General features: G+C 49.6%; 37 protein-coding genes and 2 tRNA genes. 17 read left to right on the forward strand and 22 right to left on the reverse strand.

What is annotated here, in order from left to right; genetic code table 11:
- The first annotated feature begins 77 nt into the window (after window positions 1-77).
- Both V7P87_RS15725 and V7P87_RS15730 read left to right on the forward strand, forming a co-directional pair.
- Window positions 78-153, forward strand: a tRNA-Glu gene (locus V7P87_RS15725).
- A gap of 60 nt (window positions 154-213) precedes the next feature.
- Window positions 214-289: transfer RNA gene (locus V7P87_RS15730), tRNA-Ala, on the forward strand.
- Window positions 290-448: 159 nt separating this feature from the next.
- Here V7P87_RS15730 and V7P87_RS15735 read toward each other — a convergent pair.
- A complete protein-coding gene (locus V7P87_RS15735; protein ID WP_333798285.1) occupies window positions 449-1,036 on the reverse strand; it encodes an arylesterase in 588 nt (195 codons plus the stop codon).
- On the opposite strand from V7P87_RS15735, the gene V7P87_RS15740 reads away from it, so the two are divergent.
- The gene (locus V7P87_RS15740) at window positions 1,035-1,742 is read left to right on the forward strand and encodes an ABC transporter ATP-binding protein (protein ID WP_333798286.1); all 708 of its coding nucleotides are present in this window, start codon (window positions 1,035-1,037) and stop codon (window positions 1,740-1,742) included. The genes V7P87_RS15735 and V7P87_RS15740 overlap by 2 nt on opposite strands.
- Complete coding sequence (locus V7P87_RS15745) at window positions 1,732-4,338, forward strand: ABC transporter permease (RefSeq protein ID WP_333798287.1); 2,607 nt, start codon at window positions 1,732-1,734, stop codon at window positions 4,336-4,338. The genes V7P87_RS15740 and V7P87_RS15745 overlap by 11 nt, the downstream gene beginning before the upstream one ends.
- A gap of 162 nt (window positions 4,339-4,500) precedes the next feature.
- On the opposite strand, the gene V7P87_RS15750 is transcribed toward V7P87_RS15745, so the two are convergent.
- The 6 genes from V7P87_RS15750 to V7P87_RS15775 all read right to left on the reverse strand — a co-directional run bounded on the left by V7P87_RS15750 (window position 4,501) and on the right by V7P87_RS15775 (window position 8,931).
- Window positions 4,501-5,394, reverse strand: coding sequence for a TIGR01777 family oxidoreductase (locus V7P87_RS15750; protein ID WP_333798288.1), 894 nt, complete (start codon window positions 5,392-5,394; stop codon window positions 4,501-4,503).
- Window positions 5,395-5,437: 43 nt separating this feature from the next.
- Entirely contained in the window at window positions 5,438-5,803 is a 366-nt protein-coding gene (folX, locus tag V7P87_RS15755) for a dihydroneopterin triphosphate 2'-epimerase (RefSeq protein ID WP_333798289.1), read from the reverse strand.
- Window positions 5,804-5,890: 87 nt separating this feature from the next.
- Window positions 5,891-6,274, reverse strand: coding sequence for a lysozyme inhibitor LprI family protein (locus tag V7P87_RS15760; protein ID WP_333798290.1), 384 nt, complete (start codon window positions 6,272-6,274; stop codon window positions 5,891-5,893).
- A 38-nt stretch (window positions 6,275-6,312) separates the two neighbouring features.
- Window positions 6,313-7,632: an ATP-binding protein gene (locus V7P87_RS15765; RefSeq protein WP_333798291.1), complete on the reverse strand. Its 1,320-nt coding sequence runs from the start codon at window positions 7,630-7,632 to the stop codon at window positions 6,313-6,315.
- Window positions 7,632-8,309: a response regulator transcription factor gene (locus V7P87_RS15770; protein WP_333798292.1), complete on the reverse strand. Its 678-nt coding sequence runs from the start codon at window positions 8,307-8,309 to the stop codon at window positions 7,632-7,634. Before V7P87_RS15770 ends, V7P87_RS15765 begins: the two co-directional genes overlap by 1 nt.
- 115 nt (window positions 8,310-8,424) lie before the next feature.
- Window positions 8,425-8,931: a glycine zipper 2TM domain-containing protein gene (locus tag V7P87_RS15775; protein WP_333798293.1), complete on the reverse strand. Its 507-nt coding sequence runs from the start codon at window positions 8,929-8,931 to the stop codon at window positions 8,425-8,427.
- 236 nt (window positions 8,932-9,167) lie between these two features.
- Here V7P87_RS15775 and V7P87_RS15780 point away from each other — a divergent pair, with 236 nt between their 5' ends.
- Entirely contained in the window at window positions 9,168-9,503 is a 336-nt protein-coding gene (locus V7P87_RS15780) for a ComEA family DNA-binding protein (RefSeq protein WP_333798294.1), read from the forward strand.
- Window positions 9,504-9,673: 170 nt separating this feature from the next.
- Here V7P87_RS15780 and V7P87_RS15785 read toward each other — a convergent pair whose 3' ends face one another.
- The 10 genes from V7P87_RS15785 to V7P87_RS15830 all read right to left on the reverse strand — a co-directional run bounded on the left by V7P87_RS15785 (window position 9,674) and on the right by V7P87_RS15830 (window position 21,119).
- Window positions 9,674-10,897, reverse strand: a complete 1,224-nt coding sequence (locus tag V7P87_RS15785) for an EAL and HDOD domain-containing protein (RefSeq protein ID WP_333798295.1) — start codon at window positions 10,895-10,897, stop codon at window positions 9,674-9,676.
- Between the two features lie 134 nt (window positions 10,898-11,031).
- Window positions 11,032-12,522: a sodium/proline symporter PutP gene (gene putP / locus V7P87_RS15790; RefSeq protein ID WP_333798296.1), complete on the reverse strand. Its 1,491-nt coding sequence runs from the start codon at window positions 12,520-12,522 to the stop codon at window positions 11,032-11,034.
- A gap of 190 nt (window positions 12,523-12,712) precedes the next feature.
- Window positions 12,713-13,435, reverse strand: coding sequence for a DUF3379 family protein (locus V7P87_RS15795; RefSeq protein ID WP_333798297.1), 723 nt, complete (start codon window positions 13,433-13,435; stop codon window positions 12,713-12,715).
- A complete protein-coding gene (locus V7P87_RS15800; RefSeq protein ID WP_333798298.1) occupies window positions 13,428-13,940 on the reverse strand; it encodes a sigma-70 family RNA polymerase sigma factor in 513 nt (170 codons plus the stop codon). The genes V7P87_RS15795 and V7P87_RS15800 overlap by 8 nt, the downstream gene beginning before the upstream one ends.
- Window positions 13,941-14,120: 180 nt before the next feature.
- Entirely contained in the window at window positions 14,121-15,830 is a 1,710-nt protein-coding gene (locus V7P87_RS15805) for a BatD family protein (protein WP_333798299.1), read from the reverse strand.
- Window positions 15,824-17,656, reverse strand: a complete 1,833-nt coding sequence (locus tag V7P87_RS15810; protein WP_333798300.1) for a VWA domain-containing protein — start codon at window positions 17,654-17,656, stop codon at window positions 15,824-15,826. Before V7P87_RS15810 ends, V7P87_RS15805 begins: the two co-directional genes overlap by 7 nt.
- Window positions 17,646-18,647, reverse strand: coding sequence for a vWA domain-containing protein (locus tag V7P87_RS15815; protein WP_333798301.1), 1,002 nt, complete (start codon window positions 18,645-18,647; stop codon window positions 17,646-17,648). Before V7P87_RS15815 ends, V7P87_RS15810 begins: the two co-directional genes overlap by 11 nt.
- On the reverse strand, window positions 18,640-19,188 hold the full coding sequence (locus tag V7P87_RS15820; protein WP_333798302.1) for a DUF4381 domain-containing protein: 549 nt from the start codon (window positions 19,186-19,188) through the stop codon (window positions 18,640-18,642). Before V7P87_RS15820 ends, V7P87_RS15815 begins: the two co-directional genes overlap by 8 nt.
- On the reverse strand, window positions 19,172-20,155 hold the full coding sequence (locus V7P87_RS15825; protein WP_333798303.1) for a DUF58 domain-containing protein: 984 nt from the start codon (window positions 20,153-20,155) through the stop codon (window positions 19,172-19,174). The genes V7P87_RS15820 and V7P87_RS15825 overlap by 17 nt, the downstream gene beginning before the upstream one ends.
- A 13-nt stretch (window positions 20,156-20,168) precedes the next feature.
- On the reverse strand, window positions 20,169-21,119 hold the full coding sequence (locus V7P87_RS15830) for an AAA family ATPase (protein ID WP_333798304.1): 951 nt from the start codon (window positions 21,117-21,119) through the stop codon (window positions 20,169-20,171).
- A gap of 236 nt (window positions 21,120-21,355) precedes the next feature.
- Between V7P87_RS15830 and fadI the strand changes: the two genes are divergently transcribed.
- From fadI to V7P87_RS15845, 3 genes are all read left to right on the forward strand, one after another.
- A complete protein-coding gene (gene fadI, locus V7P87_RS15835; RefSeq protein WP_333798305.1) occupies window positions 21,356-22,666 on the forward strand; it encodes an acetyl-CoA C-acyltransferase FadI in 1,311 nt (436 codons plus the stop codon).
- Window positions 22,666-24,825, forward strand: coding sequence for a fatty acid oxidation complex subunit alpha FadJ (fadJ, locus tag V7P87_RS15840; RefSeq protein WP_333798306.1), 2,160 nt, complete (start codon window positions 22,666-22,668; stop codon window positions 24,823-24,825). Before fadI ends, fadJ begins: the two co-directional genes overlap by 1 nt.
- Window positions 24,826-24,911: 86 nt before the next feature.
- Window positions 24,912-25,106, forward strand: coding sequence for a hypothetical protein (locus tag V7P87_RS15845; protein ID WP_333798307.1), 195 nt, complete (start codon window positions 24,912-24,914; stop codon window positions 25,104-25,106).
- Here the strand turns inward: V7P87_RS15845 and V7P87_RS15850 are convergent.
- On the reverse strand, window positions 25,103-25,912 hold the full coding sequence (locus tag V7P87_RS15850; protein ID WP_333798308.1) for a LysR family transcriptional regulator: 810 nt from the start codon (window positions 25,910-25,912) through the stop codon (window positions 25,103-25,105). The genes V7P87_RS15845 and V7P87_RS15850 overlap by 4 nt on opposite strands.
- 129 nt (window positions 25,913-26,041) lie before the next feature.
- On the opposite strand from V7P87_RS15850, the gene maoP reads away from it, so the two are divergent.
- Window positions 26,042-26,389, forward strand: coding sequence for a DUF413 domain-containing protein (maoP, locus tag V7P87_RS15855; protein WP_333798309.1), 348 nt, complete (start codon window positions 26,042-26,044; stop codon window positions 26,387-26,389).
- Window positions 26,390-26,431: 42 nt separating this feature from the next.
- Window positions 26,432-26,587: a hypothetical protein gene (locus tag V7P87_RS15860; protein WP_296295197.1), complete on the forward strand. Its 156-nt coding sequence runs from the start codon at window positions 26,432-26,434 to the stop codon at window positions 26,585-26,587.
- A gap of 163 nt (window positions 26,588-26,750) precedes the next feature.
- Here V7P87_RS15860 and V7P87_RS15865 read toward each other — a convergent pair whose 3' ends face one another.
- Window positions 26,751-29,000 (reverse strand): putative bifunctional diguanylate cyclase/phosphodiesterase, encoded by a 2,250-nt coding sequence (locus V7P87_RS15865; RefSeq protein WP_333798310.1) that lies wholly within the window; start codon window positions 28,998-29,000, stop codon window positions 26,751-26,753.
- 111 nt (window positions 29,001-29,111) lie between these two features.
- On the reverse strand, window positions 29,112-31,886 hold the full coding sequence (locus V7P87_RS15870) for an insulinase family protein (protein WP_333798311.1): 2,775 nt from the start codon (window positions 31,884-31,886) through the stop codon (window positions 29,112-29,114).
- A 170-nt stretch (window positions 31,887-32,056) separates the two neighbouring features.
- On the opposite strand from V7P87_RS15870, the gene sixA reads away from it, so the two are divergent.
- On the forward strand, window positions 32,057-32,545 hold the full coding sequence (gene sixA, locus V7P87_RS15875; RefSeq protein WP_333798312.1) for a phosphohistidine phosphatase SixA: 489 nt from the start codon (window positions 32,057-32,059) through the stop codon (window positions 32,543-32,545).
- A gap of 67 nt (window positions 32,546-32,612) precedes the next feature.
- On the opposite strand, the gene smrB is transcribed toward sixA, so the two are convergent.
- Entirely contained in the window at window positions 32,613-33,140 is a 528-nt protein-coding gene (gene smrB, locus V7P87_RS15880; protein ID WP_333798313.1) for an endonuclease SmrB, read from the reverse strand.
- 35 nt (window positions 33,141-33,175) lie between these two features.
- On the opposite strand from smrB, the gene prmB reads away from it, so the two are divergent.
- The 3 genes from prmB (at window position 33,176) to V7P87_RS15895 (ending at window position 36,605) form a co-directional block, all read left to right on the forward strand.
- Window positions 33,176-34,126 carry a 50S ribosomal protein L3 N(5)-glutamine methyltransferase gene (gene prmB / locus V7P87_RS15885; protein ID WP_333798314.1) on the forward strand — a complete coding sequence of 317 codons (951 nt, stop codon included), beginning with the start codon at window positions 33,176-33,178 and terminating at the stop codon, window positions 34,124-34,126.
- Between the two features lie 2 nt (window positions 34,127-34,128).
- Window positions 34,129-35,235 (forward strand): chorismate synthase, encoded by a 1,107-nt coding sequence (gene aroC / locus V7P87_RS15890; RefSeq protein WP_333798315.1) that lies wholly within the window; start codon window positions 34,129-34,131, stop codon window positions 35,233-35,235.
- Window positions 35,236-35,426: 191 nt separating this feature from the next.
- The gene (locus V7P87_RS15895) at window positions 35,427-36,605 is read left to right on the forward strand and encodes an MFS transporter (RefSeq protein WP_333798319.1); all 1,179 of its coding nucleotides are present in this window, start codon (window positions 35,427-35,429) and stop codon (window positions 36,603-36,605) included.
- A gap of 9 nt (window positions 36,606-36,614) precedes the next feature.
- On the opposite strand, the gene V7P87_RS15900 is transcribed toward V7P87_RS15895, so the two are convergent.
- Window positions 36,615-38,015, reverse strand: a complete 1,401-nt coding sequence (locus V7P87_RS15900) for a coniferyl aldehyde dehydrogenase (protein WP_333798316.1) — start codon at window positions 38,013-38,015, stop codon at window positions 36,615-36,617.
- Between the two features lie 152 nt (window positions 38,016-38,167).
- Here V7P87_RS15900 and V7P87_RS15905 point away from each other — a divergent pair, with 152 nt between their 5' ends.
- The 3 genes from V7P87_RS15905 (at window position 38,168) to V7P87_RS15915 (ending at window position 40,385) form a co-directional block, all read left to right on the forward strand.
- Window positions 38,168-39,343 carry an ATP-NAD kinase family protein gene (locus V7P87_RS15905; protein ID WP_333798317.1) on the forward strand — a complete coding sequence of 392 codons (1,176 nt, stop codon included), beginning with the start codon at window positions 38,168-38,170 and terminating at the stop codon, window positions 39,341-39,343.
- A 2-nt stretch (window positions 39,344-39,345) separates the two neighbouring features.
- Window positions 39,346-39,627: a YfcL family protein gene (locus V7P87_RS15910; protein ID WP_333798318.1), complete on the forward strand. Its 282-nt coding sequence runs from the start codon at window positions 39,346-39,348 to the stop codon at window positions 39,625-39,627.
- A gap of 140 nt (window positions 39,628-39,767) precedes the next feature.
- Window positions 39,768-40,385, forward strand: coding sequence for an FKBP-type peptidyl-prolyl cis-trans isomerase (locus V7P87_RS15915; protein WP_296295220.1), 618 nt, complete (start codon window positions 39,768-39,770; stop codon window positions 40,383-40,385).
- Window positions 40,386-40,479: the final 94 nt, after the last annotated feature.

Raw genomic sequence — 40,479 nt, forward strand, 5'->3', positions numbered from 1 at the left:
AGGACACCGCCCTTTCACGGCGGTAACAGGGGTTCGAATCCCCTAAGGGACGCCACGCTGCTATCAAATCCTGGGATGTCCCTTTCGTCTAGAGGCCTAGGACACCGCCCTTTCACGGCGGTAACAGGGGTTCGAATCCCCTAAGGGACGCCACTTAGGAATTTCTTCTGTTGACCATCATGTTGCCTGAATCCAGTTGGCGACAATCTCGATGGGGCTATAGCTCAGCTGGGAGAGCGCTTGCATGGCATGCAAGAGGTCAGCGGTTCGATCCCGCTTAGCTCCACCAAATCTTCTGTGTATTCTGTCTCTCAACAAATCTCAAAACATTGCTCCACCAGTTTATTGCCTTGATGTTATGCTTTTTTTATCAGGCCAGATTTTGCCCCCTGGCTTATTGCGCTAAGCCACGGCAATTTTACATCACCACGGCAATACTTTCATTTCCTTACAATTTCAGCAGCAACGGCAGCACAAAATCGCGGATAATCGGCTGAGCTTTTTCGTTGGGGTGGATGCCATCACTGAGCATCAGTTCAGGTTTGGTGGCTACCTGATCCATAAAAAACGGCCAGTACACAGCCTGATGTCTTTCGGCCAATGCCGGATATAAATCGACAAACAGCTGGTTATAACGTGGGCCATAGTTTGGCGGGATCCGTATTTGCATCAGGATGGGCTTGGCCTGTTGTTGTTTGACCAACTTGAGCATGGCACTGAGGTTTTTTTCCAGCTGTGCGATTGGGAAACCACGCAGGCCGTCGTTACCGCCCAGTTCTATCAGCACGGCATCGGGTTGATGTTTTTTTAATAATTCGGGTAATCTGGCTAAACCGCCCGCTGTGGTTTCACCGCTGATGCTGGCGTTAATCAGTTGCCAGCTGTTTTGTTGTTGCTGTAGTAAATGTACCCAGCCTTGTTGTTGTGTCATGCCATAACCGGCGCTGAGACTGTCACCAAGGACCAATAATTTTTGTGGTTGTGCCTGTGCCAGAAAAGTGCAGCAAGCCAATAAGATGGTGAAAAAAATTCTCATGTCATTACTACCTAAGATTGCTATTCAAGCCAAAGCCTTACGCAAAGAAGTCCAGCTGACAGATGCCAGGCTGACTATCCTGCAGCAGATCAACCTAACAATCAACAGCGGTGAGACAGTCGCCGTAGTGGGGGCTTCCGGCTCCGGCAAATCGACATTACTGGGGATTCTGGCCGGTTTGGATACAGCCACGAGCGGTGAAGTCTATCTGGCAGGCCAGCCGCTGCATCAGCTGGACGATGACGCCAGAGCCCAGCTACGCGCCAAAGAAGTGGGTTTTGTATTTCAGTCGTTTTTATTATTGCCAAGCTTAACCGCGCTGGAAAACATTACTTTGCCGGCCGAACTTGCCGGTATTAAAGATGCCACAGCCCGGGGCAGTAAACTGCTCTCTGATGTTGGTTTAACAGAGCGCGCCGATTTTTATCCAAGTCAGCTCTCGGGCGGCGAGCAACAAAGAGTGGCGATAGCGCGGGCTTTTATCACACAACCGGCCATTTTGTTTGCTGACGAGCCATCGGCTAACCTCGATGCGGCCACAGGCGTCAAAATTGAAGATTTATTATTTGCGCTAAACGAGCAGCAAGGCACCACGCTGGTGCTGGTCACCCACAATCCGCAGCTGGCCCAACGTTGCAAGCGTCAGCTCAATATGCATGCAGGTGAGTTAACAGAGTTAAAGCCGGAGGTGGGTGATGTGGCTTAACATTGCCGCCAGGCTATTCTGGCGCGAATTACGCCGCGGTGAGCTTTGGGTGATCGCTTTTGCGTTGTGTCTGGCTGTTTTTACTGTGGTGAGTCTGACCGGTATTACCGAAAGTGTGCGCTCGGCATTGTCACAACGTAGCAGTAACTTTATTGCCGCTGACAAAATTCTGCGCTCCAGTCTGCCGTTTAATGATGAGATATTTCGAAGCGCCGAGCAGCTTGGGCTGAAGACGGCCAAACAAATGCAGTTTAGCACCATGGTGTTTGCCGGCGATCTGATGCAGCTGGTCAGTGTCAAAGCGGTGTCGCCAAGCTATCCGCTGCGTGGGCGTCTGGAGTTAAAAAGTTCAGAACAGGCGGATGCCAAAATCAGCAACACTGTGGTTAAAAATCAGGTATTCCTGGAACCACGATTATTACAGCTGCTGAATATCGGCATTGGCGACAGCCTGGAGCTTGGGGTCAGCCGTTTTGTGGTGGGCGGCATTATTGCCGAAGAGCCGGATGCGCCGCTTAGTGTATTTGGTAACGCCCCAAGGGTGCTGATGCATGTGGATGATGTAGCCGCCACAGAGGTGGTTCAGCCAGGTAGTCGTATTGGTTATCGGTATCAGTTTGCCGGCGACGGCAGTGCGCTTAAAACGCTGGAGCAGCAGGTTAAACCTTTGCTGACGGTGCATGACCGCTGGCAGAGTCTGGATCGTGAGTCGGCGGTGGGCTCGGCGCTTGACAGAGCTGAAAAGTTTTTATTATTGGCTGGTTTATTAGGCATAGTGCTGGCCGCCTGCGCTGCGGCAGTTGCGGCCAGTCAATACAGTCAACGCCATCAGATGGCGGTGGCAGTGATTAAAGCGCTTGGCACCACCACAGCCATGGCCAGGCGTATTTACGCCAGTCATCTGGCGATGGTCAGTCTCTTTAGTATCATCACCGGCTTGTTGCTTGGCCAGCTGGCAAGTTCCGGCGCTCAGTGGTTTATTGAAGTCTGGCTTGGCGATTACCGGCCGGAATTTAGTAGCAGGCCGTTATGGCTTGGTGCTTTAACGGGGCTGATTTGTGCAACTTTGTTTTCGGCACGTCCTATCTGGCGGCTGGCTGCTGTGCCGGCACTGAACGTACTACGCCAGCGTGCTTTAAGTTTTCAGCTGGATCTGTGGCAGCTGGTCACAGGTGGTCTGGCTATCTGGTTGCTGATGTGGCTGTTTAGCGGGGACTGGTGGTTATCCTGCTGGCTATTTGTGCTTTGTCTTGCCTTTGCTGCTTTATTGCTGGGGATGGCGGCTGTTTTGGTGAGGCTTGCCAAACCCATGGCGGCGGGCCAAAGCAGTGCGCTAAAGCTGGCGCTCGCCAACTTAAGACGCCGGTTATGGCCTAATAGTTTTCAGCTCATTACTTTTAGTCTGGCGCTGTTTTTAACGCTGATTTTGTATTTTCTGCGTGCAGAGCTGATTTCGCAGTGGCAGCAGCAGGTTCCGGTTGGTGCACCCAATCAGTTTCTGGTCAATATTAACGAGGCGGAAAAACCGCAAATTATTCGTTTATTAACGGACAACCAGCTCAAAGCCGGGGATTTTTATCCTATGGTGTCTGGGCGGGTTCTGACGGTCAATAATGAAAAATTGCCTGAGTCTGATGGCCGTGAGCAAAATCCTGAACAGTCAAATCAAGCGCAAGCAAACCCTGAACGGCAAAAAGGCGAACAGCAGGCGGATATTGCCGACAACACAGTAGCCGCTCGTCGCGATACCCAGAATTCCGGCTCCGCAAATTCTGGTACAACAAGGGAAGGCATAGGCCGCGAGTTAAATCTGACCTGGCTCAATACCTTACCTGCCAATAATCAGATAGTGGCTGGCAAGTGGTTTGGTCCTGAAGATAAAGCCCAGGTATCTGTTGAGGAAAAACTGGCTGAAAGACTGGCGCTGGAGCTTGGTGATACCATTGGTTTTTCGGTGGGCGGTCAGCCTTTTACCGCAACGGTCAGCAGTTTCCGTAAAGTTGACTGGAACAGCCTGCAACCGAACTTTTTTATGATTTTATCACCGGATCTGATGCAGAATTTCCCGGCGACTTATCTGACGGCTTTTTATTTACCAAAACAACAAACCGCACTACTGAATGACATGGCACGTAGTTTCCCAACTATTTCAGTGTTGTCTGTTGATAATATTCTTAAACAAGTCAACGACATTATTGCCCAGGTTTCATTGGCACTCACGGTGATTCTGGTGCTGGTATTTGCTGCTGCTGTGCTGGTGCTGGTGGCTCAGGTTCAGGCAACACTGGAGCAGCGCGAGCAGGAGCTTGCCATATTAAGAACTTTAGGCGCCAAAACGGTGTTTCTGCGTAAAGCTGTATTGGCCGAATTTGCGGCTTTAGGGCTGATGGCAGGTGTTTTTGCAACCTTGCTGGCTGAAGTGCTGCTGGCTGTGGTGCAGATGCGGTTATTCCAGCTGCCGTTTTCGCTGCACTTTAATTTGTGGTGGATAGGGCCGGGTCTGGGGTTGGCGTTAATTTGTGGTTTGGGCTGGCTGTTGCTGCGCCATCTGCTGCAATTACCAACGCCGGTATTGTTGCGCCGGGCTTTAAGCTAAAACTCAAGCGCTGTTGTGTCACAAAAAAAGCCTGCAGTTGCAGGCTTTTTTTCAGACGTCTCAGCTAAGTGATGCTGTTTTATGCGCAGTGAAAGCGCTGGGTTTTAGACCTGTTTATGGACCTTGTTAAGCGCTGATGTTTTCATTTAAAAGCTTGCTGCTTTAAAGCGGCAAGGCCTGTAATGCAGCGCGCAGCTGATTATATTTAAAATGAAATCCTGCATCTAACAATTGTTTGGGGTAAACGTTCTGGCCAAATAATAAAATATCGGCCATCTCACCAAACAATAACCGCACCATCACAACTGGCATCGGCAACAAAGCGGGTTTACCCAAACGCTCTGCCAGCAGTTTGGTCCATTGTTTATTGCTGACCGCCATAGGTGCTGTGGCGTTAAATACACCTTTTAACTCCGGATGCTGCAATAAAAAGTCAAAAGCTGCGCAAACATCATCCAGATGGATCCACGACATATATTGTTCGCCGTTGCCGATACGGCCACCAAGCCCGAGCTTAAAAGCGGGCAGCATTTTGGCCAGAGCACCGCCTTTTGGCGCCAGCACAATGCCAAGACGCAAAATACAAACCCGGGTTTGTGCTGAATTGGCTCTGTTGGCCAGGTTTTCCCAGCGTGCACAAATGTCGTGGCTGAATTCAGGGTAATAAGATTGATAACTTTCGTCTATGCTGTCGCTGCCCTGACGGCCATAAAAACCAACAGCTGATGCATTTAACAAAGTGTGTGGTGGCGTGCTGGCTTGCTGAATGTAGCCGACAAGCTCCTCAGTAAGCTGCCAGCGACTCTGACAAATCCGGTGTTTTTGCTCTGTGCTCCAGCGCCTGTTAGCAATAGATTCGCCTGCCAGATTCACCACTGCATCAATCTGATTAAAATCAACTTGCGACAGCGAGGTTACCGCTTTAACCAGGGTACCGAACTTTTGTTGCACTTTGTTGGCGGAGCGGCTTAAAACCGTCAGTTGATGCTGCTGTTGCCACAGCTGAACCAGCGCCGTGCCAACAAGACCCGTTGCGCCTGTCAGTAAAATCCGCATGCACTGGCTCCTCTGCCTTGTCACCTGATGAGTATAGTTCGTCTTATTTTTTGTGAACGGATAAGGTTAACGACACCGAATCGGCAAAACGCAATGCATAAGGTTTGTCGATTTCCACTTCAGCAAATTTAACGGCGGGGTGGGCAGAGGCAATGGCCAGCACTTCGGCGGTTAGTTTTTCTAATAAAGAAAATCTGTTGTTTTCCACCAGCTGAATAATATCTTTGGTGATAGTGCGATAATTCAGTGCCTTAGCCATATCGTCGGTGTCAGCAGCTTGCACAGCGCTATATTCAATGCGGGCGTTAATGACAACATCCTGTTTGTTGTTAATTTCCTCATCTTTAATGCCGATGTAGGTTCGAAGCCGTAAGTTTTTGATCCTGATCACCGCGTTGTTTAGATTCATGAAAAGTCCTGTCTGGCTGAGAAAATAGTTATGTAGATCCAGCGTACTGATACGCAGCATGGGTTGCTGCAGATCAGTATTTCAGCCTTAATAGCGGATATTCTTCATCACGGCAATTTGTTGCTGCAGCTGCTCAATCATACATTCTTTATAAACGCCGGCACCGGCCTGACTGTCGGGGATCAAGGCCAGATATTGCCAGCGGCAATGGTCACGGCTGAATTTCTGAAAAGTTTCCCGAGAGCGCTGAAACACTCTGAGTGGATCGCCCCGGCCTGTGCTGCGTTCCATCTCCTGTAACCTGAATAAATGGTTGTTTTCCCAGGTGTGCAGTTCACGTTCAGTTTTTTCCAGTTCCTGATCCAAACAGCGTGAGTATTCAATCTGAAACTGACGTTTGTCGGCACAGCTGCTGGCTGCCTGACTTTGAAACGACAGCAGGGCTAATATAAAAATAGGTAATGCTTTCATAGAGTTCCACAAAATAGCTGGCAAATTTTCGTGTCAGACTAATACTGGTGTTCGGCAAAACACAGCTGAAATCTGGCACCGCCCAGCTCACTGCGATCAATGTGCAGTTCACCGGAATACGAGGTGCAGAGTTCATGCACTATGGACAAACCAACACCATGACCTTCTTTATAGGTATCAAGCCGGGTGCCGCGATGCAGCAGCTCTTTGGTTTTACCCTCGGGTATGCCTGGTCCGTCATCTTCTACCGCGATTTGCAGTGGCTTTTGGCTGATACTGACTCTGACCTGATGCTGGCAGGCTTTAAAGGCGTTGTCGAGCAGATTTCCGAGCATTTCCATTAAATCTGTTTCATCGCCTCTGAACATTACCCCAGCCGGCAGGTCAATTTGTAGTCTGACGTTTTTGTCCTGATATATTTTCTGTAGGGCATTTTGTAACTGACTAAGCACAGGGGCAATGGCAATTTGTTTTTGCCAGACATCCTGGCCTGAACTGCTGGCACGTTTGAGCTGATGTTCAATCATCGCAGTAATACGGTCAATTTGTTCACGTAGCTCTGGTTGTTGCGCTAGTGCCGATGTATTCAGCACAGCCACCGGCGTTTTAAGTGCATGGGCTAAGTCACTTAAATGGTGGCGATAACGTTGTTTTTGCCGGTTTTGACTGGCCAGCAATAAATTGACGTCTTCTTTGAGGGTGGTTAGCTCCAGAGGGTAGGTGCCATTAAGCTGTTGCTGCTGGCCACTTTCAACCTGACGGATCTCATGATCCAGCGCAGACAGCGGTGCTGTCGTCCAGTAATAAGCCAGCAGCATCACCAAGAGCAGCACTGCGGCTATGCCGATAAACCATCGCGCCAGGGTATTGCGAAAACTCTGTACCGGCGCATCCAACAGCTTTTGATCCTGCACTATATGAATGGTCAGCGGCATGCTGCGTTCACCCATATCAAATAACAGCGCAAAAGACAAAGTCCAGTACAGCTGGCCATTTTGTTCAATGGCAACAAACTCGTGTTTGCCGGGCAGCATTTCATGTTGCGGTGGGGTGAAGTTTTGGTTCAGTGAGGAATCGGATTGCCATAACAGTTTGTCTTCACTGACAATAAAAGCACTGGTACCGGAATCCGGCCGTAAAAAATCGGCCGGTAAAATACTGTTATTAATTTCCAGAATATCGTTTTTGGAGGTAAGTTCGGCTAAAAACGAATACAGATGTACTTCAAGCTTTTGTTCTGTACTGGTAAGCAGCTGAGCCAGAAAAGCTCTTTCTATCGCAAAAAATGAAACCGGCAGTAAAAACAGCATCAGCACCAGGCTGATCACCGCCTGCCGGACTTTCAGCGATAACATCATCAATTCACGGCCAGGTTAAAACGGTAACCACGGCCTCGTAAAGTTTCGATGGGTTTTAGCTCGCCATCCGGGTCGAGCTTTTTCCGAAGCCGCAGTACAAAAACTTCAATAACGTTACTGTCGAGGTCAAAGTCCTGATCATAAATATGTTCTGTCAGTTCAGTTTTTGACACTACTTTGCTTGGGTTATGCATAAAATACTCAAGCACTTTGTATTCATAAGCGGTCAGCGGCACTTCGGCACCCTGACAGAATACCTGCTGTGTTCTGCTGTTCAGGCTGATAGGTCCGGCATTGAGCGTAGGGTCGGGTTGACCTGCGGCACGGCGGATCAGTGCATTACATCGCGCCAGCAGCTCCTCGACATGAAAAGGTTTGGTCAGGTAATCGTCCGCACCTGCATCCAGCCCCTGTACTTTTTCCTGCCAGCTGCCACGGGCGGTCAGAACTATGATCGGAGTTTTGATATCTTGTTGCCGCGCTTTTCGGATCAACGACAAACCATCCATCTTGGGTAAACCAATATCAATAATGGCCAGATCGTAGGGATATTCACTGATTTTAAAAAAGCCATCAGTGCCGTCGTGCGACACATCGACACTGAACTGTTGTTGGGTTAAATGGTTTTTAACCTGTTCGGCCAATAATGTTTCGTCTTCTACCACCAATACCCGCATGTGCATTCCTTATGACAATCAACCGCACTCTGGCGGCGGTAATGGCCTGCTATTTAGCAGGTCTGTTGATGTATAAATTTATCTTAAAATAGCAAGGGGCAAACGTAGTTTACTACTAGCGTGAGCGTACCGGCTCTACATACACCGGCATTTGTGGGCCAGGATCTCTGTCCATTAAGGTGGTGTATTCACGGCCATTAAGCTGATAAGTCACCTGATAACCGTCAATGACACTTTGGTATTCCACTTCAGTACCGGCCTGATAACAAACGGTTTCATGATGCATCACGTCTGTACCATTTTGCTTGCCTATGTCATGACCCACTGCACCACCTAACACCGCACCTGCGGCCATGCCTACTTTTTTATTGGAGCTGTTATGACCTATGGCATTTCCCAAGGCCCCCCCAATAATAGCGCCGACAATAGCAGGTGCTGCAGAATCTGCGTGGCGTTTTACCACCTGGCGTTCTTCACAAACACGTTTGGGCTTATGAACTTCAATGGTGCGGTACACAGGTTGAGCTGAAGTGACAGTGGCCATTAGATATTGATCCCGGTACTGCTGGGAATAACTGGTACAAGCCGTGACAAGCGGTAACAACAACGCCAGATATTTCATGACATACCTCCACAGACAATGATTACATCAGCGTAGAGTACAAACTCTTAATTGCAGCTGAATCTAAAAAAACGCTAAACAGAAAATTAAAAGTATATAAAAAGTTAAATTAATGAAAATAAATTGACTATCTTCTGTAAGGTTGACGCTGCAATCAAGCTGCAGTGTCAACCAGGCACAGCGGAACAATCCAAGTTCCGTATTGTAATACCGGACAAACAAACAAGGAAAGTCACATGGATGCAAAATCATTATTATTCGCAGGCCTGGTTGTTGCTGCTGCCATCAGTCTGAACCCGGTGCTGGCCACCCAAAATACTGCAGTGGTGGCGAAAGTAAATGCCAGCGACAGCAAAAACGATGTTGCTAAAACAAGTGCGAATAAACTCAGTATTAATCAGGCCAGTCAGGAGCAACTGGAAGCAATTCCGGGCATTGGTGCCAAAAAGGCGCAGGCCATTCTGGAATACATTAAAAAGAATGGTCCTATTAAAAATCAGCAACAACTGACGGAAGTCAAAGGAATAGGTGCCAAACTGGCGGAAAAAATTAGTGGTTTTGTCAGTTTTTAACCAAGGCAAAGTGCTGATGTTGTGATTGGGCTGGCTTGTGGATCTGACAGAACCTTAACTGCCTGCAACTTATGATGCGCAATAAAAAAACCGGTTCAAGCCTGCACTTGACCGGTTTTTTTTTACCGCTGCAACTAACAGCATTTTTCACTTTTTTTCTGTGCTTGTGATTAAGCGTCGCCAAGCGCCCGCATTTGTTCGTTGGCCCATTGCACTGCTTCATGATAAGCATCGGGCAGCGATTTAGCATCAAGACCAAGTCTGGCGATAGCACTGTTTGCATCCTGCCAGTGCGCCTGTTCATAACATTTCACCAATGACAGATATTCCGCCAATAAACCCTGGTTATCCACCAAAGCGTCTTTGATATCTTTTGACAGCGGTAACTTGCTCATTACCGATGTCATTGGCTCGTCAAGAATGGCGTCCATCAGCGACATCATGCCGGTTAAAAAAGCTTTGGCCACATCAGTTTTACGATGTAGCTGGGCGATCCCTTCGGCAAACTTGGCTCTGGTCATCGCCAGACGCATCAATTCAGCCGGTTTTTCACTGCTGACCTGGGCGGTAAACAGTACCGACAGGAATTTTTTTAACTCATATTGGCCTAGTACCACCAGCGCCTGTTTGATGGTTTCAATTTCTGAACGGCGTTTAAAAATGGCTGAATTGGAATAACGCAGCAATTTATAGGACAGGTTGACGTCGCGTTCAAAAATAGTGGTGATTTTCGACAGGTCCATCTCAGATTTTGACGTTTCATACAACAATTCGGCCAGCGTCATTTGCGCTGGCGACAAAGCCTTGCTTTGTAACATTTCAGGTTTGGAGAAAAAATAACCCTGAAAATAACTAAACCCCATTTTTAAGGCCGACTGGAATTCTTCGTTGGTTTCGACTTTTTCAGCCAGCAACTTAATGTTTGGAAAAGGAGCTGTGGCCTGCAGCACTTCCTGAATGATCTCGGGGGAAGTGCTACGAAAATCTATTTTGATGATGTCGATGTGAGGATAAAAATGTCGCCAGACCGGCTGATGGATATAGTCGTCAAGAGCAATAACATAACCCAGTTCTTTCAGATGTTGTACTTCGGCCAGCAGTCTTTTACCGGGCTGAACTGTCTCTAATATTTCGACAACCACCTGTTCTTTTGGCAACATGGAAGGAAATTTTTTCAGCAGGGTATCCAGCGTGAAATTGATAAAACCCAGCTTGTCACCAAGAAAGTCATCCAAACCAAAGTTAAACTGGCTGCCGGCAATCATCCTTGACGTCGCTTCATCACCATCAATGTCCGGGAAAACGTTTTCAAGACCGTCACGAAACAATAACTCATAAGCAAACAGGTTTTTGTCACGATCCAGAATGGGCTGGCGGGCGGCATAAAAATACATACAGACTACAGTTCCTTACAGGGTATTCTGGCAAGCAATGTAGCAAAGAATTCTGTTGCTAGGGAACAAAAATTTAGCGCAATTTGCTTTTGGCTCAACCCGTAGTCGAAACTGCGGGTTGAGTATTATTGTGGTTATGAGTTCAGCTTTTGCAGCATCAGGTCAAATTCACGCTGCTGGTGTTGATCCGGGGTTTTAGTGAGTTTGCTCGCCAGTACTATGGCGAGGGTTGAGAACAACACACCTGGGACCATGGCATAAATAAAATCATCCAGTTGTTTACCATCGATGGTTAGTGGGCTGAACACCCAGATCAGCACTGTTACAGCGCCTGTTACCATACCGGCCAGTGCACCCCAGTGATTCATCTTACGCCAGTACAGACTCATCAGTACCATTGGGCCAAAAGCGGCGCCGAAACCGGCCCAGGCGTTACCAACCAGGCTTAAAATAGAGCTGCTGCGATCCAGCGCAATGACAATAGCAACCACGGCAACGACAAAAACGGCAGCGCGGCCCATCATCACCAGATGTTTGTCTGAGGCGGCTTTATTTAAGAATGTTTTATAAAAGTCCTGAGTTAAAGCACTGGACGTTACCAGCAACTGGCTGGAAATGGTGCTCATGACCGCAGCTAATAAAGCCGCCAGTAAAAAACCACCAACAAAAGGATGGAACAGCACTTGCGACAGCTGAATAAAGATAGTTTCCGGATCTTTGAGCACCTGGCCACTTTGCTGCACATAAGCAATGCCGACAAAACCTGTGGCAATAGCACCTAACAGTGAAATAATCATCCAGGACATACCGATACGGCGTGCCACCGGGAAGTCTTTTACCGATCGAATGGCCATAAAACGCACAATAATATGCGGCTGGCCAAAATAACCCAGACCCCAGGCCAATAACGAAATAATACCAAGCACGCTGGTGCCGGTAAAAATATCCAAATGGTTCGGGTTCAGGCTTTCTACAGTGCTGAGCACGGGCCCAATGCCACCAACCACATTGAGTGCAGCCACGGGCACCAGCACCAGTGCCACAAACATAATAATACCCTGTACAAAGTCAGTCATACTGACCGCGAGGAAACCACCGAGCAAGGTATAGGCGATAACCACACCAGCGGTCAGCGCAAGGCCCCAGAAATAATCCAGTCCAAACACCGATTCAAATAACTTGCCGCCGGCGACTACACCTGATGCGGTATAAAGCGTAAAGAACACCACAATTACCAGTGCCGAAATCAGCCGTAACATCCGGGTGTGGTCGGCAAAACGGTTCTCGAGATAATCGGGCAGGGTAATAGAGTCTTTGGCATGTTCGGTATAAACCCTGAACCTTGGCGCCAATAACAGGTAATTCAGCCAGGCACCAATCACCAGACCAACGGCCAGCCAGATCTGTGAAATGCCCAGTGCATATAAAGCGCCGGGTAATCCCATCAATAACCAGCCGCTCATATCCGAAGCGCCGGCCGATAAAGCCGTGACGGCGGGGCCAAGTTTGCGTCCACCCAACATATATTCAGATAAATTACTGCTGGACTGGCGATAAGCATAAAGCCCGATGGCCAGCATAGCGGCGAAATAAATCGCCAGTGCGAGAATAGTGCCCGTTTCCAAAATAACGACCTCATCTGAGTGATTGATTTTGTTTATCGTTGTTCATGCGCTCAGGTTCTGAGTTGTCATGCAGTGAGGGTAAAAACTGCAGCAGGCGAGCGGCGGCACATGCTAACAAGGGCGTGCGTTTTCAGCCAGTGCTTTTCTGCGAGCACACCAACAGATGCTACCAGTTGCAACCTGGTAGCCTTTAACTCTGTTGTTTCACGGCGAAGCTGAATTGTTGTTGCACCTTATCAACCAGGGGCGCCAACAGCTGCTGCCTTGCGGCGACCAGCACCAGATCTGCGCCGGCAAGTGCCAGGCTTTGGCCATGAAAATTGTCATCGGCAAAAGAGCCTGCGTTTTGCCAACCGTGATCTTTTGGCAAGACAAAGACGGTCACTGTGCCTTCTTTGCTATCGAGGATCAGGTGCAAAGAGCGCACCCCCCGAAAATGACAAAATCTGGCATACCTTACCTTGCCGTCAAACTGCTCCAGCTTGCCGGCAAAAGAGGCCATCAGCTGATTCACTTCTGCCAGCGGTAATTGTTGATTGTGTTCCAACAAGGCACTGGCTTCATGATACACATGCGCCAGGGCATAACTGCCGAGATCCTGCCCAAAGTGCAGTGGTTCAAAGCGCAGTTGCACCAGCCCCAGAGTCAGAGCGACTGAAGCCGCTATGCCGTATAACCATTGTTTACGCCTGCGTTGTTGCCGGTAGCTGCTCACTTGTTGCTGCAGCAATAATCTGGCCTGCAAATCGTCAGGCACTTCGATATACATTACCCTGTGCAGTGCCGCATCCAGTTGTAATAACTCCTGTTGTAGTTCTGCTTTGGCGCTGTCCTGTTGTATATGTTGTTGCAGCGTTGTGTCGCCAGCACTTGGATCGCTGAATAAACGACGACGAAATTCCAGTTCATCCATGCTGATGCCCCTCTAAATCTTTGGTTTTGATTAGTTCGCGTAACTGATGACGGGCGCGGTACAGCCGGGTATTCACAGTGTTCAGATTCAGCGCCAGACAACTGGCAATTTCTTCGCCTGTCATGCCGAGCAGCACCTGTAATACCAGAGGTTCGCGGTATTCCACATCCAGTTGCAAAATCAGCCGTTGTAACTGAGAAAGTTCAACCTGCTGTTCGGGTGACGCCGAACTGAGATCCTGCAGTTCGTCCTGCTCAATGTCTTGATAATCAAACTGTTTACGTTCAAAACGCCTGGCGTTTTCCCTTCGTAAAATGGTGATAAGCCAACCTTTGGCAGCGGCCACGTCAAGCAAGGAATCCAGATGTTTCCAGGCCCGTAAAAAGGTTTCCTGCACTAAATCATCCGCTATGGCTTTGTGCTGGCATAACCAGTAAGCATAACGGTATAAATCGGCATAAAAAGCGTTGACTAGTGCCTGATAGCGCAGATCTTTACTGCTCATAAGGGACATACCCAAAAAAAGTGCACCAAGAGTAATGACCATAGACCGGCCTGGTGGCAAATAATGTTCAGCAGAGCGAAAAAAAACAGAAAACGTTGATCTGTAGGCAGGGAGCTGCCGCATAACATCATTCAAAACTGGCAGCCACACGGGGCTGCCAGTTTGAAAGCATTCAGTGGCTTAAGCCGGGTATAGTGGTTTTAGTGGTTCTGTTACAGGCAACTGCTGTAAATGTTTGTATTTGGCAAAAGCTTCAAATAAGGGCTGGCCTTGCCAGGTCTGGCCCAAGGCTTGATATGGCTGATGGCAAAGTTTTTCTATTTCACGCCTGAGCTCACATTCCGGTAACTGGGTTAATAACTGCGACAGTCGTGTGATTTGCGGATCTATGCCCTGTTGTGCCCATTGCAACAGTTGCGCAGTGGCATCTGTACTGTTATTCGCAAGACAGGCTGCTTTTAATTTGCGTGAACTGAATTTTAATACCGAAGCCTGTGGCTGAACCTTGGCCTTTGCAGTGTTTTTTTGCAGCACAGCCTGGATAAATCGCGGAGCTAACCACAGAACAAGGGTGGTTAGCCATAACAGCAGCAATACAGTGCTGCTATAGCTCCAGTGCCATGGGCTGACGGGTTGGGCTGCTATCACAGGGGGGATGCCGCTGGCCGGTGCTGCTTCTGCGGCAGCTTGTACTTCAGGCTGCGCCGGGTTGGGCGCGGCTTTTAAGGTACGCTCAGGCAACTCGGCATAAGAGAGTTCATTGGTTTTACTGTTCCACCAGGGAATGCGGATGGCCGGCAGCACCAGCTCGCCGCTTTTGGTGGCAATCACAGCTGAAGTAAATACTTTTTGCGCCACCAACCGGCCGTTCCGCTCGGCCTTTTTGCTTTGTGGCTGTTCGGCATAACTTTTAATACCATCCGGCAAACTGAAGTTCAAATCCGGCAACTGGTGATCGGATAAATCTAATGCGGTCAGCGTAATAGTGCGGGTGACAGGCTCACCCTGAGTCAAATCCTGACCCGGAGGTGTCCATTCTTCGGTCAGCGCCACCAGCTCAGACACCAGCCACTGGCCTTTAAAGTTATCCGGAATAGGTTTTACGGTCAGCTTTAACGCCTGCCCCTGAGCCGACACTGTTTTGGTTTTGGCAAAATAATCATAACGGGAACTTTGCCGGTCAATCATTTCACCTTTAAACCAGGGCGCTGCCAACTCAAAGTCGCCATGTTGCTCGGCAATTACTGTATAACGACGGGTAATGGTTTGATAACGTTGGCCGTTGACCAGCTCCGAGCCTTCTACATCTTTGCCAAGCTGCTCAATAGTCGCCCCGGGCAATTCGGGCTGGCTGAGGCTGCCACGCTGCAAATCACCGTTAAAATAAATTTTGACCTCGTAATATGCCAGCTGCTGCACATAAAGTTCAGTGCTGGTTAAACTGCTTTGGATAAAAAGCTCATCCGAGCCGGTGCCTTTTGGATCGGCCGGCAGCACTGTGATGGTAATAGGCTCGCTGCGCAAACCGTCAATTTCAAAAGCTGGGATCACAAAGGTGCCGGTTTTTTTGGCAAATAAACTCAGTTGCCAGCGGGTACTTTGGCTGGAGCGGCCATTGATAATTTGCATACTCTGACTGATCGCCGGCGCACTGAAGTTAAAGTCGTTGGCGAGCACGGAAAAATCCAGCTGATTGCCTGATACTTTTTCATCCAGTTCAATTTGCAGCAGTAATTCTTCGCCCAGCATCAGCGGATTTTTATCCACAGTGGCCTGCAGCATGGTAGCTGCCTGCAGCGGACTCAAACTCACACACAGCAAAAGCAGGGCCGCAGACTTCAGCAGGGTGACAACTTTTTTGGCGCTGTCGCCCAGACACAGGGTTACCATTCTTGATCAGCTCCTTTGGGTAAACGTTGTTTCTGGCGTTTTTGGTATTCCAGTAACATTTTATTACGCAGTAATAATGCTGGATCGTCCTGCACTTTACGCATCAGGCCGTCCAGCTGCTGGCTTTGTTCCGGGTTGGCATTGGGCCAGGCTTCACGCACGGCTTTTTGTTGTTCTGATTGTTCGTTGGTCTGCTCTGGGTTTGCCTCAGGCTGTAGCTGGCTTTGTTCTTTGTTTTGCTGTTTTGAGTCCTGCTGTGCACCGGGCTCTGATGGATTGTTTTGTTCAGTCTGCTCAGGGTTTTGGCCATCTTTGCTGTCGTTTTGTCCGCTGCCATCAGATTGCTCCGCCTGCTCACCTTTTTGCTGCTGGCCGTCTTGTGGTTGACCCTCTTGTTGATCCCCATCCTTAGATTGCTCGCCTTGCTGGTTTTGCGCTGAATTTTGTTGTTGATTCTGTTGCTGCTGTAGCAGTTGTTTGGCAAGTTTAATGTTTTGCTCTAGGCCTGGTAAATCAGGCTGCTGGCTTTGGGCTTGCTGATAAGCGGCCAGAGCTTCTGAAAATTTTTGTTGTTGCATCAGACTGTTGCCGAGGTTAAAACGGCCATCGGCGCTTTTATCCTGCTGATACAGTTGTTCGGCAGCCTGATAATCCCCACTGCGATAAGCGGCATTGCCTTGCCAAAGCGGGGAGTTAAATTTTTCCAGTGCCTTGGCATAATCCTGTTGCTGATAGGCCTGTTTGGCCTGTTGCTGCTGGCTTAACCACAAATCGCGCCAGTCAAAAGCTTTGGCTGGGTTTGGCAGCAACAACAGCGGTAATATTGCAAGCAGTGCTGCTCTTTTGCCAAGCCACAGCGCCAGCGGCAATAAGAGCCAGCACAGATACACACCGGCATCCTGCCATTGATCCCCACTGATTTTACTGCTTTGCTCGGTGTCGGCTTTGGCGAGTGTTAAATCGGGTAAGGCCAGTAAAGTCTCGATATCGGACTGGTCAAAGCTGCTTTGGCGGAACACACCACCCGTCAAACTGGCGAGTTCTTTCAGCTGAGTTAGCGGCACTTTGGGCAGCACTATGCTGCCGCTGCGATCTTTTAACAGTTCACCTGAGCTTAACTTCACCGGCGCACCGTCGCTGCTGCCGACGGCCAGCACAGACAAACGGTGTGGGAAATCATTCAGACTCTGGCGCAGTGTCTGATAGTGGCTCTGGCTAAAACCATCGGTGATCAGCACCACATCCCCTTTGGGATAACCGGCTTGTTGCAACAATTTAGCGGCAAGTTCCAGTGCACTTTGGACATTAGAACCCTGAGCCGGCATGATTTCCGGTGTCAAGTCAGGCAATAACAGTTTGATATTGTTGTGATCCGGCGTCAGAGGTGAAATCACATAAGCATCAGCAGCAAAGGTTAATAACGCCAGCTCACCTTCTTTGAGCTGACTGGTAAAATCCAGCGCTTTAAATCTGGCCTGAGTCAGCCGGTTGGGTTTGACATCTGTTGCCAGCATGGACAACGACATATCCAGCACCAGCACTGTGGCTTTATTCAGCGCAAAAGCAGGTTGGGGCAGTTTGTGCACACTGGGGCCGGCCAGCGCTATGACCGCAAGCAGCAGACCAAGCAACAATAAGGCAAAAGGTTTTTTGTTTTGTTGTTGCTGCATGCTGTCGTTTAACAAGGTCAGCTGCAGATGCCTGTGCAGCAGCTGGCGCCAGGGACTGCCACTTTGCTGATAACGCCATGCCAGATAAACACAAAGCACGGCCAGCGGCAGCAGCAATAACCAGAGTGGCCTTAACCAATGCAATTCAAACGGCATCATTGGCACCTCCACGCCGCCATTGTTGCCAGGGGAGTTTGGCTAATAGTAACAACACAACCAGCAGCAGGGCACCGGCAAGGGGCCAGTGCAGCAGACTCTGTTGTGGCCTGTAGTTAAGCTGATCCCGCTCTATAGGTTCAAGCTGATCCAACAGCTGATAAATTTGTGCCAGTTCATTCAAATCACGGGCGCGGAAATAACGCCCGCCTGTGGCAGTGGCAAGTTCGGTCAGCAGCGCTTCATCCAGATCATCAGACGGATTGACCAGTTGAGGGCCAAAAATACCCTGTTGCACCATCTGCTCTGCACCTACACCCACAGTATAAATTTTTACTCCTGCCGCTTTGGCCAGCTCCAGTGCTTCACGCGGTTGAATATTGCCTGCGGTATTAGCGCCGTCACTGAGTAAAATCAGCACCTTATTCGAGCTTTCATAGGTGTTAAATCTTTTAACCGCAAGGCCAATGGCTTCACCAATGGCGGTGCGCTGACCCACCAGGCCAAGCACGGCTTCATCCAGCATTTGTTGTACTGTCTGGCGGTCAAAAGTAAGCGGCGTTTGCTGATAAGCTGCATCGGCAAACAGCACCAGGCCAAGGCGGTCGCCCTGACGTTTTTGAATAAAATCTGACAACACAAATTTCACCGCATCCAGCCGGTTGGCGCTCTGGCCGTTGATCACCATGTCATTGATATTCATCGATCCAGATAAATCGACCGCCAGCATCATATCGCGGCCTTGTTGCGGCAGGGTCACGGCTTCACCCAGCCATTTGGGGGCGGCGGCGGCGCTGACCAGAAGTAACCAGATGAGCCACAACAACCATTGTTGTTTGGACTGTCCCCTTTGCTGCTCGCTGTGCTGGGTTTTGGCAAGGCGCGCCAGCGGCGGTAACAGCAGGCTGGCGCCAGCCTTAGGTTGTTTGGCCTTGATAAAATAAGGCAGAGCCAGCAGTACAAAAAGCCAGGGATAACTGAACTCAAACATCCACAGCTCCTTTGCTGAACCTGGTTTTGTTCTGAGCTGACGTTTGGCCGGTCTGTTGTCGTAGCACTGTATGTTGCAGCCAATATACGGCAAAACTGGCATAAGCCTGCACATCTGAGTGCTGCGGCGAGCCCTGATAATGCAAGACCAGTAAATCCGGCAGCTCAGGTACTGCAGCCTGCTGATTGGCATGAAGGCTGTTCAGCAAAAACTGCCGCCATGCTTCTCCACTGTAACTTAATGCCGGATGGTCAGGCTGTTGGTTTAACAAGTATCTTTTTAATAAAGCGGTAATTTGGGCCGGCGCATCTGGAGCGCCCAAATCAAGGGCCGCCAGGGCTTTCAGCGCAAAACCTTTGGGTGCCTGTTTTAACTGATGTTGCCGGTATTTACGGTAAAACAGCCACAACAGGGTCAGCACCAAAACGGCCAACAGCCACCAGCCGGGCGCCAGATACCAATCATTGCTAAGGGCCGGTTCCTGAATATCAGCCAATTGGGCCAGCGCCTCTGGCTGTGCGTGCTTATTCACTGTGGCCATGATTTCTCCCATTCAGCTGACTGAGCAAGGGAATGGCGGCGCTGAATTGCCAGTTGGCGAGGCCAAGTGTGGTCCAGTGCTGCTGCAGTTGCTGTGAAAAAAGTTGCTGCTGCTGCTGATATTGTTGCTGCAGCTTTGTTGAACCCAGCTGTAACGTAACAGGCTCGTGACCGTCCGAAACCCGCGCCAGACCAAAAGCCTGGGCCGGCAGATGCTGCTCCAGCGGATCATCAAGCTGACAGATCCGTACTTCGTTATGTAACGTCAGCGCCCGCAAATGACGCAGGCAAGTGTCATCGAGATTTTGAAAATCTGAAATGATAAACAGCAAACTGCCCGGACGGGCTAAACGGCGTAGTTGTCCTAAAGCTTCTGACAACTGAATTGGCGCAGAGCCTTGTGCTGTTGGCATTTTGAACAGTTGCAGCGCCTGTTGTTGCAGCTCGGTCAGATGATGCAGGTAACGTAATACGGCCTGGGAGCGTCCTGCCGGTTTTAATTCGCGGATCTGCTGTTGGTGAAATACGATGCCACCGAGTTTATCGCCGGTTTTTTTCACATGCCAGGCAATCAGCGCCGCCAGATGACAGGCCTGCACCGACTTTAACAGCAGCTCTGAGCCAAACTGCATCGAGCTGCCCAAATCGGTCAGAATAAACACCGGACGCTCTTTTTCTTCGCGGAATAACTTGGTATGCACTTTGCCGGTGCGGGCTGTGACACGCCAGTCGATGGTGCGCACATCATCACCGGTCTGGTAATGCCGTACCTCGTCAAATTCCATGCCGCGGCCTTTGCTTTTGGCCAGGTAACTGCCGGCCAGTTTGCTCTGAATGGTCCGGGCCGGTGTTAAGTCAAAAAGCTGGGTATGCCGCTGATATCGCAGCAGTTGTTTTAGATCCACTTCAGTGCCGTTGCTGTGTAAATCCTGCAACCACTGATTGATCTGGCTTAAACTGGCGCTCATTCTCGCCTTCACCTCAGGCAACAGGCACCAACAACAGAATTTCGCTCAGCACATCATCGGTACTGATACCTTCGGCTTCTGCTTCGTAGGTTAACAACAGACGATGGCGCACCACGTTATGAAACACCGCCTGTACATCATCGGGTGTCACAAAATCGCGACCAGCCAGCCAGGCTTTGGCGCGGGCACAACGCTCCAGCGCTATGGTGGCACGTGGGCTGGCGCCATAGGCAATCCAGCGGCCGAGTTTGGCGCTGTAGTCGCTGGCGCGGCGGGTGGCCATAATCAGCTGCACCACATATTGCTCCAGACTGGGCGCAAAATGCAGTTTTAAAATGGCTTTGCGGGCCGCAAAAATATCGGCCTGACTGATCCGTACCGGCTGCTCTGTTGCGAGCTCCAGCGCTTCACCACGGGTGAGTTTTAAAATCGCCAGTTCAGTTTCAGCGTCCGGATAATCCACTTTTAAATGCAGTAAAAAGCGGTCAAGCTGCGCTTCCGGCAGCGGGTAGGTGCCTTCCTGCTCCAGTGGGTTTTGCGTGGCCATTACCAAAAACAATTCCGGCAGTTTATAACTGTGACGGCCCACGGTAATTTGTTTTTCTGCCATAGCCTCTAATAACGCCGACTGCACCTTAGCCGGAGCGCGGTTAATTTCATCCGCCAGAATAATATGATGAAACAAAGGGCCACTTTGAAATTCAAATTTGCCGGTTTCAGGACGGTAAATATCTGTGCCTGTTAAATCAGCCGGTAACAAATCGGGCGTAAACTGAATACGGTGAAAACTGCCTTCCACACCATGCGCTAATGCATTTACTGCGCGGGTTTTGGCGAGACCCGGCGGGCCTTCCACCAATAAATGGCCGTTGGCGAGCAAGGCCAGCAAAATACCTTCAGTCAGCGCACTTTGGCCTAATACCTGTGAATCCAGATAGCTTTTTAATTGATTAAATGCGTTCACAGCTGCACTCTTCCGTTGTTTTTAGGTCTTACCACGCCTTATTGAAGGCCTGGTAAGGCTGAATTAATTGATTATTTATCAAGCGTTTCCACTTAAATACGACTAGGCTTTCTGCGAAGTCAGGATATAAGGCCTTTATGGCATTAAAACAACTGTTTTAATTTGTCAGATCTCTCGTTACAATCAAAAAAAATTACAGGTCAGACCTGTATCGGATAAAACCAAGAGGATCATTCATGTCCAGCCAGATTAAATTAACCAACCGCCAGGGCGATCGGATTGCGATAGTTCGCGGTTTACGCACGCCGTTTGCCAAACAAGCAACTGAGTTCCACGGGGTATCTGCCCTGGATTTGGGCAAATTGGTGGTCAATGAACTGTTGATCCGCAGTGAGCTGGATGCCAAATTAATTGATCAGGTTGTTTACGGTCAAGTTGTACAGATGCCGGAAGCGCCAAATATTGCCCGTGAGATTGTGCTGGGTACCGGCATGAACGTCCACACCGACGGATTTAGTGTAACCCGTGCTTGTGCCACCAGCTTCCAGTCTGTGGTTAGTGTCACCGAAGCCATGATGGCGGGGGTCAGTAAAGTCGCCATCGCCGGTGGCGCTGACTCCAGCTCAGTACTGCCTGTAGGTGTCAGTAAAGCCCTGGCCCGCGCTCTGGTGGATTTAACCAAAGCAAAAACCTTTGGTCAGAAAGTTGCGATTCTCCGCCGCCTTGGCCTGCGTGATTTACTGCCAGTACCACCAGCTGTGGCTGAATACACCACAGGCTTGTCGATGGGTGACACCGCTGAACAAATGGCCAAAAGCCATGGCATCAGCCGCGCCGATCAGGACGCTATGGCGCACCGTTCTCACACCCTGGCAGCCAAAGCCTGGGAAATGGGGCTGATGAAAGATGAAGTGATGGCGGCCCATGTGGAGCCTTACAACAAGTTTCTGGAGATGGATAACAACATCCGCAAAGATTCCAAGCTGGAGTCTTACAGCAAGTTAAAACCAGTGTTTGACCGTAATTACGGCACTGTCACAGCAGCCACCAGTACCCCATTAACAGATGGTGCTTCAGCAGTGCTGATGATGCCGGAAAGTTATGCTAAAGCATTGGGTTACAAACCTTTGGGTTATGTGCGTAGCTACGCTTTTGCTGCCATTGACGTATGGGAAGACATGCTGATGGGCCCATCCTACGCCACGCCTATTGCGCTTGAGCGCGCCGGCATGACGTTAAACGACTTAACCCTGATTGAAATGCATGAAGCTTTTGCCGCTCAGGCACTGGCCAATATGAAAATGTTTGGCAGTAAAAAGTTTGCTGAAGAAAAACTGGGCCGCTCCAGTGCTATTGGTGACATTGATATGGCGAAATTTAACGTGAACGGTGGCTCTTTGGCTTATGGCCATCCATTTGCGGCCACCGGCACCCGGTTAATCACCCAAACCCTCAATGAATTAAACCGCCGTGGTGGTGGCATTGGTTTAACCACAGCCTGTGCGGCCGGTGGTTTAGGCGCTGCCATGATAGTGGAGACAGAATAATGACGGAGCAAACAGTGACTGAACAAATTGCGAGCGCAAAAACTTTCAGCCTGAACCTGCGTGATGATGGCGTGGGTGTCATCACCATGGATGTTGCCGGTGAGAGCATGAACGTGCTCAAGGCCGCTTTTGCTGATGAAATTAAAGCTTTATTGGATGAAATCCGCAGCAATAAAAATATTAAAGGTCTGGTGATCATTTCTGGTAAAGCCGACTCTTTTATTGCCGGTGCCGACATTACAATGCTCGATGGCTGCAAAACAGCGCAGGAAGCGACCGATATTGCCGCTATGGGACAACAAATGTTTGGTCAGCTCGAAGCGTTAAATATTCCGCTGATTGCTGCCATTCATGGCCCTTGTTTAGGTGGTGGTCTGGAACTGGCCATGGCATGTCACGGCCGTGTTGCCACTGACGATGGTAAAACAGTGCTGGGTTTACCTGAAGTGCAGTTGGGTTTATTGCCGGGCAGCGGTGGTACTCAAAGACTGCCGAAGCTGGTGGGCTTGCAAAAAGCGCTGGATATGATGCTGACCGGCAAACAACTGCGCGCAGTTCAGGCGAAAAAAGCCGGTTTAGTGGATGCTGTAGTGCCCAAAAGTATTCTGCTTGAAGCCGCGGTGAAAATGGCGCTGGCCGGTAAGCCGGACCGCAGCAAAGCCGTCAAACTGCCTTTTGTTGGTCAGCTGTTAGAGTTTACGTCTATTGGCCGCGGCATTTTGTTCAGCCAGGCGACCAAACAAACTTTGTTAAAAACCGGTGGCCATTATCCGGCACCTTTAAAAATCATTGAAGCGATTAAAGCCGGTGTCGACAGCGGCATGGCGCGCGGACTGCAGGTCGAAGCTCAGGCTTTTGGTGAGCTTTGTATGACGTCGGTTTCCAAATCTTTACGCGGTTTGTTTTTTGCCACCACCCAGATGAAAAAAGAAACCGGAGCAGGGGATGTCAAACCTGGCAAGGTGCATAAAGCAGCGGTGCTGGGCGGTGGTCTGATGGGCGGTGGTATTGCCAATGTCACTGCAGGGAAAGCTGGTATTCCGGTACGGATCAAAGACATTAATCAGCAAGGCATCAGCAATGCGCTGAAATACAGCTACAGCTTGCTGAATAAAAAGTTTAAACGCCGTTATATCAGCCGCACTGAAATGCAAAAACAAATGGCGTTATTAACAGGCACCACAGATTACAGCGGTTTTCATGATGTGGACCTGGTGGTGGAAGCTGTATTTGAAGATTTAGCGCTCAAACAGCAGATGGTGAAAGACATTGAAAGCCACTGCCATGAAAACACAATTTTTGCCTCCAACACCAGCTCTTTGCCGATAGGACAGATTGCCGCACAGGCAGCACGGCCGGAAAATGTTATTGGTCTGCATTATTTTTCACCTGTGGACAAAATGCCGTTGGTGGAAGTCATAGCCCATGAAAAAACCTCAGCCCAAACCATCGCCACTACTGTTGCTTTTGCCCGTAAACAAGGCAAAACTCCTATTGTTGTGAAAGATGGTGCCGGTTTTTATGTGAACCGTATTCTCGCTTTATATATGAATGAAGCGGCCAGTTTGCTGCTCGAAGGCGAGCCGGTGGAAAAACTGGACAAAGCACTTACCAAATTTGGTTTACCGGTTGGACCTATTACCTTGCTGGACGAAGTGGGCATTGATGTAGGCGCAAAGATTTCGCCCATTCTGGAACGGGAACTGGGTGAGCGTTTTAAAGCGCCGGCAGCTTTTGACAAGCTGATCGCTGATGGCCGTAAAGGTAAAAAAGTGGAAAAAGGATTTTACCTGTATGGTGCCAAAGCGAAAAAAGGCAAAAAAGAGGTGGATACCTCAGTTTACGCCCTGCTCGGTGTGCAGCCTGCTGGTAAATTATCCGCCGAGCAAATCAGCAACCGTTGTTTAGTGCAGATGCTAAACGAAGCAGTACGTTGTCTGGAAGAAGGCATTATTGCTTCAGCCCGTGACGGTGACATAGGCGCTATCTTCGGTATTGGTTTCCCGCCCTTTATCGGTGGTCCTTTCCGTTACATCGATGCGCTGGGCGCCACCACCTTAGTGGCCGATTTACGCCGTTACCAAGCGCAGTTTGGCAGCCGTTTTGCACCCAGTGCCTTATTGCTGCAAATGGCTGAGCAGGGTAAAACATTTTATTAAAATGCGATAAGCCGTATGGCTTCAATGCTGCTGATGAAAAAAAGAGCTGCTATAATGCGGCTCTTTTTTTTGCGGAGGGTCGTGCCTTGCTGTTGTTGCTGTTGTCACCACTTTGCTCTTTGTACTTTTTTATTCAGGCGCGCAGCTCAGGTCTGAAATCTTTGCCCTGGGTGTTACTCGGCGCTCTGACCGGCCCGCTGTTATTGCCGCTATTTCACAACCACAAGCGAATGGCGCTGAAAAAGGCGCTGGGGCATGGGGTAGTGTGGTTCAGGCCCTAAACAGGCGCCTGCAGCACGCCACAGCTTTGTAATGTCTGTTGCCAATGCTCGGCAACAACATCATTGGCTTGATGATAAACCCAGACCGGTTGCAAATAGGGCGCAGCACTGAGTTTGTGCAACTTGCCTTGCTCCACTGCCGCCTGCACCAGAGGAGCAGGTAGATAACCACAGCCTTTGTTTTGCTGTAACCATTGCCACAACAACCGTACATCTGTACTGGCAAAACTCAGTGGTGCAGTGGTCAGCCTTGGCAGCGTCAGATGCTGTACACTACATTCTGCCTGCAAATTAACAGCGTCATTCACTGACACCGGCCACCAGCACAGATACCCCAGACAACGGGCCTGCAGAGGTGCAAGCTGCTGTGGTTTTTCACCAAGCTGGACCACCAGATCAAAATCGCCGCCGTTTACATTCTGATAAGCGCCACTCTGTGTATGCACCTGCCAGCACTGCTGCGGCGGAAACAACAGACTCAGCTGTTTGGGCGGCAATAAAACCGCAAACTCAGCCGGCAATGACACCTTACGATGACTCTGCAGCTGATACTGCTGATTTAACTGCTGTTTTGCTGCGGAGATGGCCGTTAGCACTGCCTGTGCATGCGGCAGCAACAGCTCACCAGCTGGTGTCAACTGAATATTATTGCGAAAGCGGCTGAACAAGGTCACGCCTAAATTTTGTTCAAGCTGGCGCACCCTGAAGCTCACCGCAGATTGGGTTAAATATAAATTCTCGGCGGCTTTACCAAAGTGACGGGTTTTCTGTACTTCAAGGAAGGTTTTTAACAGCTCAGTATCCAAAGTGGATCCTTAGAAAAATTGATTGTAACCATAAAAAATATTTGTTTTACGATCGGAATTTTGTTTACCATACTCCGCACAGTTTAATTGGGATAGCTTTAGATTCAACGAGATCAGGGGAAAAAAGTGATGCAGCAAAGTTTTGTGGCTAAACGTCGCTTTTTTGATGACCGGAATTTCCCAAAGGGGTTTACCCGGTCAGGGCGCTTCACACTGGCAGAAGGTAATCTGCTGGAAAAACATGGTGCGGCGATGCAGGAACTGGAAGACGGTCAGCGTCAGCCGGTGAATGAAGAAGAGCAACGTTTTTTATCAGTCTGCCGTGGCGAAGCCGAAGCAGAATCCAGCTTTGAAAAAGTCTGGACTAAATACAAACAAAAAGTGCAGGAAAAGAAAAAATTCCACACTGTATTTGGTAAAAAACGGATTGCTGATGGCAGTGACGATTTCTCATATGTAGAAACGGACAACGACTGATAACAATAAAGGGCCTTGAGGCCAAAAGCAGAGGGTATTGCTGTGGGTGAATTATTCAGTAGCATTTTACGACCAGACGTTTTGGTGTTTTTAATTCCACTGGCCGGTATTGGTATTGGTGGTTTTAGTATGTGGTTAAAACATCAGGAGCGGATGGAGAAAATTCGCCAGGGCATAGATCCAGACAAGCGGCACTAAGCTGTTATTGTTATCTCTGTTGCAGGCGTGAGCCGGCAGCAAACAAAAAGGAGCTTCGGCTCCTTTTTGCATTTGTGCTCAACGCTGTGACGATGTTTGCCAGCCGCTGAGTGCTGTGGATTGCTGTAGGGTTTTGGCAGATGCTGAATGCGCCTGTTGCCTGTTAGAGCGCAGCAGGCACAGCACTGAGTTTGGGTTTTTGTTGTTTCTGATCTTTCAGGAACTGGGTAAAGTCGGCGGCTGACAAAGGTTTGCTGTAATAATAACCCTGAATAATTTCACAGCGCAGCTGCTTTAACTGCTGCAATTGTTCTGCGTATTCAACCCCTTCGGCGACTACGGTCAGGCTCAGGTTGTGGGCGATAGTAACAATAGTGTCCACCATATTGCGGCCACGCGCTGTGTTCATATCGTCGATAAAGGCTTTGTCGATTTTGAGGGTATTGAGCGGAAACTGTTTTAAATAGGCCAAAGACGAATAACCGGTGCCAAAGTCATCCATCGCCAGGTGAATGCCGCGGGCGCGCAATTTTTTCATGGTATCAATCGCCATTTTTGGTGATTGCATTACCGTACCTTCGGTAATTTCCAGTTCCAGATGGTAAGAGGGCAGTTCGGTTTGTTGTAATACGTCGTCTATCTGCTCACACAAATAAGGCAGCATAAACTGTTTGACCGACAGGTTAACAGCAACCCGGCCATGGAACAGCCCCTGATCAATCCAGCGTTTTACATCAAGGCAAGCTTTACGCAATACCACTTCGCCAATTTCCACTATCTGGCCTGTTTCTTCCGACACCGGAATAAAAGAAGCTGGACTGATCAAACCCCGTTTTGGCGTGATAAAACGCACCAGCGCTTCCATGCCCACCAGCTGGCCACTCAGGATGTCCATTTTCGGCTGGTAAAACACAGTGAAATAATCTTCTTTTAAACCATGACGGATGAGGTTCTCCAGCTGCAAACGTTTGACCGCCAGTTTGTTCATCGAATCGTTAAAAAACAAATAACGGTTCGCGCCTTCATGTTTGGCATGATACATGGCCGTGTCGGCGTTACGCAGCAAAGCTTCGGGATCGGCACCGTCTTCGGGATATAACACAATACCGATACTGCTGGTGACCGCCAGCTCATGCTGATTAATAAAAAACGGCTGGTTAATTTGTTTTATCAGCTCTTTAGCCAAGGAGGTGATAGTGTGAATGTCGTTGGTATCTTCCAGCAAAATGGCAAATTCGTCACCGCCAAGCCGGTATAACCGGTCTTTTTGCCTGCTGCGTTCAGTTAAACGCTCAGCCAGCTTGATTAATAAACTATCACCCAGTTGATGGCCAAGTGAGTCGTTGATTTTTTTGAAGTTATCTAAATCGAATACTAAAAGCGCATGGCGTACTTCACGTTCGACCAAGCGGCTCAGTTCAGCTGAAAATAATGCCCTGTTGGGCAGGCCGGTCAGAGTATCAGAGTTGGCGAGCCGGCTTAGCTCAGCTTCTTTACGTTTGCGCTCGGAAATATCGGAAAACACAGCTACGTACTGGGTAATAGTGTTGTGTTCATCTTTAACTACGTCAAAGTTCAGTTCTGCCTGATAAATTTCACCGTTTAAACGCTGATCCTGAATTTCGCCTTGCCAGCTGCCTTGTGACTGCAGTTTCAGACCAATGTCCTGTAAAAAGCGGTTCGGGTACAAGGCCAAATCAAAAGGCTTTTTGATCACCTGTTCCCGGCTTTTGCCTGTGATGCTGCTAAAAGAGTTGTTCACTTCAATCACAGTGAAGTTGGTGTCACAAATCACCACGGCATCAGAAATGTTTTCCAGACAACGGGCAAAAAGTTCCAGCCGCTCTTCGGTGTGTTTGAGCAGCTGAATATTTTTTAAGGTACCTGTCATGCGGGTGGCTGCGCCATCAGCGTCAGTGCTAACCACTTTGCCGCGGTCCAGTACCCAAATCCAGCCGCCGTCTGACGCTCTTAAACGATAGGCGGCTTCAAAATGCGGGGTTTCGCCAGCCAGATGCTGATATAGCTGCTCTGTGACCCGCTCGATATCTTTGGGGTGAATTTGTTCACGGTTGGGCGGAAACTGATTGGTTTCTGGTTTAAGTTCAACCGCTTGTTGCCATGAGCTTGAGCGGTATAAAGTGCCGGCACTGATATTCCAGTCCCATAACTCGTCACCACTACCCCACAAAGATAAACGCAACCGTTCTTCACTTTGCTCCAGCCGGCTTTGGTAACGGCGCATTTTCAGAATGGATAAATGTGCCAGCAATAAGGCACCAAAAGAAAATAATAAAATGGACGACAAAATGTAGGGCATTGAACCCTGCCAGTCTAAGGCAAAAGCAGGAAAAGGCGAGGTTAAAAAAGTAACAAACAGCGCCTTGTGATTGATTTTTTTATTATTTTTCACACGTCTTTACGTCAGAAAGTCTGATAAAGCTAAGTTATATAAAATTAACAGGGCTGTCAAAGCCAATCTGGCGCCAGACCTGTCGTTTTGCGGCTAAGGCAGCAACAGCTGCTACTCAGCCAAGGTCAGGGTTTTTAACAACTCAATAGCAGCCGCTGCGTCCAGTGTTCTCATATGGGAATGCTCAGGTGCTTCGCTGGTGGCCAGGAAAATGGCGTCATAATCAGGCGCCAGTAAACTCTGACAGAAGCAGGTAAAATCAGCGAGACTAAGTTTATTCAGTTCCTGCTGTATTTGATCAGATAAACAACATTGATAATCACCCTGACCAATGGCCAGCCACATACGTTTGGCTCTGTTACTGAGACTATTGTCCCGCTCACGGATTTGGCTGGCTAAACTCTGTTTCAGCGCCTGGAATTCATCGGCCGACAGCTCTGGCAATTCGCTCAAAAATCGCTGATAAAAAGTTAAGGTGGCCTGATACAAGGTTCTGGCATCAGCTCTTGGCGATTGAATATAAAAAGCCATGCCAGGGCGCAGATTCATCGGCACATAACCTGTGCCCACCAGATAACCTAATTGTTGTTCGGTGCGAAGTTCGTGGAAATACTCCGGTGAAATCAGATGATTAGCGAGCATAAACAGCGCCATTTCCAAAGCGCTGCGATTTTGTGCCGGCAGGTAAATCACCAGTGCTTCATCGTCCTGCGCCATCGGCAACTGCAACCAGATGGGGCCAAGCCCTTCGGTATTGTGGCTGTAACGGGGTAAACGCTGGCAGCGCTCTGGCACTGTGCCAAGCCATTTGGCGATCTGCTGTTGCAAACGCACCACATCCTGCTCTTGCCAGTGGCCAATCATCAGGGCTTCAACATGTACTTTCTGGAACATAGCGGCATAAAAACGCTGAAAATCGTCAAAACTGCAGTCTGCAAGTACAGTCGCCAGAGTTTCGGATTCCGGATTCAGCGGTTGTAACAGTGCCGATAACTTACTGAATAACTGCGTGATAGGTTTATTCCTGGCTTGATTTTGCCAGTGCCGAACCAGTTGGCGCTTCAGTTCATCAAACCGGCTTTGGCTAAACTGGCGATTGGGCATCTGCTGTAAAATATCGAACAACAAGGCAACCTGATTACCAGTCAGGCCGCTGCAATGTAGAGTCAGACCATGTTGCTGTACATGCAGGTTGTAGTTCAGGCCTGCTGTGGTGGCGGCATAAAACTGCTCATTAATGTCATCGAGAAACAGCTCCAGCCAGAGTTTACAAAGTGCAAGCTCAGCAATACCGGTAATGGTGTTGGGCAGCGTCAGTTCAACAAAAATATGGCCTTTGGGCGTGCGAAAATCGGCATCGGGTTTAAACCAGAGTTTGATGCCGTCGGCCTGATAATATAGCTGTGGCAAAGGTTTGCCCGCCGTGGTTGGCAACAGCTGAGGCTCGTCCGCCAGATAAGGGTTGGCTTTGGGTAAATGACAATCCGGCAATGGTTTTGCCTGCTGTAAACCATGTAATAAATCGCTGGTGATAGCTAACTGGCTGTATGGGGTGTGGTACCAGCGCGCCTGGCGGTCAACTTTTACGTCGGGGGCTATCAGCATCAGACGCAGGTTGCGTTCATGGAAAAAACTCAATAAATGCTGATACAAGGCAGGCTCCGGCGTCTCCATCCGGTAATCACCAAAGACATAATCTTCCACCGGATAGTGCTGCAGATTCACCGCCAGATCGCTGGCCAGCTGCAGTGGTGTTTTTTGCTCCTGATATAAAAAGCTCCAGCGCACCAGCTTTTGCCTTTCTGCAAAAATGTCGGCCGGAAAAGGCTGTTGTTTCAGCATGGCCAGATAAGAAAAACTGGCGAGTAAAATCTCATCCTGAGCCAACATACCTTGTGGGGTCAGTTCAAACGCCAGGGTAAAGTCTTTGTAGTTGCTGCCATCAATTCCGCCGCCTGCGCTTAATGAATTTACCAGACCCCGGCCTTTTAAATGGCTTAATAACGAGCCCGGGCCTTCATCCCCCAGGAGATGAGCCAGAAAACTGACCAGCTTATAGCGGTACCAGGGCTGGATGTCGGGCAACGCAAAACTTGCGACAAAACGCTGGGTTGGTTTATGTGGCTGAATATTCAGCTGAATACCCAGATGTTCATCTAAATACAGTGGTGGCACCAGTGCCGCTTTCGGCGGAAGCGAGGCCGGTAAAGCAGAAAAATATTGCTGCGCCCACTGCACCTGCACCTCAAGCGGGGCATTGGACACCAGGGTTAAGGTCATTCGGCTGGCACTGTATTGTTGCTGATAAAAATCACGTACTGCCTGTTGTGCGCTCTGACCCGGTCTGTCATCCAGCGTCGACAGATTACCGACGGAAAATTTCGCAAAAGGGTGCTCGGGGTTGATACTTTCTTTATGAGCCTGGTAAATACGCCGGCCATCATCTTTAAGCTTCATCGAAAACTCGGCTTCGATGGCATGGCGCTCTTTGTCGACAGCTTCAGCGCTAAAGCGGGGTGCGCCGAGCATATCGGCAAAACGTTCAAGTGCGGCAGTAAAAGCTTCATGGCTGATATCAAAATAAAAACAGCTGTGTTCTGTGCCGGTCCAGGCATTGTGGCTGCCGCCGTTGTTGGCAATAAACTGTTGATATTCACCGGATTGCGGAAATTTTTCAGAACCTAAAAATACCAGATGTTCAAGAAAGTGCGCTAAACCTTCACGGTCTGCCGGATCGTCAAAATGCCCGACATTCACTGCCATAGCCGCGGCGCTTTTTTCGGCGTCCTGTTGTTGTACCAGCAATACCCTTAAGCCGTTGTCCAGCGTCAGCGGCTGATACAAACGTTGATCGTTAGGGCTTTGCACCATATGACTTTTTTTCAATTCGGGCCTCTTGTGGCAGAGTGTCAGCTTCAGGAATTGCTGTTGTTATCATATCGAATCGGAATATAAAGCTGAAATTTTATGCTTTATTAACAGTTACTGTGACTGCAAACTTTCATTATCATAGCGCACTCTTTTCGCGTTGGTCGCGAAGTTGTCTAGGTGTACTCATGGTCAATCTGGTTATCATGCGGCACGGCGAAGCCGAGCCACACAGCAGTCAGGATAGTCAAAGGCAGCTCACTGCCAAAGGCCGGGATGATGTCAGCCATATGGCGTTATGGTTATCCCAACATTACCAGGCTTTTGATCTGGTGTTATCTAGCCCCTTTGTACGGGCGCAACAAACGGCCGAACTGATGCTCAAAGCCCAGCCTGCCACTACCCGCTTTGAAATTATCCCCGAGCTGGTGCCGGAAGGCGACAGCCATCAGGTGCAGCTGTATCTGGACGCGCTGCGTGCTGAACAACCTGAATTGAGGGTTCTGCTTGTGTCGCATATGCCGCTGGTTAGTTTTTTGGTAGAAACCTTTACCAAAACCGGCAACACCCCAATTTTTGAAACCTCAGCTTTGGTGGGGATCCATTATCAACCGGGTGAAGGCGGCAAGTTACTGGAGCGCCTGGCGCCGGCAGATTTGGTGTTACTGAGTCATTGATCTGACCATACAAATGATGCCGTATCCGCGCAGCAGCAGACCCGGAATTTATGTTAAAAACGCCGCTTTAAAGCGGCGTTTTTAATAACACCAATAAAGCACCGTCACGGCCCCAGTGGGTGGGGGCAGTGTGAAAAGCCCGTACATTCGGGTGCTGAATCAGCCAGTTCGGTACTTTGCGCGCCAAAATACCACTGCCTTTACCATGCACAATACAAGCGCAGTTAAAATGCTCCTGCTGGCAATAAGCCAACAGTCCGGCCAGTTCAGTTTTGGCTTGTTGCTGACTTAATCCGTGTAAATCCAGTACGACGCCGGGCTGATAATCGCCGCGTTTGAGGTTTTTCGCCAGATGGGGATCTTCACCCGGTTGCACATAACGAATAATGCTGCCGTCGGGTTGATAACCTTCAAACTCATCGGAGAAGTAGAACAAATGGGGTTGTTCTGCTTCGATAGACGTCTTTACGGCAGTTTTTTTGTTGCGGCTCGGGCGGGCAGGCGGTATCTTGTCCTGCGCCATAGGGCGGGCGCCCGTGATTGAATCCCGGAACAGCTGAATTTCTTCTTCACTAAGTAACTGAGGTTTGCGCATCAGCGCAAGTCTATACAAAGAGCAATGCGAAATAAATGACTGAACATCAACCTTTTGAACTGACCGCAGAATTAATCAACGAAGCCATCAATGAACTTTTTACGATTCATGACTGGCTGCGCTGGGCCGTTTCACAGTTGAATGCTGCCGATGTGTATTTTGGTCATGGCACGGACAACCCATGGGATGACGCCGGTCAGCTGATGGCTTTTACCCTGCATTTTACCCATTTGGCTGAGTCTGCATTGTTACAAACCCGACTGACCAGCAGCGAAAAACGCCGTTTTGCCGCTTTAGTACAACAACGTATTGAACAGCGGATCCCGTCAGCTTATTTAACCAACCAGGCTTATTTTGCCGGTTTACCTTTTTATGTCGACGAGCGGGTGCTGGTGCCACGTTCACCCATCAGTGAACTGATTACCCGTCAGTTTGCCGACTGGTTTCCGGTTGAAGCGCCACAACGGATTTTGGATTTATGCACCGGCTCTGGTTGTATTGCCATTGCCTGCGCCCACTATTTACCAGAGGCCGAAGTAGATGCTGTGGATATCAGTGAAGACGCGCTGACAGTGGCCGATCTGAATATCAGTCAGCATGGCCTGGAGCACAGAGTATTTCCTATTCAGTCTGATTGTTTTGCTGCCTTACCAGGACAGCAATACGATTTAATTGTGACCAATCCGCCTTATGTTGACGCTGAAGACATGGCCGATTTACCGGCCGAGTATCATCACGAACCTGAGCTTGGCCTGGCGTCCGGTGTGGATGGCCTGGAGCTGACCCGCAAAATTCTGCGTGAAGCCGCAGCGCATTTAACCGACAACGGCGTGCTGATTTGTGAAGTAGGCAATTCAATGGTGGCGCTTTCGGAACAAATGCCTGAGGTGCCATTTCACTGGATCACTTTTAACAACGGCGGTGATGGTGTGTTTGCGCTGACCAAAGCACAGCTCGTGGCCCATCAACAGCAGTTTGAGGAATAACCATGGCCGGTAACAGCATTGGCGAATTGTTTCGTTTAACTACTTTTGGTGAAAGTCATGGCCCGGCCATCGGCGGTATTGTTGATGGTTGCCCACCAGGGTTAAAGCTGGATTTAGACGCTATTCAGCATGATTTAGACCGGCGTAAACCAGGCACGTCCCGTTACACCACACAAAGGCGCGAAGATGACGTGGTGAAAATTTTATCCGGAGTCTTTGAAGGTGTGACCACGGGCTGCTCTATTGGCTTGTTGATTGAAAATACCGATCAGCGCTCACAGGATTATTCCGCCATTAAAGATGTGTTCCGTCCCGGGCACGCCGATTACACCTATTGGCATAAACACGGTATTCGCGATTATCGTGGTGGTGGCCGATCTTCCGCCCGCGAAACCGCAGTGCGTGTGGCGGCTGGTGCTATTGCCAAACAATATTTAAAACAACGGTTTGGTGTGGAAGTGCGCGCTTATTTAGCCCAGCTGGGCCCGGTCAAAGCGGAAAAACTTGATTGGGACCAAGTGGAGCAAAACGATTTTTTCTGCCCTGATGTGGATAAAATCGAGGCGCTGGATACTTTTATGCGCGACTTAAAAAAATCCGGTGATTCAGTGGGTGCCCGTATTAATGTGGTGGCCAGCAATGTGCCTGTGGGCTGGGGCGAGCCGGTGTTTGACCGCTTAGATGCTGATATTGCCCACGCCATGATGAGCATTAATGCGGTGAAAGCTGTTGAAATTGGTGATGGTTTTGCCGTGGTGGAGCAGCAGGGCTCAACGCACAGGGACGCTCTGACGCCAACAGGTTTTACCGCCAATCATGCCGGCGGCATTTTAGGCGGCATTTCGTCAGGCCAGGATATCCGCGTCAGTATTGCGCTTAAACCTACCTCCAGCATCAGTATTCCTGGTGCCAGCATCAACACCAGCGGCGAGCCGGTGGAAATGCTGACCAAAGGCCGGCACGACCCTTGTGTCGGCATTCGCGCCGTGCCTATTGCTGAAGCCATGCTGGCGATAGTGCTGATGGATCATTTCCTGCGTCATCACGCGCAAAACCATCAGGTTTCTGTGTCTACACCTGATATTGCCCGTATTGGCCGTGGCAGTTAGCAGAGGTAGTTCACGAATAAGGTTAACTTGACACCGTTAGCAGATATAGGCGCTATGCCAGAGGTAGCTTCAGCGCTACAATAGCGTCCTTTTGCAGGTAATGGCTGATAGCCAAACCAGACAACGACGCTTAAGCGTCGTTGTTGTTTTTTACCTTCAGCACTGTGATCGCTATGGAGTAAATTGTGAAAATGTCGAGCGCCCAAACGCTGAGTCTGGCTTATTTTGCTTATTTTGCCGTGCTTGGGGTTTTTGTGCCTTATATCGGGCTGTTTCTCGATGGCAGGGGCCTGAATTCAGAAGAAATCGGTTTGCTACTGGCGCTGGTGACCGGCATGCGCATTATTGGTCCGAGTTTATGGGCCAGTTTGGCGGCAAAACGTCAGGATCCGATTGGCGTGATGCGGTTCGGGGCTGTACTGGCCACCATCGGCTGGCTTAGCAGTTTTTATGATGGTGGTTATTGGCCACTGGTGGCCGGCCTTGCACTTTATAGTTTGTGCTGGACCGCTATTTTGCCGCAGCTGGAAAGTTCGGCTTTTTATTATCTCGACAACGACACGTCCCGTTACAGTAAGGTGCGTACCGCAGGTTCTGTGGGTTACATTGTACTGGTGATGCTGGGCGGCTGGTGGTTTCAACACACTGGCCCACAAATGTTGCCACACAGTGCTTTGTTATTTTTACTGCTGATGCTTGGCACCTTATGGTTATTGCCCAAGTTTTCGCAGGTCCAACCTAACGACACTCAGCCGGTGCAGTTTCGCCGCCTTTGGACACACAGCAGCTTTTTAAAATTTATGCTCGGCGCCTTTTTTATGCAGATGAGCTTTGCGCCTTTTTATGGTTTTTTTACCCTATATACCCGCGACTTAGGTTATAGCGGCAGCGATGCTGGTTTATTGATAGCGCTGGCTGTTGCGGCTGAAATAGTGGCGTTTTATTTTGCCGGCCGTATTTTGCAAGGGCGCAGTTACCAGAAATTATTGGGCCTTTGTTATGGATTAACAGCGCTGCGCTGGCTGATGGTGGCTTTTTTAGCCGACAGCGGCCTGCTGCTTTCAGCCAGTATGCTGTTACATGCTTTTAGTTTTGCTATTGCTCACAGCTGCGCTATGCAGTTTATTCAGCAGTTTTTCCCGCCGGCGCAGCGCAGCCGGGGGCAGGCTTTGTATGCCGGTTTAATTTATGGTGGTGGTGGCGCATTGGGGGCTTATGCTGCGGGTATTGCCTGGCAGGATGGTGAAGGTTCGGAGTTTACCTTTGTGCTCGGCAGTTTATGTGCATTGCTGTCGATGGTGCTGGCGCTGGCGCTGCCAAAAAACATCCAGCCGTTGCAGGCTGGGGCAGAGCACAAGTCTGCCGCCTGATGGCTGCTGCTAAGTGCGCAGCAGCCAGTTCAGCAATTTATCAAACACTTTGGCTCTGTGCTGCGGATAGGCCAGTATGCTTGCATTTAACCGGCCTTTTTGATGGACAGCTTTGGCATGGCTAAAAGTTAAAAATCCTTCTTTACCATGATATGCGCCCATCCCACTTGGGCCTATACCACCAAAAGGTAAATCCTCCTGACCCACATGCATCAGGGTTTCATTGATACAGACACCACCGGCATGGGTCTGCTGCAGTACCCGGTGTTGCAGCGCTTTGTTATCACTGAATAAATAAAGCGCCAGTGGTCTTGGCCTTTGCTGCACAAAAGCAAAAGCTTCGTCGATGTTGCGATAACTGTACACCGGCAGCACAGGGCCAAAAATTTCTTCGCGCCAAAGCGCTGAATCAAGGGGGGCATTGAGCACCATTGTCAGTGGCATTAATCTTTGTTGCTGCTGTTGTGGTGTCACGTCCAGGCAACTGATGATGTCTGCACCTGCTGCTCTGGCTTCAGTTAAATAATGCTGCAGCCTCTGGTAATGACGCTCGTTAATAATTGCCGGGTAACTGTGCGCAAATTGCGCTGGCGGATAAAAACGTAAAAACTCCGCCTGCAAGGCGCTGACACATTGTTTTAATTTATCTTCAGGCACCAGCAGATAATCAGGCGCCACACAGGTTTGGCCGGCATTGGCGGTTTTGCCAAACACAATACGCTCTGCCATCTGGCTGATATCAGCGTCTGGCGCCAGAATTAACGGTGATTTACCACCCAGCTCCAGCGTGACCGGTGTCAGATTGGCACTGGCCGCACGCATCACTTGATAACCTACGGCGGTAGAGCCTGTGTATAACAGATGCTGAAAAGGAAGCTGGCTAAAGCCGGCCGCGACGGCCGCGTCGCCTTCAATCACCAGTGCCGTGTCGGGCAGCGCCGTTTCAATAATGTTTTTTAACACCTGATTGGTCTGGGGGGTGTACTCCGATAATTTCAGCATCACTTTATTACCGGCACAGAGTGCAGCCACCAAAGGCCCCAGGCTTAAAAACACCGGATAGTTCCAGGGCACTATAATGCCCACTACGCCAAGTGGCTGATAAACCACATAGTTTTTGGCCGGCAAAAATAACCAGCTGAGATGACGTTTTTGTGGTTTTAGCCATTTGTGTAACTGTTTTAAGCTGTAGTCGATACTGCTGACACTTGGCAGCAGCTCCAGCATCTGACTGTCACTGTGGCTACGCTGGCCAAAGTCTGCATTGAGTGCCGCCAATAATGCTGGTTTTTGTTGCAGTAACTGACGGCGCAGTGCTTTGAGCTGCATTTGGCGCTGCTGTAACTGCGGGTAGGGCTGCTGCTGATAAGCCGCCATCAGGCGGTCGAAACTGTCTTTGAGAAACTGCATCAGAAGATCCGGTTGACCATCAAAAAGCTTAATCTACTTGAGGTTAGACCTCTGTGCAATGCCACAGCTTTGCCAGTACAGGTCTGATTGGTTACAATGCCGGCCACTTTTGCCTTGGCTTGGTATTTTGTTTTGAGAGGCCGGAATTTTTTATGTCTTTAAACTCCTTTGCAGTACCGGTTGAACCGCAAAATAGTGCCTTTCGGCTGGGATTGATCATCAACCCATGGTCCGGTATTGGCGGCAGTGTCGCCCTTAAAGGCAGTGACGGTATGGCAGAACAAGCCATGGCGCTTGGCGCAGTACCGCTGGCACAGCAGCGCGCCAAAGCAGCACTCACAGAATTGCTGGGCGTGCGCGATCAAATCCGCGTTTACACTTTTGCCGGTGATATGGGCCAGGATGTGGCAACTGAACTGGGTTTTGCCGTTGAAGTGGTAGGGCAGGCGCAAAGTCAGCCTTCTACCGCCGCCGACACAGAGCAGGCGGCCGCAATCTTAGTTGAACGAGGTGTAGATTTATTATTATTTGCCGGAGGTGACGGCACGGCCCGCAACATCTGTGCTGTGATTGCTGAACACCACAGTCAGTCTCATACCACAGTGCTTGGCATTCCGGCCGGCTGTAAAATTCACTCAGGTGTGTATGCGATTACGCCTGCGGCCGCTGGCAAAGTGGTGGCTCAAATGGTGCGCGGTGAGCTGGTCACAGTGCAGGATGCGCAAGTCATGGATATCGACGAAGTGGCTTTTCGCCAGGGCACAGTGCGTGCCAAAAGATATGGTGAAATGCAAATCCCCAGTGAGCTTCGTTATGTACAAAGCGTCAAAAGCGCCGGCAAAGAATCTGAAGCATTGGTACTGGACGATTTGGCCGCTTATGTCGCCAGTCAAATGGAAGATGGCGTGCGTTATGTGATGGGCTCAGGCTCCACAGTGGCCGCCGTGATGGCTGAACTGGGTTTGCCCAACACACTGCTTGGTGTGGACGTGGTTGAAAACGGCGAAGTGATAGCGGCCGATGTGACAGCACAAGAGCTGCTTGAGCTGGTGCAGGGTTATCCCTGTAAACTGGTGATCACGCTCATCGGCGGTCAGGGCCATATTTTTGGCCGGGGTAATCAGCAGTTATCTCCTGCGGTGATCCGTGCCATTGGCCGTGACAACATTGTGCTCATTGCTACCAAAACTAAATTACAACAGTTAAACGGCAGGCCGCTGATCAGTGACAGTGGCGATGCTGCACTCGACCAACAATTGCAGGGCATGCTCAAAGTGCTGTGTGGTTATAACGATTATGTCATGTACCGGCTTGGCCTTGAGGAGTAAGCATGCAACAAACCGAACAATTTATTCAGGCTATCAGTCAGTATTTTGACCAAAGTGTGGCAACGGCCAGCGATGACGAGCTGTTTGCCGCCGGTTACCTGCGGGGTCATGTTGACCTTGGCGTAGGCCGTTTGCAGCTGGCTGAGCAGCCTTTTGTCGCCGCAGATATTATCAGCCTGGTTGATGAAAGTCTGGCTTCGGCTATTGCAGGCGGTGAGCTGAGCGAAGCAGACGAGCAACTGGTGCGGCAAATTTGGAAACAAGTGCAGGCGTTGTCTGCCTGAGCCTGCCTGAATAACAGCGGCCGGCATTTTACGCTCAAGACAAGCGGGGCAAAATCGGCTAGCATCAGCAGTTTCCTGATAATGTTTTGGCATTATCTGTGTTTAACGGCGCCCTTGGCGCATCATCAAAAGTGATTTTTATGTCAACATTCACCACCCTTGAACAACACGCCAGTTATGGCATAGGTCTGCAAATGGGTCAGCAACTGGCTGATAACCCATTTGAAGGTTTGGATATCGCCGCTGTTGCCGCTGGTTTAGCTGCTGCTTTTTATGGTGATGAGCCTGAAGTGTCAGAACAACAGATCCGTGCTGCTTTTGAAGTGATCAGTGCCCGGATGCAGGCTGAGCAGGAAGAAAAAGCCAAACTGGCCGCTGGTGCCGGCGAAGCTTTCCTGGCGGAAAATGCAAAAAAACCAGGTGTAGTGACCACTGCGTCAGGTTTGCAATATGAAGTGCTGGTGGCAGGTGACGGTGAAAAACCAACACGCGCTTCTACGGTACGGACCCATTACCACGGTACTTTAATTGATGGCACCGTATTTGACAGCTCTTACAACCGTGGTCAGCCTGCTGAGTTTCCGGTCGGTGGTGTGATTGCCGGTTGGACTGAAGCACTGCAATTGATGCCGGTTGGTTCAAAATACCGTCTGTATATTCCACATCAGCTGGCATACGGCGAGCGTGGTGCTGGTGCATCTATTGCCCCTTTCAGCGCGCTGGTATTTGACGTTGAACTGCTGGCTATTGTTGCTTAACCTAGTTTGGGTTAACACATAAAAAAACCGCCTCTACCGGTAATGCCAGTCAGTTAAGCTGACTGGCATTATTTTTTGTGCGGATATTTACCCG

The organism is Rheinheimera sp. (genome assembly GCF_036782235.1).
In the GTDB taxonomy this organism is placed as follows: domain Bacteria; phylum Pseudomonadota; class Gammaproteobacteria; order Enterobacterales; family Alteromonadaceae; genus Pararheinheimera.

What these genes read in the sequence shown, in the direction of transcription:
- V7P87_RS15740 (WP_333798286.1), top strand. Translation starts at nt 1,035, where the DNA reads ATGTCATTACTACCTAAGATTGCTATTCAAGCCAAAGCCTTACGCAAA.
- V7P87_RS15735 (WP_333798285.1), bottom strand. Translation starts at nt 1,036, where the DNA reads ATGAGAATTTTTTTCACCATCTTATTGGCTTGCTGCACTTTTCTGGCA.
- V7P87_RS15745 (WP_333798287.1), top strand. Translation starts at nt 1,732, where the DNA reads ATGTGGCTTAACATTGCCGCCAGGCTATTCTGGCGCGAATTACGCCGC.
- V7P87_RS15750 (WP_333798288.1), bottom strand. Translation starts at nt 5,394, where the DNA reads ATGCGGATTTTACTGACAGGCGCAACGGGTCTTGTTGGCACGGCGCTG.
- folX (WP_333798289.1), bottom strand. Translation starts at nt 5,803, where the DNA reads ATGAATCTAAACAACGCGGTGATCAGGATCAAAAACTTACGGCTTCGA.
- V7P87_RS15760 (WP_333798290.1), bottom strand. Translation starts at nt 6,274, where the DNA reads ATGAAAGCATTACCTATTTTTATATTAGCCCTGCTGTCGTTTCAAAGT.
- V7P87_RS15765 (WP_333798291.1), bottom strand. Translation starts at nt 7,632, where the DNA reads ATGATGTTATCGCTGAAAGTCCGGCAGGCGGTGATCAGCCTGGTGCTG.
- V7P87_RS15770 (WP_333798292.1), bottom strand. Translation starts at nt 8,309, where the DNA reads ATGCGGGTATTGGTGGTAGAAGACGAAACATTATTGGCCGAACAGGTT.
- V7P87_RS15775 (WP_333798293.1), bottom strand. Translation starts at nt 8,931, where the DNA reads ATGAAATATCTGGCGTTGTTGTTACCGCTTGTCACGGCTTGTACCAGT.
- V7P87_RS15780 (WP_333798294.1), top strand. Translation starts at nt 9,168, where the DNA reads ATGGATGCAAAATCATTATTATTCGCAGGCCTGGTTGTTGCTGCTGCC.
- V7P87_RS15785 (WP_333798295.1), bottom strand. Translation starts at nt 10,897, where the DNA reads ATGTATTTTTATGCCGCCCGCCAGCCCATTCTGGATCGTGACAAAAAC.
- V7P87_RS15795 (WP_333798297.1), bottom strand. Translation starts at nt 13,435, where the DNA reads ATGGATGAACTGGAATTTCGTCGTCGTTTATTCAGCGATCCAAGTGCT.
- V7P87_RS15800 (WP_333798298.1), bottom strand. Translation starts at nt 13,940, where the DNA reads ATGAGCAGTAAAGATCTGCGCTATCAGGCACTAGTCAACGCTTTTTAT.
- V7P87_RS15805 (WP_333798299.1), bottom strand. Translation starts at nt 15,830, where the DNA reads ATGGTAACCCTGTGTCTGGGCGACAGCGCCAAAAAAGTTGTCACCCTG.
- V7P87_RS15810 (WP_333798300.1), bottom strand. Translation starts at nt 17,656, where the DNA reads ATGCCGTTTGAATTGCATTGGTTAAGGCCACTCTGGTTATTGCTGCTG.
- V7P87_RS15815 (WP_333798301.1), bottom strand. Translation starts at nt 18,647, where the DNA reads ATGTTTGAGTTCAGTTATCCCTGGCTTTTTGTACTGCTGGCTCTGCCT.
- V7P87_RS15820 (WP_333798302.1), bottom strand. Translation starts at nt 19,188, where the DNA reads ATGGCCACAGTGAATAAGCACGCACAGCCAGAGGCGCTGGCCCAATTG.
- V7P87_RS15825 (WP_333798303.1), bottom strand. Translation starts at nt 20,155, where the DNA reads ATGAGCGCCAGTTTAAGCCAGATCAATCAGTGGTTGCAGGATTTACAC.
- fadI (WP_333798305.1), top strand. Translation starts at nt 21,356, where the DNA reads ATGTCCAGCCAGATTAAATTAACCAACCGCCAGGGCGATCGGATTGCG.
- fadJ (WP_333798306.1), top strand. Translation starts at nt 22,666, where the DNA reads ATGACGGAGCAAACAGTGACTGAACAAATTGCGAGCGCAAAAACTTTC.
- maoP (WP_333798309.1), top strand. Translation starts at nt 26,042, where the DNA reads ATGCAGCAAAGTTTTGTGGCTAAACGTCGCTTTTTTGATGACCGGAAT.
- sixA (WP_333798312.1), top strand. Translation starts at nt 32,057, where the DNA reads ATGGTCAATCTGGTTATCATGCGGCACGGCGAAGCCGAGCCACACAGC.
- smrB (WP_333798313.1), bottom strand. Translation starts at nt 33,140, where the DNA reads ATGCGCAAACCTCAGTTACTTAGTGAAGAAGAAATTCAGCTGTTCCGG.
- prmB (WP_333798314.1), top strand. Translation starts at nt 33,176, where the DNA reads ATGACTGAACATCAACCTTTTGAACTGACCGCAGAATTAATCAACGAA.
- aroC (WP_333798315.1), top strand. Translation starts at nt 34,129, where the DNA reads ATGGCCGGTAACAGCATTGGCGAATTGTTTCGTTTAACTACTTTTGGT.
- V7P87_RS15895 (WP_333798319.1), top strand. Translation starts at nt 35,427, where the DNA reads ATGTCGAGCGCCCAAACGCTGAGTCTGGCTTATTTTGCTTATTTTGCC.
- V7P87_RS15900 (WP_333798316.1), bottom strand. Translation starts at nt 38,015, where the DNA reads ATGCAGTTTCTCAAAGACAGTTTCGACCGCCTGATGGCGGCTTATCAG.
- V7P87_RS15905 (WP_333798317.1), top strand. Translation starts at nt 38,168, where the DNA reads ATGTCTTTAAACTCCTTTGCAGTACCGGTTGAACCGCAAAATAGTGCC.
- V7P87_RS15910 (WP_333798318.1), top strand. Translation starts at nt 39,346, where the DNA reads ATGCAACAAACCGAACAATTTATTCAGGCTATCAGTCAGTATTTTGAC.
- V7P87_RS15915 (WP_296295220.1), top strand. Translation starts at nt 39,768, where the DNA reads ATGTCAACATTCACCACCCTTGAACAACACGCCAGTTATGGCATAGGT.